The 52,361-nt window shown below is 40.1% G+C and carries 46 protein-coding genes; 17 read left to right on the forward strand and 29 right to left on the reverse strand.

Annotation, left to right across the window (positions count from 1 at the left end; all coding sequences use genetic code 11):
- Window positions 1–90: 90 nt before the first annotated feature.
- Complete coding sequence (locus RMY27_RS27090) at window positions 91–318, forward strand: hypothetical protein (protein ID WP_322667953.1); 228 nt, start codon at window positions 91–93, stop codon at window positions 316–318.
- A 369-nt stretch (window positions 319–687) separates the two neighbouring features.
- Window positions 688–2,457 (forward strand): tetratricopeptide repeat protein, encoded by a 1,770-nt coding sequence (locus RMY27_RS27095; RefSeq protein WP_322667954.1) that lies wholly within the window; start codon window positions 688–690, stop codon window positions 2,455–2,457.
- 168 nt (window positions 2,458–2,625) lie between these two features.
- On the opposite strand, the gene RMY27_RS27100 is transcribed toward RMY27_RS27095, so the two are convergent.
- Window positions 2,626–3,123, reverse strand: coding sequence for a pentapeptide repeat-containing protein (locus tag RMY27_RS27100; protein ID WP_322667955.1), 498 nt, complete (start codon window positions 3,121–3,123; stop codon window positions 2,626–2,628).
- A gap of 271 nt (window positions 3,124–3,394) precedes the next feature.
- Here RMY27_RS27100 and gcvT point away from each other — a divergent pair, with 271 nt between their 5' ends.
- The 3 genes from gcvT (at window position 3,395) to gcvP (ending at window position 8,224) form a co-directional block, all read left to right on the forward strand.
- Window positions 3,395–4,531: a glycine cleavage system aminomethyltransferase GcvT gene (gene gcvT, locus RMY27_RS27105; protein ID WP_322667956.1), complete on the forward strand. Its 1,137-nt coding sequence runs from the start codon at window positions 3,395–3,397 to the stop codon at window positions 4,529–4,531.
- Between the two features lie 125 nt (window positions 4,532–4,656).
- Complete coding sequence (gene gcvH, locus RMY27_RS27110) at window positions 4,657–5,046, forward strand: glycine cleavage system protein GcvH (protein WP_289797706.1); 390 nt, start codon at window positions 4,657–4,659, stop codon at window positions 5,044–5,046.
- A gap of 265 nt (window positions 5,047–5,311) precedes the next feature.
- On the forward strand, window positions 5,312–8,224 hold the full coding sequence (gene gcvP, locus RMY27_RS27115; RefSeq protein ID WP_322667957.1) for an aminomethyl-transferring glycine dehydrogenase: 2,913 nt from the start codon (window positions 5,312–5,314) through the stop codon (window positions 8,222–8,224).
- A gap of 385 nt (window positions 8,225–8,609) precedes the next feature.
- Here gcvP and RMY27_RS27120 read toward each other — a convergent pair whose 3' ends face one another.
- Window positions 8,610–10,226, reverse strand: coding sequence for an alkaline phosphatase (locus RMY27_RS27120; RefSeq protein WP_322667958.1), 1,617 nt, complete (start codon window positions 10,224–10,226; stop codon window positions 8,610–8,612).
- Between the two features lie 326 nt (window positions 10,227–10,552).
- On the reverse strand, window positions 10,553–11,101 hold the full coding sequence (locus tag RMY27_RS27125; protein ID WP_322667959.1) for a PEP-CTERM sorting domain-containing protein: 549 nt from the start codon (window positions 11,099–11,101) through the stop codon (window positions 10,553–10,555).
- Window positions 11,102–11,402: 301 nt separating this feature from the next.
- On the opposite strand from RMY27_RS27125, the gene RMY27_RS27130 reads away from it, so the two are divergent.
- Entirely contained in the window at window positions 11,403–11,564 is a 162-nt protein-coding gene (locus RMY27_RS27130) for a hypothetical protein (protein WP_322667960.1), read from the forward strand.
- A 126-nt stretch (window positions 11,565–11,690) separates the two neighbouring features.
- Here RMY27_RS27130 and RMY27_RS27135 read toward each other — a convergent pair whose 3' ends face one another.
- Complete coding sequence (locus RMY27_RS27135; RefSeq protein ID WP_322667961.1) at window positions 11,691–12,563, reverse strand: NAD(P)-dependent oxidoreductase; 873 nt, start codon at window positions 12,561–12,563, stop codon at window positions 11,691–11,693.
- Window positions 12,564–12,730: 167 nt separating this feature from the next.
- Here RMY27_RS27135 and RMY27_RS27140 point away from each other — a divergent pair, with 167 nt between their 5' ends.
- Window positions 12,731–13,348, forward strand: a complete 618-nt coding sequence (locus tag RMY27_RS27140) for a COP23 domain-containing protein (protein WP_322667962.1) — start codon at window positions 12,731–12,733, stop codon at window positions 13,346–13,348.
- Between the two features lie 31 nt (window positions 13,349–13,379).
- Here RMY27_RS27140 and RMY27_RS27145 read toward each other — a convergent pair whose 3' ends face one another.
- Both RMY27_RS27145 and RMY27_RS27150 read right to left on the reverse strand, forming a co-directional pair.
- Window positions 13,380–14,891 carry a tetratricopeptide repeat-containing serine protease family protein gene (locus RMY27_RS27145; RefSeq protein WP_322667963.1) on the reverse strand — a complete coding sequence of 504 codons (1,512 nt, stop codon included), beginning with the start codon at window positions 14,889–14,891 and terminating at the stop codon, window positions 13,380–13,382.
- A gap of 169 nt (window positions 14,892–15,060) precedes the next feature.
- Complete coding sequence (locus RMY27_RS27150; protein ID WP_322667964.1) at window positions 15,061–15,804, reverse strand: tetratricopeptide repeat protein; 744 nt, start codon at window positions 15,802–15,804, stop codon at window positions 15,061–15,063.
- Between the two features lie 628 nt (window positions 15,805–16,432).
- Between RMY27_RS27150 and RMY27_RS27155 the strand changes: the two genes are divergently transcribed.
- Window positions 16,433–18,169, forward strand: a complete 1,737-nt coding sequence (locus RMY27_RS27155; protein ID WP_322667965.1) for a trypsin-like serine protease — start codon at window positions 16,433–16,435, stop codon at window positions 18,167–18,169.
- An 85-nt stretch (window positions 18,170–18,254) separates the two neighbouring features.
- On the opposite strand, the gene crtO is transcribed toward RMY27_RS27155, so the two are convergent.
- The 4 genes from crtO to RMY27_RS27175 all read right to left on the reverse strand — a co-directional run bounded on the left by crtO (window position 18,255) and on the right by RMY27_RS27175 (window position 24,158).
- A complete protein-coding gene (gene crtO / locus RMY27_RS27160) occupies window positions 18,255–19,949 on the reverse strand; it encodes a beta-carotene ketolase CrtO (RefSeq protein WP_322667966.1) in 1,695 nt (564 codons plus the stop codon).
- Window positions 19,950–20,054: 105 nt separating this feature from the next.
- A complete protein-coding gene (locus RMY27_RS27165) occupies window positions 20,055–20,813 on the reverse strand; it encodes a DUF2993 domain-containing protein (protein WP_322667967.1) in 759 nt (252 codons plus the stop codon).
- Between the two features lie 102 nt (window positions 20,814–20,915).
- The gene (locus tag RMY27_RS27170; protein ID WP_322667968.1) at window positions 20,916–22,292 is read right to left on the reverse strand and encodes a cytochrome P450; all 1,377 of its coding nucleotides are present in this window, start codon (window positions 22,290–22,292) and stop codon (window positions 20,916–20,918) included.
- 483 nt (window positions 22,293–22,775) lie between these two features.
- Window positions 22,776–24,158, reverse strand: coding sequence for a cytochrome P450 (locus RMY27_RS27175; RefSeq protein ID WP_322667969.1), 1,383 nt, complete (start codon window positions 24,156–24,158; stop codon window positions 22,776–22,778).
- 189 nt (window positions 24,159–24,347) lie between these two features.
- On the opposite strand from RMY27_RS27175, the gene RMY27_RS27180 reads away from it, so the two are divergent.
- Window positions 24,348–26,561 (forward strand): phosphoketolase, encoded by a 2,214-nt coding sequence (locus RMY27_RS27180; RefSeq protein WP_322667970.1) that lies wholly within the window; start codon window positions 24,348–24,350, stop codon window positions 26,559–26,561.
- 690 nt (window positions 26,562–27,251) lie between these two features.
- Here the strand turns inward: RMY27_RS27180 and RMY27_RS27185 are convergent.
- Both RMY27_RS27185 and RMY27_RS27190 read right to left on the reverse strand, forming a co-directional pair.
- Window positions 27,252–27,923, reverse strand: coding sequence for a hypothetical protein (locus RMY27_RS27185; RefSeq protein ID WP_322667971.1), 672 nt, complete (start codon window positions 27,921–27,923; stop codon window positions 27,252–27,254).
- A 70-nt stretch (window positions 27,924–27,993) separates the two neighbouring features.
- Complete coding sequence (locus RMY27_RS27190) at window positions 27,994–28,974, reverse strand: hypothetical protein (RefSeq protein ID WP_322667972.1); 981 nt, start codon at window positions 28,972–28,974, stop codon at window positions 27,994–27,996.
- A gap of 105 nt (window positions 28,975–29,079) precedes the next feature.
- On the opposite strand from RMY27_RS27190, the gene RMY27_RS27195 reads away from it, so the two are divergent.
- Entirely contained in the window at window positions 29,080–29,304 is a 225-nt protein-coding gene (locus tag RMY27_RS27195; RefSeq protein WP_322667973.1) for a DNA-binding protein, read from the forward strand.
- A gap of 132 nt (window positions 29,305–29,436) precedes the next feature.
- On the forward strand, window positions 29,437–29,826 hold the full coding sequence (locus RMY27_RS27200; RefSeq protein ID WP_322667974.1) for a type II toxin-antitoxin system VapC family toxin: 390 nt from the start codon (window positions 29,437–29,439) through the stop codon (window positions 29,824–29,826).
- A gap of 26 nt (window positions 29,827–29,852) precedes the next feature.
- On the opposite strand, the gene aroH is transcribed toward RMY27_RS27200, so the two are convergent.
- The 3 genes from aroH to RMY27_RS27215 form a co-directional block, all read right to left on the reverse strand.
- Window positions 29,853–30,266, reverse strand: coding sequence for a chorismate mutase (aroH, locus tag RMY27_RS27205; protein WP_322667975.1), 414 nt, complete (start codon window positions 30,264–30,266; stop codon window positions 29,853–29,855).
- 103 nt (window positions 30,267–30,369) lie between these two features.
- Entirely contained in the window at window positions 30,370–31,191 is an 822-nt protein-coding gene (sppA, locus tag RMY27_RS27210; RefSeq protein WP_322667976.1) for a signal peptide peptidase SppA, read from the reverse strand.
- A 536-nt stretch (window positions 31,192–31,727) separates the two neighbouring features.
- The gene (locus RMY27_RS27215; RefSeq protein ID WP_322667977.1) at window positions 31,728–32,024 is read right to left on the reverse strand and encodes a hypothetical protein; all 297 of its coding nucleotides are present in this window, start codon (window positions 32,022–32,024) and stop codon (window positions 31,728–31,730) included.
- Between the two features lie 477 nt (window positions 32,025–32,501).
- Here RMY27_RS27215 and RMY27_RS27220 point away from each other — a divergent pair, with 477 nt between their 5' ends.
- From RMY27_RS27220 to plsY, 4 genes are all read left to right on the forward strand, one after another.
- Window positions 32,502–33,296: an MlaE family lipid ABC transporter permease subunit gene (locus RMY27_RS27220; RefSeq protein ID WP_322667978.1), complete on the forward strand. Its 795-nt coding sequence runs from the start codon at window positions 32,502–32,504 to the stop codon at window positions 33,294–33,296.
- A 126-nt stretch (window positions 33,297–33,422) separates the two neighbouring features.
- Window positions 33,423–33,809: a DUF3119 family protein gene (locus RMY27_RS27225; RefSeq protein WP_322667979.1), complete on the forward strand. Its 387-nt coding sequence runs from the start codon at window positions 33,423–33,425 to the stop codon at window positions 33,807–33,809.
- A 140-nt stretch (window positions 33,810–33,949) separates the two neighbouring features.
- Complete coding sequence (locus RMY27_RS27230) at window positions 33,950–35,224, forward strand: DUF3086 domain-containing protein (protein WP_322667980.1); 1,275 nt, start codon at window positions 33,950–33,952, stop codon at window positions 35,222–35,224.
- A 107-nt stretch (window positions 35,225–35,331) separates the two neighbouring features.
- Complete coding sequence (gene plsY, locus RMY27_RS27235) at window positions 35,332–36,015, forward strand: glycerol-3-phosphate 1-O-acyltransferase PlsY (RefSeq protein ID WP_322667981.1); 684 nt, start codon at window positions 35,332–35,334, stop codon at window positions 36,013–36,015.
- 45 nt (window positions 36,016–36,060) lie between these two features.
- On the opposite strand, the gene RMY27_RS27240 is transcribed toward plsY, so the two are convergent.
- The 13 genes from RMY27_RS27240 to RMY27_RS27300 form a co-directional block, all read right to left on the reverse strand.
- Window positions 36,061–36,318 (reverse strand): hypothetical protein, encoded by a 258-nt coding sequence (locus RMY27_RS27240; RefSeq protein WP_322667982.1) that lies wholly within the window; start codon window positions 36,316–36,318, stop codon window positions 36,061–36,063.
- Window positions 36,319–36,381: 63 nt separating this feature from the next.
- The gene (locus tag RMY27_RS27245; protein ID WP_194043059.1) at window positions 36,382–36,621 is read right to left on the reverse strand and encodes a hypothetical protein; all 240 of its coding nucleotides are present in this window, start codon (window positions 36,619–36,621) and stop codon (window positions 36,382–36,384) included.
- A 350-nt stretch (window positions 36,622–36,971) separates the two neighbouring features.
- Window positions 36,972–37,544 (reverse strand): hypothetical protein, encoded by a 573-nt coding sequence (locus tag RMY27_RS27250; protein WP_322667983.1) that lies wholly within the window; start codon window positions 37,542–37,544, stop codon window positions 36,972–36,974.
- A 37-nt stretch (window positions 37,545–37,581) separates the two neighbouring features.
- Entirely contained in the window at window positions 37,582–39,171 is a 1,590-nt protein-coding gene (locus RMY27_RS27255; RefSeq protein WP_322667984.1) for a TrbI/VirB10 family protein, read from the reverse strand.
- Between the two features lie 8 nt (window positions 39,172–39,179).
- Entirely contained in the window at window positions 39,180–39,872 is a 693-nt protein-coding gene (locus RMY27_RS27260; protein ID WP_322667985.1) for a hypothetical protein, read from the reverse strand.
- 46 nt (window positions 39,873–39,918) lie between these two features.
- Window positions 39,919–40,740 (reverse strand): hypothetical protein, encoded by an 822-nt coding sequence (locus RMY27_RS27265; RefSeq protein ID WP_322667986.1) that lies wholly within the window; start codon window positions 40,738–40,740, stop codon window positions 39,919–39,921.
- A 109-nt stretch (window positions 40,741–40,849) separates the two neighbouring features.
- Window positions 40,850–41,899 carry a hypothetical protein gene (locus RMY27_RS27270; protein WP_322667987.1) on the reverse strand — a complete coding sequence of 350 codons (1,050 nt, stop codon included), beginning with the start codon at window positions 41,897–41,899 and terminating at the stop codon, window positions 40,850–40,852.
- 100 nt (window positions 41,900–41,999) lie between these two features.
- Window positions 42,000–42,833 carry a hypothetical protein gene (locus tag RMY27_RS27275; protein WP_322667988.1) on the reverse strand — a complete coding sequence of 278 codons (834 nt, stop codon included), beginning with the start codon at window positions 42,831–42,833 and terminating at the stop codon, window positions 42,000–42,002.
- 229 nt (window positions 42,834–43,062) lie between these two features.
- Window positions 43,063–45,810 carry a hypothetical protein gene (locus RMY27_RS27280; protein WP_322667989.1) on the reverse strand — a complete coding sequence of 916 codons (2,748 nt, stop codon included), beginning with the start codon at window positions 45,808–45,810 and terminating at the stop codon, window positions 43,063–43,065.
- Complete coding sequence (locus RMY27_RS27285; protein WP_322667990.1) at window positions 45,764–46,135, reverse strand: hypothetical protein; 372 nt, start codon at window positions 46,133–46,135, stop codon at window positions 45,764–45,766. The genes RMY27_RS27280 and RMY27_RS27285 overlap by 47 nt, the downstream gene beginning before the upstream one ends.
- A gap of 14 nt (window positions 46,136–46,149) precedes the next feature.
- A complete protein-coding gene (locus tag RMY27_RS27290) occupies window positions 46,150–46,770 on the reverse strand; it encodes a hypothetical protein (RefSeq protein ID WP_322667991.1) in 621 nt (206 codons plus the stop codon).
- Between the two features lie 830 nt (window positions 46,771–47,600).
- On the reverse strand, window positions 47,601–48,791 hold the full coding sequence (locus tag RMY27_RS27295) for a choice-of-anchor tandem repeat GloVer-containing protein (protein WP_322667992.1): 1,191 nt from the start codon (window positions 48,789–48,791) through the stop codon (window positions 47,601–47,603).
- 769 nt (window positions 48,792–49,560) lie between these two features.
- Window positions 49,561–49,731 (reverse strand): hypothetical protein, encoded by a 171-nt coding sequence (locus RMY27_RS27300; protein ID WP_322667993.1) that lies wholly within the window; start codon window positions 49,729–49,731, stop codon window positions 49,561–49,563.
- A 264-nt stretch (window positions 49,732–49,995) separates the two neighbouring features.
- Between RMY27_RS27300 and RMY27_RS27305 the strand changes: the two genes are divergently transcribed.
- Window positions 49,996–50,424, forward strand: coding sequence for a hypothetical protein (locus RMY27_RS27305; protein ID WP_322667994.1), 429 nt, complete (start codon window positions 49,996–49,998; stop codon window positions 50,422–50,424).
- Window positions 50,425–50,628: 204 nt separating this feature from the next.
- Window positions 50,629–50,862, forward strand: coding sequence for a DUF3134 domain-containing protein (locus RMY27_RS27310; RefSeq protein ID WP_292745509.1), 234 nt, complete (start codon window positions 50,629–50,631; stop codon window positions 50,860–50,862).
- Between the two features lie 136 nt (window positions 50,863–50,998).
- On the opposite strand, the gene RMY27_RS27315 is transcribed toward RMY27_RS27310, so the two are convergent.
- Window positions 50,999–52,291 carry a murein transglycosylase A gene (locus tag RMY27_RS27315; protein ID WP_322667995.1) on the reverse strand — a complete coding sequence of 431 codons (1,293 nt, stop codon included), beginning with the start codon at window positions 52,289–52,291 and terminating at the stop codon, window positions 50,999–51,001.
- Between the last annotated feature and the right edge of the window lie 70 nt (window positions 52,292–52,361).

The following is a 52,361-nucleotide window of genomic DNA, read 5'->3' on the forward strand; positions in this document are numbered from 1 at the left end:
TATCCCCTCAACCCTTGCAATTTTACCTGTTTTAGGGAATGAAACAGCCCTGCCCCAGAGGGGGCCCCACCTTCCCCTTTACCCCGACTTTTGCAAGAAATCGTAGCAGCTTGGGATTTGGGAAAGGGAGAATCACAAGTATTGAGTTTGGCACTAAAAAATTCCGACTGTGCCGCTATTGTTGACGATAGAGCAGCACGGCGTTGTGGTCAAGCTTTAGGTATTACTACCATCAGAACCGGAGGCTTGCTGATATTAGCAAAAAGACGTGGAAGGAATAATCCCAAGCATATCTCCTGGAATTCAAGCTTTGCGTGACGCTGGTTTGTGGTTATCCGATAGTTTGGTAAATTTACTGAAAACTTCAAGCAGGAGAATAGCGATCGCCACCACTTTTAACTTAAAATAGCTTTTGCTTCCTTTTCTCTCTTTCTTTTTTCCCTCTCTGCGACTGCCGTTTGATTCTCATACTAAATAAAAAAGTACGTAGACGTAGACCGTCGTAGATATCGCCTACCCATTTTGGGTACAAAACTTGAAACTTGAACTTCAGAAAGAGGCTCAAATGGCGATACTTAAAGGCAAGCCACTAGGCTTAAATATTTTTATACAAATGATATTTTTACCCCAAAGAGAGAATATTTTCCAATGGAGACAAAGCTACAATAAAAATAAACTTCACAACTTATGCAATGGGCTAATTTTCTAGCCAAAGAAGCTGCTAATAATCGCTTATCTCTAGAGCAAACGGCAGCTTTTACAAAATATTTTCAGACAGAAAACTTAAGTAAAACTAAAGCTAAACTTGCCAGCGAATTAAACGTTGATATTGCCGCTTTCACAAAGTGGGTGGGTGAGGTATATGACAAGTTTGCCCAGAATAATCCTGAGTTAGCGACTTTCAACAATCGAGACAAACTAGAAAAGTTACAAGCTTACCTGAGCGCAAAATATAATAATAGCGAATTGGCTGTCCTCAAACCATTGGCAGCGATGAAATTATTCAAATCGCTAGTGGTTCGAGAACGACTGCAACAAGAAGCTTGGGTTGCGAGAATAATTTGTAAGTTTTTAGGATATTTACCTTTAGCGTTAGAGTTAGTGGGACGATATTTGGATAAGATGCCAGATTTGTCTCTGGAAACACTGCTGAAGCGGCTAGAGAAGAAACGAGTGGAACATGAACCAGTAGTCAATGCTAACTCATTGATGCCTGATGAATACGGTATATTTGAAGCTTTTGAATTGAGTTGGGAACTGTTGGATGAGAATGCCCAAAACTTTGGCTGTTTGCTAAGTTTGTGTGCTTTCGCTGACATTCCCCTATCTGTTGAGACAATAGAAGATGACAAAAAACAAGAACTCAACAAAAAAGCCATAGCCGATTTACTAGAATTACATTTATTACAACAGAAAAATAAAGGAATTTATCTTCTAAATCCACAGATTCGGCAACTTTTCCGAATGAAGTTGGATAAATCAAGTCAGGCGGATGAAGCAAAAACTAAATTTGCAGCCATGATGTTAGAGGTAGCAAAGCTAATTCCGCAACAGCTTAACTCTGAAGACATTCTCAACCTCACTCCACATATCCCGCACATTACAGAAGTTGCAACCCACCTATCCGAATATCTAGGCGATGACAATCTAATCACTCTGTTTACCAAATTAGCCTGGTTTTATCAAAGTCAAGGACTTTATCAGCAAGCAGAACCTTGGTTGCAACGGTGTGTAGAACTAACTCAAAATCGTCTTGGTTTAGAACATATCCATGTCGCCACTAGTTTGAACAATTTAGCAGTACTCTACGAAACTACAGGACGCTACAGGGAAGCCGAACCCTTGCTTGAACAAGCTTTAACACTGAGAAAACGCCTGCTAGGAGAAGAACATACCGATGTCGCCACTAGCCTGAGCTATTTAGGATTAATCTACGAATATACAGGACGCTATAGCGAAGCCGAACCTTTGTATCAGCAAGCTTTAGAACTGTGGAAACGCCTAGTGGGAGAAGAACATCCCCATGTTGCCACGAGTCTGAACAATTTAGGAGCATTGTACTGTTATACAAAACGCTACAGCGAAGCCGAACCCTTGTTCAAGCAAGCATTAAAACTGAGAAAACGCCTACTGGGAGATAACCATGCCGATGTTGCCACCAGCCTGAACAATTTAGCACAACTTTACGAATCTACAGGAAGTTATAAACAAGCCGAACCTTTGTATGAGCAAGCTTTAGAACTGAGTAAACGCCTGCTGGGAAATAACCATCCCGATGTCGCCATTAGCCTGAACAATCTAGCAGCACTCTACCGTCATACAAGACGCTACAGGAAAGCCAAACCCTTATTTGAGAAAGCTTTGAAAATTTGTGAACGGACTTTAGGTATAAGTCATCCGACAACTATGACGGTTCGGGCAAATTATGCCAGCTTTTTAAGAGAAGCATATCATTAGCGATCGCTGCGCGTAATTAGTAATACAACTCTTGGAGAGGCTGCACTTCTCTACGAGACGCTGCGCGAACGACTACGCTCAGTGACCACGCCAACGGCTACGTTCAGTACAAGTTCGTAATTCGTTAAAAAAATATACCCCTCTCCACTAGCGAAGAGGGATTAGGATTTACTTACATCCTAGAGACTTGCGAGTTTCCACACCAGTTTTAGAATTTACACCACTTGCTTTAACACAAAGCTTTTTCACTTGTATTCCATCTAAAATTGCATTCGTAAAATCAGTACCGGTGACATCCACGCCATCAAAAGTAGAACGCAGCATCATCGCATCAGTCAACACAGCATCACTTAAATCAGCATCCTTAAACCTTGTTAGATAGGCTATGCCTTCACTAAAATCAGCACCATGCAGATTTACTCCCTCCAATACGCTACCGTTAAATACGCCACCACGTAAGTCAGCATTGGTAAAATTAGCATTCTCTAATTTGAGATTGGTAAACTCAGTACCAATTAAACTTTGGCCAGAGTAATCCTTGCCCTTGAGTTCATCATTACCTACAGAACGGGTAATACTAGAAGAACTTGCAGCTTGTGCCGATAGGGGAAACAAAAAAAGAACCATAGCTAAGACAAAGCTAGCTAACAGTTGCCAATATTTCATAATCTCTTCTTAATAAATCTCAACACTTCTACTATTAACTATTAAACCTTACAGAAGGGGACAAAGGGGATGGGGGAGTGGAGAGCAGGGGAGCAGGGGAGCAGGGGAGCAGGGGAGAATTAGTAGTAGTAAGTCTTTCTCCTTTGCCTCTCTGCCCCATAACCAATTCAATACATAAAGACTGTAAAACCAGAAAGCATCTCGTAGGATGATAGATGTTGAGGTGCGATGCCTAACGGCAAGTTGCTCCGCATCTACGCAATAATTACCTGTGGCTAATCAAGAAGACAACGCCCAATCTCTGGCGCGAACCCCTTTATATCAACTGGGTGTAGAACTTAAAGCACGCCTTACCAGCTTTGGCGGCTGGGAAATGCCTGTGCAATTTAGTGGAATTAGCCGCGAACACGAGGCTGTAAGAAATACAGCCGGAATGTTCGATATTTCCCACATGGGCAAATTTACCCTTCAAGGTAAAAACCTGATTTCCCAACTCCAGCCACTAGTACCTTCTGACTTGAGTCGTTTGCAAGCTGGTCAAGCACAATACACCGTATTGTTAAATCCCCAAGCGGGAATTATTGACGACATCATTGTTTATTATCAAGGTGAAGACACCAGTGGTATACAAAAGGCATTCATCATAGTCAATGCGGCAACCTCTGGTAAAGATAAAGCATGGCTATTGCAACACCTTGACCTAGATAAGTTGCAATTCCAAGACCTTTCACCAGATAAAGTCTTAATTGCCGTGCAAGGGCCAAAAGCGATTAAATATCTCCAGCCATTAGTAAAAGAAGACTTACAACCAATCAAAGCCTTTGGACATTTAGAAGCAACTCTACTAGGTAAACCTGCCTTCCTAGCCCGCACAGGTTACACCGGGGAAGATGGCTTTGAGGTGATGGTAGACCCGGATGTGGGAGTAGAATTGTGGCGAAGTCTCCATAAAAGTGGTGTTATCCCCTGTGGACTCGGTGCCAGAGACACTCTGCGCCTAGAAGCAGCGATGGCACTTTACGGACAAGATATCGATGAAACCACCACACCTTTAGAAGCAGGTTTAGGGTGGCTAGTTCACTTAGATACCAAAGGCGATTTTATTGGTCGGGAAGTTTTAGCAGAGCAAAAAGCCAAGGGAGTGCAGCGCCGATTGGTAGGTTTGCAAACCCAAGGACGCAACATTGCCCGTCATGGCTATCAAGTTTTATCCACAGGTAAAGTTGTGGGAGAAGTTACTAGTGGCACCCTGTCACCTACACTTGGTTATCCTGTTGCATTAGGCTACGTTCCGACCCAGCTAGCAACTGTTGGTCAGCAGCTAGAAATCGAAATTCGCGGCAAAGTTTATCCAGCAGTTGTAGTTAAACGTCCCTTTTATCGGTCAAAAAATCGTGTTGCCAACTGATAAGCGCTGAGGTTTTTGAGGAATAATGTGTTGTGAGTTATTCATTCTACAGTCAGGTTCATTACCAAATATGGCTTGGATAACTATTGGGGCAATAATTTTTTTAATAAGGGAGAGGAAGTGATATGTCTTTTGAATATCCTCAAGATTTCAGATACCTGGATTCTCATGAATACGTGCGAATAGATGGTGAAATTGCCACCATTGGCATTACTGAGTTTGCCGTACATGAATTGGGTGATATCGTCTTTTTGGAACTACCAGAAATTGGCGATGCTCTTACCAGGGGAGAAAACTTTGGCACCATTGAATCAGTGAAAGCCGTTGAGGAACTGAATTCACCAGTGACAGGCACCGTTATAGAACGGAATGAAGCCCTAATTAGTTCTCCCGAAGAAGTGTCAGAAGACCCTTACGGGGAAGGATGGTTTTTGAAAGTGCGCGTCAATGACCCTGGCGAAGTTGAAGATGCCTTGACAGCAGATGAGTATCGCGCCCAAGTAGAAGGGGAGTAGGAGTGCTGAGTGCTGAGTGCTGAGTGCTAAGTGCTGAGTGCTGAGTGCTGAGTGCTAAGTGCTGAGTGCTAAGTGCTAAGTGCTGAGTGCTGAGTGCTGAGTGCTGAGTGCTGATTGGAAGAGTAAGGGAGTAGGTGAGTGGAGAAGGTAATTAATAATTACTCTTATTCACCTATCCAATATCTTCCAAATCGCCAGTCTTCAGCCCCCAGTTTAAGAGTATTTATTGCAAAATATGATAATAGTACCATCTGGAGAGTAATTTGTGGTATTGAACGCCCCTATTCTCAAGTCTAATGAGCAGCAAGTGCTGGACGAAAAAAGTCAAAAGTTAAGTAGTTTTGTGCCAAGACACATTGGCCCTAACTCTGATGACATCCAACTTATGCTTAAGGTTTTGGGGTTTCCCAGCCTGGATGCTCTAATCGACCAAACAGTTCCACAGGCAATTCGGCTGAAGCAACCGCTAAAATTACCAGCAGCAGAAAGTGAGTATGCAGCACTGGCATTGTTAAAAAAAGTTGCTGCCAAAAATCAGGTTTTCCGTTCATACATTGGTATGGGCTATTACGACAGTATTACCCCACCTGTGATTGGGCGTAACATACTAGAAAACCCCGGTTGGTATACTGCCTACACTCCCTATCAGCCAGAAATTGCCCAAGGGCGACTAGAAGCGCTGCTGAATTTTCAAACCCTGATTATCGACCTCACAGGTTTAGAAATTGCCAATGCTTCATTACTTGATGAAGCCACAGCAGCAGCTGAAGCAATGAGTCTAAGCTATGGTGTCTCCAAAAATCAGGCAAATGCCTATTTTGTCTCTAGTAATTGCCATCCCCAAACCATTGATGTGTTGCAAACACGCGCTCAACCATTAGGGATTAAGATTATTGTTGGCGATCATCAAACATTTGATTTTGATCGAGCAATTTTTGGGGCTGTTCTGCAATACCCTGCAAGTGATGGCACTATTTACGACTACCGCGCTTTTATCGAAAAAGCCCATGCTAAGGGTGCATTGGTGACGGTAGCAGCAGACCCTTTAAGTTTAACTTTGCTGACCCCTCCTGGGGAATTTGGCGCTGATATTGCTGTGGGAAGCACTCAGCGGTTCGGTATTCCGTTGGGGTTCGGTGGGCCTCATGCGGCATACTTTGCTACCAAGGAAGAGTATAAACGGCTGGTTCCAGGGCGAATTGTGGGTGTATCAAAAGATGCCCAAGGTAAGCTTGCATTACGTCTCGCCTTACAAACCCGTGAACAGCACATCCGCCGCGAAAAAGCTACTAGTAATATCTGTACTGCACAGGTGCTGTTGGCGGTAATGGCGAGTATGTACGCTGTCTATCATGGCCCTGCTGGACTGAAGCAAATTGCCGAAAATATCCACTCTTTGACGGTGTTATTGGCAGAAGGACTGAAACGTTTGGGTTACAGCATCAGTTCCAAAGATTTCTTTGATACGCTGCGAGTAGAACTGGGAAGACGCAATTTAAAAGATATTCTGGCAGCTAGCGAACAACTTCAAATTAACCTGCGGGTTTTTGATGCAACTACTGTTGGTATTTCGCTGGATGAAACTACTACACCAAAAGATTTAATCGACCTCTGGCAGATTTTCGCTGGTACAGATGATTTACCCTTCACTTTAGAAGAATTAACTTCTTCCTCATCCTCACATCTTCCTCTCTCCCGTACAAGTACATATCTCACTCACCCAGTTTTTAACCGCTATCACTCAGAAACTGAGTTGTTGCGCTATCTGCACAAACTTGAAAGCAAGGACTTGTCGCTAACAACATCGATGATTCCTTTGGGTTCTTGCACAATGAAGTTGAATGCAACTGCTGAGATGATTCCGGTAAGCTGGGAGGAGTTTGGCAAGATTCATCCATTTGCCCCGGCGTCGCAAACGCAAGGTTATCAAATCCTATTCCAGCAACTTGAGGCATGGTTAGCTGAAATTACCGGTTTTGCGGGAATTTCTCTACAACCAAATGCTGGTTCTCAGGGCGAATACGCGGGACTTTTAGTAATTCGTCAGTATCACGAAAATCGGGGCGAAGCACATCGCAACGTTTGTTTAATTCCCACTTCGGCGCACGGGACAAACCCAGCGAGTGCGGTGATGTGTGGGATGAAGGTGGTGGCTGTTGCCTGTGACTCACAAGGTAATATTGACGTTGATGACCTGAAGGCTAAGGCAGAAAAACACAGCAATGAATTAGCCGCCTTAATGGTGACATATCCCTCAACTCACGGTGTCTTTGAAGAACCAATTCAGGAAATCTGCGCTGTTGTCCATAGTCATGGTGGACAAGTTTACATGGATGGTGCAAATATGAACGCCCAAGTGGGAATTTGCCGTCCTGGAGATATTGGCGCCGATGTCTGTCACTTGAATCTGCACAAAACCTTCTGTATTCCTCATGGTGGCGGTGGTCCTGGTATGGGGCCCATTGGCGTTGCTTCTCATCTTGTGCCTTTTCTCCCCGGACATCCTGTTGTTACTATCAACGACTCAACTCAGCACTCAAATATTGGTGCGGTTGCTGCTGCGCCTTGGGGTAGTGCTAGTATCTTGGTGATTTCTTGGATGTACATCGCCATGATGGGTGCAGATGGTTTAACCGAAGCTACTAAGGTGGCGATTCTCAACGCTAATTACATTGCCAAGAAACTGGAATCGTATTATCCCGTTTTATATCAGGGGAAAAATGGTCTAGTTGCCCATGAATGTATTTTAGATTTGCGATCGCTCAAAAAATCAGCTGCGATCGAAATCGATGATGTCGCCAAGCGTCTCATAGATTATGGTTTCCATGCACCGACTGTCTCCTGGCCTGTAGGGGGTACAATCATGGTGGAACCTACAGAAAGTGAATCTAAGCAAGAGTTGGATCGTTTCTGTGATGCGTTGATTTCTATTCGCCAAGAAATTGCCCAAATAGAAGTTGGCAAGGTGGATATCCAAGATAATGTTTTGAAGAACGCACCCCACACTGCCGAAAGTCTCATCACTGGAGAATGGCAGCATCCTTATTCTCGCGAACAAGCTGCCTACCCTGCGCCTTGGACTCGTGAGTATAAATTCTGGCCAGCTGTTGGTCGCATTGATGCAGCCTTTGGCGACAGGAATTTTGTTTGCTCTTGTTTACCAATGGATGCTTATTAAACTGAAGTGAAGAGTTAGGAGTTATGAGTTAAGAATTAAAACTCCTAACTCCTCTAATTGCAATACAGTAGGGGCATACAGATGTGCATCCCGACGATGGGGTATTTTTATTCGCTGGAAGTCCCTAAGCATTTTTTCCTTATCTTTGCAGAACAAACGTATCTAAATTCTGAGTTTTCACGTCATGTGGAAAAGCCAACGGAAAACCTAACCCCCCCAGCCCTGACAGGTGTAGAAGAGAGGAATGGAAGCGGGGTTTTCCAGATCCCGTGAAAAGTCAGATATAAATTCTGAAAATGAAAACACAGATAGAAACAGTTAAATCATCAGTATTTACTTGTTTCTATCTGTGATTGTCTGGTCTCAATACCTGGGAATTAAACGATTAAGCTTGTTGTATTTCTGGACGACCATCTTCAACCACAAATGAAGCCCGCTTACTAATAGTGCCATTTGGGGTTGTGACTTTTGATAAAACTAGATAATCTGACTTCCAGGTTGTGGGAGTCAAAGCAAAGCGAACATATCCCCGCTGATTATTGAAGAACTTAATGTGTGGGTTATCGGGTAAGTAAGCTTCAACTGCTGGGCTAGTATCCAATCCATCGCCACCGGAGCTAATTGAGGAACAGACGAATTCACTGCCAAGTGTGGCCGATTCTGGCTGAGCAAAGTTAGCCTTTAGATTCATTGCCCAGTGGGAATGCACATCACCTGCCAAGGATACTGGATTAGAAGGCTGGCGCTGTCCGAGGAAAGCCATGAGGCGATCGCGCGAAGCCACATAACCATCCCATTTATCCATGCTGTAAGTTCCGCCTTCTCCTGGTTTCATGTCTCTTTGAGCAATTGGAACCTGCTGCGCCAAAACATTCCACTTGGACTGTGAATTATTTAAACCATCAAATAACCAATTCTCCTGTGCTTGACCGATAATCGTTGCATTCGGATCTAAGTTTTCTGGGCAACGTTCTTTAGTGCCATCACCACAGGGCTGATCAGTTCGATATTGGCGGGTATCTAAAACATGGAAGGTGGCTAAGTTACCAAAGGAGAGCCGACGGTAAAGTTGCATATCGGGACCAACGGGACGCGAGAAGGGGCGTAGTGGCATGTGTTCGTAGTAAGCCTGATAAGCAATAGCCCGCCGTTGGAGGAAAATTGCCCGCTCCTGATCTGGTTCAGTATCAACTTGTGAGATGTTGTTGGCGTAGTTGTTTTCTACCTCATGGTCATCCCAGGTAACAATCCAGGGAAACGCTGCATGAGCTGCTTGCAGATTGGTATCGGTTTTATAGAGGGCGTGACGGTTGCGGTAATCTTCCAAAGTCACAATTTCTTCACTGTTGTGCTGTCTGGGGCCATTGTTTGAGATTCCCCCTTCATAGATGTAATCGCCAACATGCACTACTAAATCGAGGTCTTCTTGTGCTAGATATTTGTAGGCGGTATAAAATCCCTGCTGATAGTTTTGGCAAGAGACAAGTCCAAAGTTAAATTTGCTTAAGTAGCTATTTGCTAAAGGTGCTGTACGAGTACGACCAATGGGGCTAGCGTCTTGACCGACAAGAAAGCGATACCAGTACCAAGTATCAGATTGCAGTCCTTCTACGATAACTCGAACTGAATGAGCTAGTTCTGGAGTTGCCAGTACCGTACCTCTAGAGACAATACGTCTCATATCTGGATCGGTTGCTACTTCCCAGCGAATTGGCACATTCACAGGTGGCATTCCACCTCCGTTTAAGGGTTCAGGAGCCAGACGAGTCCAAATCACTACGCTGGTAGGATAGGGTTCACCAGATGCTACACCTAAAGTGAAAGGATAATTGGAAAATCTGCTTCTAGCGTAGACGCCTAGCGGCTTGTCGGCAGACATCGCTCTTTGAGAAGAAAATTGGTTAGCGATCGCTAAACCAGATAATGCTCCTGCCCCAATAATTAAGTTGCGTCGTTTAATTCGACTGTGCAGGAACTGCTCAAAATTCCGGTAATCTACCATTCTCTACTCCTGGCTAACAGGTCAGTTAAAGTACAGAACAGCTAACACAAAGATAGTGGAGTAATTGTAGGAAAATTTCGTAATTATTCCCTTATAGCAATTCTTTATTAAGACCCATACAAATAACCCCACCACCCTTGTTAAGGAGAGGCTGGGAGGGTTCATAATGTGCAGCTTCATAGAGAATTGATATTATCAAAATCAGATATTAACTTCCAATTTTTGCCTCTACTATCAATGTGTCAGATGTTGTTTCCCCCCATCCAAGACTACTAATAAGAGATTAATCCTTGGCAAAGAAATTGTTAATATCAACTTAACCAAGATTAGATTTTAATCTTTTTCATTGATGCTACCTTTCTCTTCATGATTGAGCCAAGGCTACAAGCAAAAAGAACACCAACTAAAGGTGTAGGTTCAGGTACTTGTCTATAAGAAACTGTACCTGATATAAGTTCAGCATTGGGAGAAGTTTTAGAGTAAATTGTAAAATCCTCACCAATAATTTCATAACTGATAGAACTTGAAGGATTAGCTTTATCATTAAACTGATAATCTAATCCAAAATAAGTTTGCCCTGTTAAAGATGTGGTTTTAAAAACAAGAGGAAAATCTGGATAATTTGCATCATCTTGTTCAGTGTAAATGGTAGAATCGCCATCAAAGTTGAAAGCAAGTGACTTAATGGAAGCTTCGGGATTATAGTCATTGCTGAAGGTTGAGTCATCAAAGCTAAAAAAGCCATTCCCCTTTGTTAATGGACTATCAACGGTGAAAGCATAATTAAGAATTGCAGCAGATGCAGATTTTACATCTACGGTAGCAAAACCTAAAGTAATAGTAGCAGCAACCAATAAATTTGGAACCAATTTCATCTCAATTTACCTTACCATCAACTTCTGTAAGCAATGCAATTACAAGCTACAAAAATAGCTTTTATCTAACTTACTTATTTTCCCAATTGAAATTCATAACCGTTAGAGCCAGTTATGAAATCAATATTTTTCTCTTTTTCAATAAGAAGCAAACAACTGCCCAAATTGTTTTGAGACACCCCATTTTAAAATTAGGAGTTTAAGCAAACTTTAATCAAAGGTAAAAATAAAATTTAATTTAAGTTTGCTAACTAAAAAATTAGCCGATAACTATAGGGCAAGCACATCTAAATAAATAGTAATGAGCCTGAATGAGAGTGGAATGCAATCAGATATGACTTTCACGAAATTAAATTTTCACTTTTACAAGAATAATTCTCATTTAGGAGGCGAGAAAGTGGGAGAAACCCATCGCTTGACTGTTAAAGAAGGGAGTAACGTGATTTTGTCAGATCGGGGTTAAATTATCAATTACATTACTGAATTCTCAATAAAACAGGTTTTTCCGTTGCGATACCTACGCGTAGTGTACCAGAGGTAATCGCATTCCAAAATAGTCTATTCCTGTTTTTAGTTTTAACACTTAGTCTTAACTGAATTGTATTGCCTCTAATTCTTCCCTTACAGATAAAGGCTGATATCCCAATGAAAATGCTTTAGAACTATCTAAAGAAACATCTGTTGGTCTAGGTGCTGCCATTTTCACATCTTGTTGTCGGCAGGATTTCAGACCAGTACTAGGAAGTTGAAATACTTCCACTAATATCTGTCCAAAATCATAACGCGAAATCCGCTCTTTGCCACCTAAGTGAATGATGCCGTTAACTTTTTCTAATGCTAATAAAAGCCCTTTGGCAGCGGTTGTTCCACTTACTGGTGTGCGAAATTCATCTATAAATAAACTTAGTTCTTTTTCGGCTTGTAAAGTCTGAATAAATGGCTGAATAAAGCTTTTAGCTGTGGGTGTTGCTGCGCCAAACATCAAGGGCATCCGACACACTGCGGTCATAGAATACCTTTCTAGCATATCTGCTTCTGCGATCGCCTTTTGCTCACCGTAAAGATTGACAGGGCACACGGCATCTGTTTCTTGATATGGGGCATTTAAGCCATCAAAAACTAAGTCGGTTGAAGTAAAAGCACAAGGAATGGAGTTATCCGCGCAAAGTCCGGCAATATTGCCGGATGCAATAACATTAATTGCGTGTGATTCTTTGGGGTTGGTTTGACAAAAATTTGGTTGTGAATGTGCAGCAGTATGAATAACTGCTTCTGGTTTGACATCATTAAAGATACGTTTTAATTCCTGAAAATTGGTTAAGTTCGCTTTTAAAATTTTTATGCCAGGAATCTCTAAGGAATGGGATAAATAAGTGCCATAAATCTCCCATTCTTGTTTTGCAAGCTGGCAAAGATGCCATCCTAAAAAGCCACTTGCCCCGGTGATTAATAATTTTTTCATGTTTTATGTAAAGCTAAAGTTATATTTGATAATTCATTTATTTGTAGATATATTAACCTGTGTTTTTATTGCGATCGCAATTACTTTAAAATTCTTTCCGTAATTTGTTGTGTAGGTGATGTATTTTAATAATGCCAGCACTTTACGGGGAATTGAGGGCAGGTTCTATGTCTAAAAATAAAAATATATTTGACGGAGTGAATTTGACTATTGGCTTTATTGGTGCAGTGGCGAGTGTTGCTGGTTTAGCTTTGGCATACCTTGTTGCTACTGGCTGGACTCCAGAAACACCAGGCTTCGGTTCAAAAGACCGCTTTTCTTGTGCTTTACAACCTGATACACAAAACGGCGGTGAAGTGTGGACAGTGATGTATCGTAACGACCGAGGCAAAAAGCCTTGGCTAAGGATGGTTAACAGCTTTGGTGATGACTGGGATACACAAAAACGCTGCGATGTAATTGCTCAACGATTAGAAAACTTTCGCCAAGATGGTTTAATTGGTTTGAGTTATCGTCTTGACCCAAAAACACCCAGCCAATCTGTAATCTGCGTCAATACCAAGCTAGACCGCAACAATTGCAATCTGTTGGTGACTCTCAAAGTTAATGCTGATGGCTACGACTCGCTGCGACGGATGACAGAGGCTTTGAAAAATGGTACTACTGTTGAACAAGGTTCTGCTTCTGCAAGTACTTCTACTGTTACTGCTAAATCTTCTGAGGTTAATTTTGAAAACTATCTGGCAGCTGAGGATATCAAGGCTGGCTCAACTGCTATTAAATAACATTAATTTATTTTTAGGCTTAAATTTACGTCTAATTTGACCGCCCAAGCAGCTTCAGCAAACTCTTGCGATTATCAATCGCTAATTGATAATCAGGTTTGATACTAATCGCTTTGTCGTATGATTTGAGCGCTTCATCATACTGTTTTAAATTCCATAGTGCCGTCCCACGGCCAATCCAAGCGTAATAATAGTCAGGTTTGATAGCGATCACTTTCTCATAGGATACAAGCGCCTCAGAATAACGTTGCAACTTCTCTAGAGAAACACCTCGACTATGCCAAGTTTCATGCTTGTCAGGTTTGATGGCAACCGCTTTATCATAAGATGCGATCGCTTCAGAATACCGTTGCAAGTTCTTTAGGGAAAGACCTCGGTTATTCCAAGCTTCATGGTCGTCAGGTTTGATGGCAATCGCTTTATCATAAGATGCGATCGCCTCAGAATACCGTTGCAAATTATCTAGGGAAATACCTCGGTTATACCAAGCGTCCTGGTAGTCAGATTTGATGGCAACCGCTTTATCATAAGATGCGATCGCCTCAGAATACCGTTGCAAGCTATATAGGGAATTACCTCGGCTATACCAAGCTTCATGGTAGTCAGGTTTGATAGCAACCGCTTTATCATAAGATGCAATCGCCTCGGAATATCTTTGCAACTTATTTAAAGTACTACCTCGATAAAGCAAAGCTTCATAGTAGTCAGATTTGATGGCAACTGCTTGATCATAAGATGCGATCGCTTCTTTATACTTTTGCTTGACAAAGTAATCATTGCCTTCATTCAAAAAATCTTCCGACTTTTGGGTAATCTCAGCTTGCTTCACAACTTCAGTCAAATATGTATTAATCGGGATACCCCATTTGAAAGTGCCATCACCAGGTTGTGAATTAGCAATTGTTGTAGACTGCTGTTGTGGTGGTGGTGTTTCACCTTTAAGTTCGGCTTGTCTAGTAAGTTCTAATTCGGTAAGCCCATGCACTGCAATCACTTCTCCTACTGCATTCATCGCCGGGCCCCCACTCATCCCTCCTGCGGTTGTTGCACTGTAGGAAATTCCATAGCCATCGGTTAGGCTGTCAATTGATGATACTGTACCGACAATAAATTGTCTCTTTAAACTATTACCAGGAAAACCAGTGATGTAGATACTATCTCCCAGACTCACTTTGTCAGAATCACCCAAGGGAAGGGCTTTATAAAGACAGGTTCCACCATCAGGTTTAAATGTCACTACAGCTAAATCTTGCTGGGGAAAGCGTGTGATATCTGTTACTGTCCAGATTTTTTGGTCGTTGGTTTGCAATTTTAATTTGGCGCTGGGTGGTACTACGTGACGCGCCGTAAGTACGGTACAAACTTCTTTGTTTTTTCCCGGCACAAAAAATCCTGTACCTTGTCCTGGTTTATCTGCATAGTTGATTAAAACCACACTTTCTTGCGCTGCTTTGGCAATCTCTCCAGGTGTTTTGCGGCTGTTACAGCTGATAAGAGATAAAGCGACAAAACCAAAGGTAGCATACCAATACCAAGGTATCATACCGTACCTGTATAATTTAATGGTTTAACTCATTTTGACTTGTCTTTTATTTTAAAGTAATTGATCTTACATTTTGCACCGGACGATTAAAATCGCTGCTACAAAGGGTATGAACAGGAATATAGTGGACTTGGACTTTAATTTTACGCCCAGTAATGATTACTAAATACTATTGTAGTAATTCCTGAAACTGCTTTTGACTACGTACTTTACTAAAGTCTGGGTCAGTTTTTGCTAGTTTTTTGTATTTATCGGGAACAAGTTTGATTGCTTTGTCTAGGTTCTCAATTGCTAATTCTAGATTGCTTTGTAAAGCATAAGAGCAAGCTTTATTGTAATATGCTTGGTGCAAATCTTGCTTGATGGCGATCGCTCTATTATAAGACGCGATCGCATCTTGGTAACGGTGCAGCTTTGTCAGAGCAATGCCTCGGTTAATTAAGGCTTCATATTTGTCGGGTTGGATGGCGATCGCTTTGTCGTAAGATGCAATAGCGTCTTTGTAGCGTTGTAACGATGTTAAGGCGATGCCACGATTATACCAGGCTTCATCTTTGTCGGGTTTGATGGCGATCGCTCGATCGTAGGATGCAAGAGCGTCTTGGTAGCGTTGCAACGATGTTAAGGCTATGCCACGGTTAATCCAAGCTTCAGGACTCTCAAATTTGATGGCGATCGCTTTATCATAAGCTTTTATGGCATCTTCATAATTTTGTCTATCTAATAAATTATTGCCTTGATGAAAGTAATCTTCTGCTTTTTGCGTAGCCTTCGCTTCTATGAAAAGTTGGGTTACATTGCTTTCTTGGACAACCTGTGTAGTATTTTCTGCCGATGAGTTTGCCCCACCACTACAGCCAAATGCCAAGAAAGTTATCAAGCCAGATGCAACGAAGCAGTGCCGAAAAACCATGCTGTACCTACAAAAATTATTAGATGATGTTAAAATTTGTTAGTTTTTTGAGTATTATCAAAATACACTACTTTTTACCCATTAATTTACTTATATTTATTTTCATAAAGACTCTTGTTGAGGATGCATAAAACTTTATTAAAATCAAGCGTGTATAATACTATCATAGTAAATACATATAAAGCAATCGCTTAGAATCTACTTTACTCAAAAAACAATTATTTGTGTTGCTATATATATTGCCTAGCTGGGACTTGTTGTAAACATCGTACTTGTGTAGTAATTCACCTTGATAAAAACCTTCTTCAATCCGCCAATGCCGACGGTATAAATCAGCCAGGAGCAAAGGTATGAGGATGGAAGTAATATCAGAATCCCTAATTTTTCCAACTTTTATCTCTATTAATTAGTTTTACTTTTTCTTCAAACAAAATAGAATTCTTGATAAATCGTAGATACAATTTATATTAAAACTATGGCAATTTATAGATTTAATTTTAATTAAAAACATAGTTCTCGGAAATATTTTTCATATAAATTTCTGGCGAATTGCTAATGAAATGAAATAATTTCTGGCATTAAATTTATATATTTTGTATTCATTATTTTCTATTAACGATCTAAAACTATGTCTGTTTTCTCCCCTGATGGTCGGACAAAAGTTAGCAACACCACAACTTTTCCGTTTAGTGCTATAGGAAAGATGAGAATACGTTGGAAAGGCCCAGATGGGGTTATTGATACTGCTGATGATATTATCATTAACGGTTCTGGTGCCATGATTAGTCCTTACCACTTTTTAACAGCAGGACACTGTGTGTATGACACGAGATATGGGGGTTGGGCAGATAGAATTGAGGTGATGCTTGGTTCTAAAGGAAATATCATTGCTGGTACAAACCGAGCTGACTATGAATACTATAGTGAAGCCAAATCTGTTTATACACGTTCTTTTGAAGGATGGACTCAAGGAGATCAAACTAAAAGCGAAACTTTTCAATACGATATAGGATTGGTTACTCTTGACCGCAATATTGGAAACTTCACTGGCTGGTTTAACTATGGATATGACGATAATCTCAGCAGTGGAACTTTAATGAATGTCACTGGATACTCTTCTGATAAGTTTGATTCCAATAGCGATGGTAAGTTTGACAACTATGATATGTGGACTCAGAGTGGAAAAATCACAAGTACAACTGACTCGATCTTGCGTAGTAATGAGCTAGATATCTTACCTGGAAATAGTGGAGGCCCTCTCTGGCTTAATAATTCCAACACAAATGAACCGACTATTTATGGAGTAGCTTCAAATGAGACAACCACCAACCAAACTCCGCTTTACAACGAGTTCGCCCGAATTACAAGCACTCGATATAATGAGATTCAAAACTGGATCGACGAAGATACTGCTACACGCAAACCCACTGACAAAGCTGATTTAGTAGATTCTGATGTGTGGTTTAACACAACTCTTGGAAGTTTTAGTAATAACACTATTAAAAATGGGGAAAATTTCAGTATCACGGTCTATCCTCGCAACAATGGTACAGCCGCGACAGGTAATTTCTCGGTTTCTTTTTACGCTTCTACTGATACCAATGTCACTAATAGTATTGGCTCTCATTACTTAATTGGTAATACAACTATTTCTTCGATTAATCCATTCAATTCGGGAACAGCGACTTGGAACGGTGCGTTTCCTAATATCCCAATTGGAAATTACTACGTTATTTCATTTCTAGATCCAACTAATTCAATCCAAGAGTTTGATGAAAGTCTAAGCAGCAACCAAAAGGTATTTAGGACTTTACTTACTGTTGCCAATAGTACGCCCACTTCGATATTACCTGTGACCATTTCATCAACTCTTAGCTCTCCTTTAACAGGCCGTGAAGAAAATCTCACTACAGGTACAGCCAATATTAATGGAACTGGTAATACTAGTAATAACCAGCTAAATGGTGAAAATAGCAATGACATCCTTATAGGGGGAAGTGGTAACGATACTTTCGTTGGAGGTTTAGGTAACGATACACTAACAGGAGGAACTGGATCTGATGTTTTTACTATTAATACTCTTTCTGAGGGTATTAATAATATTACAGATTTTTCGTCCTTAGATGACACAATTTATGTTTCTCAAATAGGGTTTGGAGCTGGACTTAGTGAGGGTGTACTTCAAGCCACGCAATTTTTTATCGGTTCAGTAGCAGAAGATAGCAGCGATCGCTTTATCTACAACAATAATACAGGGGGTTTCTTCTTTGATGCTGATGGTACAGGCTTATCCGGTCAAATCCAAATTGCTCAACTAGCAATAGGTCTAGCCATGACTAATGCAGATATTTTCGTGATTGCCTGATAAATCAAGACGCGATAAATCGCGTCTCTACATGAGGGTTTTGGGTTTATCTGAACTGTATTACTCTATTTTATCTGCGCAACGCTTAATTAATGCCAAACACTGACTCGACAGTGGACTTAATCGAATCCCGCGCATCCTTCAAAGTTTGGCTAATCGGGTGTTTTGCCTGCAAAAATGCCCGCGCACAATTGCGTCCCGGCATTCCTGAAATTGAACCACCTGGATGAGTCCCAGCACCAGTCAAAAATAAATTGTCAATTGGCGTTTTGTAGTTCGCTATTTCTGGCAAGGGACGGAAAAATACCATCTGATCTAGGGTCATGTCAACATGGTAATAATTACCTTTGTACGCACCTAATCTTTCTCCTAGTTCGGCTGGACTTTCTACACGACGGGCAATAGTTGCATTTTTGACATTGGGTGCATAATCTGCCAACTTATCAATTACCCTATCTGCAACTTTGTTTTTCAATTCATCTGTCCAACCAGTACCTTTTAAACCAGTGCCTTCTGCACCAGCAATTTGATAAGGAGCAAAATACTCAATCCATACGGTGTGCTTACCTGGTGGTGCTAATGTGGGGTCTAAGAAGCTAGGCATCACTACATACATTGATGGGTTAGCATCAGGAATCTCTCCCAAGGTACATTTACTATGTGCCTCTTCTACATGAGCCACGGAATCTGCAATCAAGATAGATCCGACTAGATATTCATCTTTGTGGTCGTGGTGAGGAAAGTGAAGTGGTTCGTTTAAAGCCAAATCTATTTTGAGGATGGTTTCGTTGTTGTTAACGATGCGGCGTTCTAATCTTTCCCATAAATTTGGGTCGGCTCCATCAATATCGCTCTTATCAGTCATTTGCAAAAATAACCGCTTGGCATCAATATTAGAAATAACCCCGTATTTAGCGCGATATTCTTTTCCCCCAGCAACGCGCACACCTACAGCTTTGCCATCATCAATTAAAACTTTTTCAACATGCTGATCTGTGAGAATAACGCCACCTTTACTTGTGACTAAATTCACTAAAGCTTGCACAAGTGCGCCAGTTCCGCCGCGAGGTCTGGCCATCCCCGGATTATGACGCATTGCCATCATAATTGCACCAATGGCAAGGGTTTTTTGGGATGGCGGCGCACCAAGTTCTGCTGCTAATCTGGCTAGTGGCGCTTTCAGAAATTCTTCATCAAACCATTCGTTAAGTAAATCCTCAGCGCTGGTTAACATCGTGCGAATAAAGTCCAGCGTTTTGTTTGGAGAACCAATAACTGAGAATAAATCTTTGATTTTTTTGATATCGTAGTTGCCCACGATATCTATAATTGACTTTGGCGGTGCATTAAACATAGGAACCATTGCACCGATCGCTCGCTGCCAATAGTCTACAAATTCGGCGTATTTTTTGGCATCACGTTCACTGTAACGAGCGATTTCTGCACAAGTCTTTTCCACTGACTTATGTCCTAAGAAATACTTGCCATCAGGATGAGGACAGAAAACAACCGGATCGCACTCCAAATAATGCAAGCCGTATTTTTCTAGTTCTAATTCTTCAACAACTGGCCCTAAGTGAATAAATTCATGGTCAATAGCACATAAGTTAAATTTAAATCCAGGAGCTTCTTGCGGTAAACATTCTTCAGTTGTTGCTGCGCCACCTGGAACAGAACGCTTTTCCAGTAACAGGACGCTATAACCAGCTTTTAGCAAATAAGCTGCACAAACTAGCCCATTGTGCCCAGCACCGATTAGCACAACATCATACTCTTGCATAATTGTTTTTTTGAAATTTAGTAGCTTTCCAAATAATAAAAAACTTTTGTTAAATTGACATCATCCGTCAGTTACAAAAATTATCTTTTTTTATTGTCAATCCTACTAAGGAGATAACATATCTGAGGATGATGGTATTTGCTTCACTTGAGTTTCTACCAGAAGTATTAAACTACCAGTTTCTACTTTTATATCTTTAATATGAAACACCATATCTTCCCATTTAAAATATGGTATACTCATCAATTCTTTGGCTTTTTGCATTAAAGCTGTAACTACTTCTATGGAAATCCCGCCTCCCTCAGTGCAGTTAAAACTCTCTAGCATCGCGGGTTGTGAATGAGTGCGTGGATGTGCGATCGCAGTGTAAGCTAAAGGGCGAGTATTTCCTTTTTCCTTTAACAGTACTCTTCCCCTACATTCTATTTTGCCATCACCAGGTAAAAATATTTCAATTTTTTGTGCCTCAAAACTCACAATTCTGCCATCTACATCCAAATCAAAATCTTGCATCTTGCTGCGAACAAAGTCTGATGCCAAAGTGCGGTTCATATCTACTTCTGTAAGTAGAATACGAGCAATGGCATTTACTGGCTCATTGAATTCTATTTGGCCAAAAAGGGCGCTTAATGGATTGATATTAATACTATCTGTTTGCAGTTTTATTTCCTGTACGCGAACGTCTTTTTCGATCGTTAATCCTTGTCCTGCAACCGAAACTCCATCCGCCTGTCCCTGAACTATTTTAAAAAGATCGGTTTGTACATCTATTTCTATTTTTTCTGCATCATCTAGCTTTTCAGATATTCTTCTTTCAGCTTCCTGGGATAAAAATTTTTCCTCTAACCGATGCTCATCAGGCATAAAATAGTAACCTTATAAATGTCGTCTTACTAGTTACTGTAAAGGCTAGATGCTAATGAGCGGATCTATATTGAGGTATATGTAAATAGGAGGATTGAGTAATCAAGTAGAAAGTATTGTTTGTCTTTTAAGTTTTGCTTTTTTGGTAACAATCATTTTTACACCACCGCTAGGGACAATTGTAATACCACGGCGCACTGGATGCACTGGACGTTTATCGGTAAGATTTAGTTCAAAATGCGATAATATTATCGCTGTTACTAATTTTAGTTCATACATGGAAAATGCAGCACCAATGCAACCGCGATAACCTCCTCCGAAGGGTAAAAATTCGTAAGGTGAAAATTTTTGGTTGAGGAATCTTTCTGGACGAAACTTTTCTGGTTCTGGGTAAGTGTCCGTTCGGCGATGTGCTAAATAAATACAAGGAACTAAAACTGTTTCTGATGTAAATTTATGCCCCATAATTTCCACGCTATCTTTTACCATCCGCGGTGTGCAAATTAAAGCAATAGGATGAATTCGCAGTGTTTCTTGACAGACGGCGGTGAGATAAGGTAATTGGGCAATTGTTTCAGGATTTGTGAGATTCTCCAAGGTGTTTAGTTCTTGCATTAGCCGATATTTAACCTCTGGGTGAGAGTGAATTAAATAAAATATCCAGGCTAATACACCAGATGTAGTTTCGTAACCCAACAGCAGTAATGAAACTAGTTGATCGCGTAATTCCTCATCTGTCATCTGTTGTCCATTTATGTCACGCGCTGACATCAGCAGACTGAGAATATCTGTACGCGCAGTATCATTTTGCCAACGTCTTTCAGAAATTTCTGCATAGATGAGTTTGTCAATTTGGTTTCGTCTTTTGAGGAAAATCCCCCAAGGACTCCATGCACCTAAATCTTGTTGCAGCAAAGGAAAGAAAAACAAGCTGGAATACCAAGGTTTAGTTACGTCTTCTAATAAAGAACTTAATTGTTCTTTTAATTGTTGGTAACGCACACCATGAGTAATCCCAAATACCACTTGTAAGATAATTTCTAAAGTGATATTTGACATTAATTTGTGTATACAAATATCTGTACCTGATGTCCAATTTTGTGTAAGCTGTTCAGTAATTTGACAAATCGCTTGTCCATAAGATTTTAAATTATCGCCATGAAATGCTGGGAGTAATAGCTGCCGTTGTTGTTGGTGCGATCGCGCTTCTTGAAATACAAGAGAATTCTCTCCAAACAAGGGTTTAAATACATGGGTTGCTTTCTTAAAATCTAATTTTTGTGCAGGTATGGCAAAACAATCACTAATTGCTTGGGGATGGCTAAAAAATACTATTGGTGGTGACTTTAAACCCATTACCTTTACTGTAAAAATATCATCATACTTAGCTGCATTATTTTCTAAAAACTTTGTTGGTTCGGCAATTAATTGCAGAGTTTGTAGCAATGCTGGTGTGCGGAGATTATCAAATAGTTTCATTGTTTATTCGATACTTTTAGGATTTAAGAAAGCGCAAATAATTCAATTCGCTTGGGTTAAGGCTTAATTCTCCTAACGTTCCTTAAAAAGATGCAATTAGAGCAAACTTTTTTAATATTTTCAGGGGATAGCCGGGAGTTACCTACCACTTAGTGAACCGTAGTGGTAATTAATCATCATTAATTTTCACAAACCTAATAATAATATTTTTTCTGAATTTTTAAATGCATTTACAGAAAAAACTTACTCAATTATTTTAGGATAAACCTATTAAAATTACGTCTTTTGGTGATATCAAAATGCCTTGTCTTGGTGTATAATCTCAGTCTTAAAATCCATTCTTTTTACAGTCGTAATATATTAAAATCCCCTATAGTCCTCTTTTAAATAGGACTATAGGGGATTGTTTAAAAGCATTGAAAATCTATCTAAATGTATAGATGATTGAAAGTTTGCTGAACGCAACCATTAAACCTCGCAGTATCAAACAGTGCTTGTCTGTAAAATAGGAGACTTAACCTGACGTTGACTCGTGACAACCATCTCAATAGGACGATCTGGGCCTGTCACCAAACCACGGCGTTTAGGTCGTACTTCACCTTTATTAACTAGTTCTAATTCCTTGCTAGAAAGGATTTGAGCAAGTGCTAGCTTCATTTCCAACTGGGCGAATGCCAGCCCAATACAGCGTCTAGCACCACCGCCAAAGGGCAAGTATTCATAGGCAGAAAATTGCCGTTCTAAAAAGCGTTCTGGCTTAAACTGCTTAGGTTCTGGATAAATATCTTCCCGTTGATGGGTCAGATAAATGGAACCAAGTACGACTGTACCCGGTTCTAGTTCGTAACCACCCAACAATATGGGTGTCTTTACTACCCTGGGAAAAGTGAGTATACCTACTGGGTAAATGCGTAACGTCTCAGAGCAAACAGCGTTGAGATAGGGTAACTTGAAAATGATATTAGGGTCTGGGTTATCGCCCAATTTATCTAATTCTTGCAGTAGCTTTTGGCGCACTGATGGTATTTTGTGAATCCAGTATAATGCCCATGCTAAGGCTGTGGCTGTGGTTTCGTGACCAGCGACCAACAGAGTCACCAATTCATCGCGCAACTCTTCATCAGTCATAGGTTGACCGGCTTCATCCCTAGCAGCCATGAGTAAGCTGAGAATATCTGTACGTGATGAATCTGCTTGTTCTCGACGTTCTCGAATTTCTTGGTAGATGAGTTCGTCAGCTTCTTGCTGAAGGCGTCTCTGTTTTCCCCAGAAGTTAATCGGGCCAAAATCCCTTTGCAAAGCTGGAAAATAAAGCAAAGCCACACTTAGCCGAGAACTAGCCTTTTCTAAAAGATCGCCCAAAAATTGCTGTAGTTTTTCGGCGCGAGGCCCTTCATATAGCCCAAATACAGCTTGCATAATCACCCGCAGGGTAATAGCTTGAGTAGCAGACCGAATATTAAAGGATTTACCTATCTGGTATTGGCTGATAACTTCTTTGGTGACATTAGTAATTACCTGGCTATAGTTTCGCATTCTTTCGCCGTGAAAAGGAGGCATTAACAATTGCCGTTGGCGTTGATGTTCAGCCCCACTGATGGTAATCACAGAATGCTTACCCAGCAAAGATTCAAACTCCTCATTCATCTCACCAGGTGCTTCTAATTCCTTGGTATCATTTGTCAAAATTTGCTGTTGCGCTTGAGGGTTGCTGACAATCACCAAAGGAGGAAAATTTTTCTCTAATCTGATAGTAAAAATCTCCCCATACCTTTTGGCGCAAGCTTCCATAAATGACATAGGATTGGTAATCCAGCGTAGCATCTGTAGAAGGGCTGGGATTTGCGGCCCATTTGGTAATTTCATAAATTTTTTTTGTTACTTAATATTTTTTTTGCTACTTAAGCTAATTGAAATTCTAGTCGCGTAACCATTTAAAGTACTTATTCTAACGTTGCAAAAAAGCAATAAACTGTTACAACCTCGAAGATGTAAAATTTTTGTTAAATTCAACGAGCATCTACAGTTTCACCTAATCGTTAAAAGGTACTCAGCATGACTGCAATCTCCCCAAAGGCATCTTCAGCGCTTCCCAATTTTTCTGAAGGGATTCAATATTTTGGTGAAGCATTACCAGATTTTGAAACTTATGGTGCAACACCTGCTATAGAGTCGGGCAAAATAGCGATCGCATCGACCACAGACAAAGCAGCTGTATATCAAACTTTACTTGCTGCTGATGCCTTACGCTACCTGACTTTACAAGTTACTGGTAGCAAAGCTTCTGGGCATCCCGGCGGATTTGCCAGTCAAGCAGAAGCTTACGCATCTCTTGTCATGCTGGGATACAAAAACATTATTACCGAAGTGGGACACCATGCCCCTGGATTTTATAGTGCCATGTTCTTGGATCGTTCGCTAGAGGACATGGGAATTTTTACAGTCCAAGAATTGCGCGATCGCTTCCGAGAAAAGCACGGACTTTTAGGACACCTTTCTGGTTACATCCCCGGTATTCTCGCACCTGCGGGGCCTTTAGGACAAGGACAACACTTTGCAATGGCGGCTGCACTGTTGCACAAAGATAAGTTGTTCCCCTTTACAGTGGGTGATGGTGGATTGGGTGAGCCTTATATTGTAAGTGCGATCGCTCACTTCCATACAGCTTATCCTGCTGTCACCAACTTCTTACCAGTGTTGGTGTGGAACGGTTACAGCCAAGAACATCACAGCATGGTTTCCCTCAAAACCAACGAACAGATGCAAGCATATTGGCAAGGTAACGGTTTTGATGAAGTCGTATTAGTGGATGCCAAGGATTTTGACGATCAAAACCAGCCAGGGGATTACGTTGATAGTACCGCCTTTTCTTTTGAGAAACGCCTAGCATTTACGCAAGCAGTACTTTCAGGTGTAGATAAAGCAGCGCGATCGGCGTTAGGTGGTAAACTTACCGTCTTCATTATTAAACAACTCAAAGGTGCAGGAGTCCACGCGCGGGGGGCAAAATCTCACAACTTGTATCCTAAAGATACGCTGGATGCACCGCATATTGTTAGTGCATTGCAAACCCGTGCTTTGTCTGCGGAAGCTTGGCAAATAGTTAGAACAAACGCAGAACGCGCCGGTGGTGGCCCAGCAGCAAAAACTGTGGTGACAGAATTTGAATTTCCATTACCAGAATTAGGCGAATTACCTTTAGAAGAATATGCAGTTGGTGGCGAACCAAAAGTTTCCACAACTGCGATGGGACGATTGGTAGGAATAGTTGGAAATAAAGATCAAAATTTCCTCGTCACCAACGCCGACGGTAACGAAGCATCTGGAATTGCCAACATCAACCAAGCATTAAAGATTATCCACCCGACGACCGACGACTTATATAATCAAGCACCAAATGGACAAGTTTATGAACCATTGAGTGAAGATGCTTGTGCCGGTTTAGCTGCCGGTTTGGCGTTAATGGGTGCGAGAACTTTGTGGTGTTCTTACGAATCTTTTGCCATCAACGGATTACCAATTTGGCAAACTGTAACCCAATCAATGGCAGAATTGCGCCGTCAAACTCCCTCGACTATTACTTTATTCACAGCAGGAGCATTAGAGCAAGGGCGCAACGGTTGGACTCACCAACGTCCAGAAATTGAAGCTTACTTTGCTTCCTTGATGCGAAATGGAAATATTTTCCCATTATTTCCGCCTGATGCTAATAGTATTCAAGCTTGTTATGATTGGGCGTTGAAAACTAAGAATAAGGGAATTGTAATTACTGCAAGTAAATCGCCGTTACCAATTCGTACAACTTTAGAACAAACTCGTCAAGGGTTACGCGATGGTGCAGTGTTATTACATGAAGTTGCTGGTGATAGACAAGTTGTATTTGCTGTGATTGGTGATATGACATTAATGCCAGTATTTGAAGCTGCTGCTTTCTTGGAAACTGAAGGTATTGGTGCGAAGATAGTTTCTGTTATCAATCCTCGGCAATTGTATCGTAGCTCTGATACTGCATGGGATACCTGTTCTGAACCCGAAGGCGGTTTCTTGGATGATGCTAAATTTGCCGAATTATTTGATGGCGATGCGCTAATTGCTGTTACAGGTGGTGCGGCGGGGATGCTAGAACCAATTCTGTTACGGAGTACAGCCAAGCGCGACACCTTTGCATGGAAACGTGGCGAAACTACAGCCAGTGCTGGAGAGTTGATGGCGTTTAATGGATTGACTGCTGAAGCGTTAACGAAACGTGCGATCGCGTTAGTGCATTAAATGATGTTGCATAAATGCGGGATGATTTTATTGAATTTTCCCTTGCGTGAGATATTCATCCCTAGATTTAGCAACGCCCATTAAATAAAGCTGGAATTGTTTCTACTTTTATCGCATTTATACGTATAGAAACGCTAAAAATTGCGTCAGAATGCGTATATTTGCGTTTTTTTATTGAAGAGAACTTAGCAAGCAGAAAAAATGGGAGTAGATTTGCTGAAATTCTTTGACAAAAGCTGGTTTTGGAGTCGCAAAAGTTAGTTTTGGAGTCACAAAAGCTGGTTTTGAAGTCACAAAAGCTACTTTTGGAGTCACAAAAGCTAGTTTTGGAGTCAGAAACTTAGTTTACAAGTCGCAAAACTTGATTTTTGAGCTAGGACGAAGGGTAATATTTTTATCTGGAAGCGTGGGGAATGTGGACACTTGAGGAAAAGTGCGATCGGGTTAGTGCACTAAAGATTTTTAAACCACATATTTACACTCCTATCAGTTAATTGTTATGGTGTATATATGTAGCTTTAATTATTATGTATTAATTTTTTCTACTAGCCAGTAATTTCTAATATATTGAACAATTTTATTAGCAATTAGTTCTAAATTATTAAATTTTTTATTATATTTTATTTGAATTAGTATAAATAAACTCGATCTTTCTCCAATTATTTCTTGTATAAAATAATCATTTGGTAATTATTTAATACATTCATTTAATATTTCAATAACTAAATTTAATTTGTGATTCATAGCTTCTATAAATTCTTCAATTAATACTAAAAGCTCCTTCGGTAATAGTGGTGATGACTTTACATCTATGATCTTTTTACGTAATTCACTATATTCAGTAGGGATTTTTAATTCTTCATAGTTATAATTCATCCAAAATTCTAAATTATTTGTATAAATCAATTCTTCTTTTAAACTATTGACTTCCCTTTTTTTCTTAATCGCTACTAACTCATTAAATTTATTTCTAAACTGTTCATATTTTTCTATATCTTTCATTGAATATACATTCCATATAATCTTTTCAATCTCTTCTGTGTTGTATGGTCTTGTATTTCTGTTTAATTCAATATCAAAAAATAACTCTGCATAATCATCGCAAAGTGAACAAGCATTAATAAATAGAATTTTTTCAAAGCATTTTTTTATCTGTATATAGCCTTGGTTATCAAATATATCTAAAATCGATGAAAATTTTGTTACCTGCAATTTGAATACTTCAGTTTTTATTGGTTGAAGAATTGTTCGTTTTGCATTAATGTATGTCAGTATTGTAATCACAATACCCACTATAAAAAATACATCTTGTAGAAATTGATTACTAATCTTACTAAAAAATTCAATTTCTTCTTTATTCATATTTTCTCTATAAATTAGTAATCTAGACAAAACTCACAAAAAAAATTAAATCAATCAAATTAACAAATAGTTAATATAACAGATATTCCCAAGGAAAATTAACTAGATAATTTATAATATACTGAAATACCACATTATGAATTTTTTGTATTTCATTAAAAATAACTGCATTGCTGTCCGAATATTCATTTTTGTACATTTGGGCAAAAAAAGTATTTATTAATTTATCATTTGACAAAATTTTATCTGCTTGCTTTACGATGCTTAATTGAAAACCTAATATTTTTTCAATTTCACCAAAACTCAAATTACCTATACTAAGATTATTTATTTCATATTTTAGTTCTATACCCTTGATTTCTTTATTATCAACATACTTTCCAAAGATATAATCTAATGTTTCTTGTATAAAATCATCACTAGCTTCATAAATTAAAAACTCTAGCCCCCAAATCAAACTATTGGATTTTTGGGTTGCTAAATCCAACTCGCTTTCTAGAGAAGCAAGTAGTATCTTTCTATGTATTGATTCTGGCTCATAAGAATTAATTTTGGCTTTGGCATATATTTTATTTTGCAAAAACTTTTCAATACTTCGTGATTCTGTGAGTTCTAAAATATATCGACCATTTTGGGGTGCTGCAATTATCTTTTTATTTAAATCTATAAAAATGCGTATAGATTCTAACGCTAATTTATTGGTTGAGTAATATTCTGTAATGCTAACTTTACTATGATTCTTTAAGCATTTTAAAAAATTCCTTTTCAAAATTTTAAAACATTGCTCACGAGAATGAGGGAAGTTTATTTGTGAATTTGCCTTACCAAAATTTATATTTATTCGATATGGGCATTTTTTTTCCAATTCTGTTTCACCTGGAGGATGAATAAAAGCAGCAGTTATTCTTGTTCCATCTGAACGAGTATATTCTTTTCTTAATCGCAATGCTACTTTACAATGTGGGCATTGAAAAATTCCATGATATTCTGGATAATCTACTTCAGATGCCTGGACTATTCTCCCAGTAGCTATATGACGAGCTTCTTTCATATCTAAGTTTTAACTTAAAAATAATTTCAATAATATATTTTAATGCAATTGATCAAGAAACGTTCTATTTATAATATAATTAAGATTTTACACAAAGATGGAACCATGACTAACAGTCAAAAGATGGTTCGCTTAAACTTAGATTTGTCACCTGAACTAAATCAGATATTAGACGAACTAGCAAATAAAATAGGCACAAGTGAAGGTGATGTTCTGTGTCAGGCTATAACCTTGATGCAAATTATGGTTATAGCTAAAGAAGAAACCAAAAAATTAGGAGTTCCAGAAGCAAATCAATTGATAGTTAATAAAATAAATTGTCTCATCTGAACAGCAGCCAAAACCGCATCCACTAGATACATTTATGGAAAGGCTTGGCCCTTGGGAAGATGAACGTACTGCTGAAGAAATAGTTAAAGATATTTATGATAGCCGAACTATTTCTAACAATGATATTAGTTTATGACTTATTTACTTGATACTGATACTTGCATTTATTGGATTAAAGATATTAATTCAGTCAGAAATAAAGTTAGAGAAATAGGATGGGAGCAAATTTATATATGTAGCATCACAGTTGCTGAGTTATATTTTGGTGCTTATAATTTTCAACGAGTAGTGGAAAATTTAACTCGTGCAGAAAACTTCACTCAAAACTTACCCGTCATACCTTTAACTGATTTTGCTCTCAGAAAGTATGGTGAATTAAAAGCAGAACTCCGTAGGATAGGACAAACTATTGCTGAATTTGATTTACTAATTGCTAGTGTTGCAGTTGCAGAAAATTACATTTTAGTAACACACAATATTCGTCACTACAGCCGCATTTCTAATTTGCGGTTGGAAAACTAGATTTCACCTTAAAAATATTAAATAGTTTACACTTTTGACTTAACTGCTTGCTGTGATGCTTGTAAAGTCTGAGGCAAACTCCAGTCGGGACGCAAGCTAGCGGCGTTGCGTAAATAGATATGATGAATTGAGGCGGAGGCTGGCAGATAAGCGTGGATTAAGAAGCGAATGCAGCGCTGTAAGCTGCCTTCGACGTGCATTTGCTGCACATCCAACATAGCCACATTATCCCAACCAGGACGCACTCTTGCGATCGCAGCTGGAAAAACTGCATCCAAATCGCGTGTCACAGAAAAAGTCACACTAATGATATCCGTTGGCTGGAATTGATTCCGGTTTTCCAGTTCATTTAGTAGTTCTGTAACTACCTCTCGGATTGTCTCAACAGTATTTTCTGAAGCGGTTGTTGCTCCGCGAATAGCCCGCATTTGCCAGTCCACGCCAAAATCCTCCTTAAAACACAAAAGTGAGGAGTTAAGAGTTGAGAATGAAAAGTTAGGATTTTTAACTCCTAACTCCTCACTCATAACTCCTAACTCATATTTAGGGTCGATATAACCACAGAGGTAAACCACTAGTAGACATTTCAAATTCGAGCCAATCAATACCAGCCCCAATTCCTGATGAAAACTGACGGCTTCCTGGTATAAAGCGACTCAATAAGGGTTTACGTTCTTCTAGGGTATAGCAGAGAGTTTTTTCTGGATCGAGACCAACCAGTTCTGCTGTCCAGCGACGGGCATCTTCTTCTGTGCCCAGACGGTCTACAACACCCAAGGCTAGGGCTTGCTGTCCAGTAAAAATCCGACCATCGGCAAAACTTTTCACAGCTTCTACCGTTAAAGATCGGCCATCAGCTACCGTTTGGACAAACTGCTGATAACTTGTGTCAATTAACTCTTGCAAGATGTTTTCTTCTGGTTCGGTCAGTTGCCGATCAAAAGCCAAAATGTCTTTATAAGGACCAGACTTAATTACCTGGAAGGAAACACCAACTTTTTCTAGCAAGCGTTCCAAGTTATTCCCACGCAGAATCACACCAATACTACCCGTAATCGTACCTGGGTTAGCGATGATGTGTTCGGCTCCCATACCGATGTAGACTCCTCCAGAAGCCGAAATATTGCCAAAGCTAGCGACGATTTTGATTTTTTCGCGCAGACGCTTTAGGGCACTGTAGATTTCTTGGGAATCTCCGACTGTACCGCCAGGACTATCGATACGTAGCAATAAAGCCGGAAACTTTTTTTCTTCTACAGTTTTCAGCGCTTCTAGGACGCGTTTGCGAGTAGCACTGGCGATCGCACCAGTAATTTCAATCCGCGCAATTTGTTTTCTAAACTTGGGCTTAAACGGCCAAACCATGAGCTGTCAACATACCTCGTAATAAATTCAATATAAGATCCCCAACGGTCGGACGACCTGCTTTCCTCTGTTAAGAAACATGAGCAAGCATTGTGTTCATCAAAATTTTAAGGAAATTTTTATATTTTTCAGTGAGTTTTATTTGATATTCTCAATTAATGCTAATCAAACCCTTAAAGATTACGGCTAGCACAAAATGCCAAACTCTAGTTTAGCGTTAACCTGATGATTTAGAAAGGCTATTTTAGCTATTTTGCAAAATTCAAAGCTCTCAATGCCTTGTTATTCTGGCTTTTTGAATGTTTGAGGACTGATTTTACTAAGGTCGCACACGTTTACTAGTTGTCAGTAATTAATAACTAAAGAATATATAAATATTTAATCAATTACTTCGACACTCAATTTAATTAATACAAATTAATTCAGCAACACTAATCTCTATTTAGGTTAAGACTAGTAGTACTCTCACTCTGGGAAATATAACTTTCTCCTGTCTTCTACAGCCCAATAATCTCCTGATGAAGCGATTTCACTACTCAAGAATCTATACGTAAGATTTGATACCGATAATACACGAACATATCAAACAACGCCCCAACGAAACTACAGGTTAAGCTAATTACAAATAATCCGCGTAGGGGAGTTCCACTGCCGAAGGTGGCGAGAAAATGCATAATCTCAGTAGCGATCGCCTCAGTTAAGTCTTGTAAGCCAGGGATGTTACCGATGAGGGATAGAAGGAGCAATCCGCCGCCAACAAAAAATATGGGAACGATAAAACTAAAAATGATTGTAAGTACTAGGGAGCGGAGAAAGTTAGTAAAAATAGTCATTTAAGACAAACTCCGTGAGTAGAGAAGACAAAAGCTGAATAGCGGTTTGTCATTTTCTACAATACGGGCGATCGCTCCAGAGCAGCGAATCTGTCAAAAATCTTAAGTTTTCATTAAAATAAAAGGCTAGCAGTTACAGCCCATGCTGGGGATCAAAAAAGTGGCTGAAATCTACAAAAGCCTTGTAAAATAGACTTTATAGCCAAGAGTACTACTTATTTATTGCTTTGAAGCACGCTTAAGAACAGCTTTATTTTCTGAGAACATCTTTAATCTAAGTTAATATTTAGCCTCCTTGAGGAAGTGGGGAGCAGGGGAGATGAGGGAGATGAGGGGACAAAGGGACAAGGAGATAAACAAAACTCTTAACTTCTAACTCTTAACTCCTAACTCAGCACTCAGCACTCCTAATGCCCCATTCCCCATTCCCATGACTTCCGCTATTCTTAAGGCAGTTACCGAGTTAGCTACAGAACATTGAACCAGACTACATCCAAATCCAGTTTAGGGGAATGGAGTCAGCGGCTGCTGGCGGCGATTTTTCTGGGTGGGCAAGTACTAGTTCACCTATTGAGAGGCAAAATCCATCGGCGCAACACCTTAGAACAAATGGCAGCAGTTGGGCCAGATTCCTTATTTATTGCCCTATTGACGGCTATTTTCGTTGGCGCAGTGTTTACCATTCAGGTGGCGCGGGAATTTATCAACTTTGGCGCAGGAAACATTATCGGCGGAGTCCTTTCTGTAGCGTTGACACGAGAACTCACTCCTGTGTTGACAGCAGTGATTTTGGCCGGGCGAGTCGGTTCTGCTTTTGCAGCAGAAATCGGTACCATGCGAGTCTCAGAACAAATCGACGCCATGTTGATGTTGAGAACAGATCCAATTGATTATCTGGTTATCCCCCGCGTTCTTGCTTGCTGTTTCATGCTACCAATTTTAACCCTTCTGTCTTTGGTGACAGGGATGTTCGGAGGATTTTTAGTTGCGACAAATATCTACAACCTGTCTGATACGGTATTTCTCGACTCAGCCCGTAACTTTCTTGGCATCTGGGATATTTTTAGCGCCATGATTAAAGCTTGTTGTTTTGGCATTTTAATTGCTGTAATTGGTTGCAGTTGGGGGTTGACGACAACAGGAGGTGCCAAAGGTGTAGGACAGTCAACTACAACAGCTGTTGTGACTGCCTTGCTGATTATATTTGTGAGCAACTTCTTTCTTTCTTGGTTAATGTTTCAGGGGACTGGCAGTGCATTCATAGGGCTATAAAAGTTAGAAGTGAGGAGTTATGAGTTATGAGTTAAAATTCCTTACTCTTAACTCTTAACTCTAACTTCTAACTCCTGACTCCTAAAATAGGAGAGATGCCTAATAAACAAAGCAGGATTTAAGACTGTGACCAGTTCATTTGCTTCTAACTCCATATCAACTGTGGAACTCAAGCCTAGTTACAACATACCGATAGTGTTAGTGATTGCCGCAATTCCAATATTGTTGGTACAACCTTGGGTAGGCTCAGTTTTCACGCTGTTTGGTTTGTTTCTCATGTTTCAGGCGTTAACGCTGCGTTTGCAATTTACCGCTACTGACTTAGATATTTACAGAGGCGAAAAATTGATTCGACGCTTTCCCTACCAAGAATGGCAAAACTGGCGGATCTTTTGGAATAGAGTCCCCATTTTGTTTTACTTTAAAGAAATTAAAAGTATTCACTTTTTGCCAATTTTATTTGACCCCAACACCTTGAAAACTTGTTTAGAACAACGTTGTCCGCGTATTTAGTGCTGAGTGCCATCTGTGCTGAGTCGTTTTGATATAGACTCAGACAGAACTCAGCACTCATGCTCAGGACTTTTATGGCAGGTCAATTGTAATATTTCTGAAAGCTATTTATTCGCGTCATAGGAATTACACTATTGTTTATGAACCCAGAGGCATCTCAAACCCCAGAACCAATTGATGAGCGGTTGACAGAAAAACCAGAAGAGAACAATGCAGTTGAACATCCGGTAAATCCATCAGTTGAGTCAGTGGTAGACACAAAAGCCATTAGCTCATCAGAGGACTACACAACTTTTGAGCCACTCATTTCCAATGCAGAAGTGGTAGATTCTACAGTAGAGCTAACAGAAAATTCCAATGGCGAGTTTGTAGCGCAATTAGAACCGGAAAATGTCGCCCTGGGGTCTAATATAGAATCAGGAAATTATTCATTATATGTAGAAGCAGAGCAGCGGATAGCAGAGTTGCAGACTACTGAAGTAGCTCTCAAGTCAGAAATAGCCAAGCTGCAAGCTTCTTACGAAAAGCTTCAGACACAGGTGAGTGAAACTCAAACCTCACTAGGGCGACTCGTGCAAGAGTCGCTGGTGCAGTTAGAACAACGCAAACAAACGCTGCAAATTTCTGTAGAACAACTAGAACGCCGTCAAGAACGTATCCGCAATGAGATGCGAACCACTTTTGCTGGTACATCCCAAGACTTGGCAATTCGGGTGCAAGGTTTTAAAGACTATCTCACGGGTAGCTTACAGGATTTGGCCTCTGCTGCTGAACAGCTGCAACTGACGCCAAGTGTGGTAGAAAGAGAAAGGCCAGCTGTAAAAGAGGCTAAACCAGCTGAACCCCAACCTGGAATACCCCAATTTGCCCAACAGCAGTTTCAAGATACGACAAAGCAAATTCGCCGCCTCATTGACCAATACCGTAATAAACCAGATTACTACGGGCCACCGTGGCAACTACGGCGTACCTTTGAACCAATCCACGCTGAACGAATCTCCAACTGGTTTTTTACCCAAGGAGGACGGGGTGGTTTGCGGACAATGGGTAGCCGCTTACAAAATATTTTGATTGCCTCAGCTGCAATTTCGATATTACACAAGCTGTATGGCGATCGCGTCCGTACTTTAGTCTTAGCTAATACACCGGAGCGATTAGGTGAATGGCGACGCGGCTTGCAAGATTGTCTAGGAATCGGTCGCCCAGATTTCGGCCCAGACCGGGGTGTGGTATTATTTGAGGCATCTGACGCTCTCGCCCAAAAAGCAGACCGATTGACGAAAGCCAATCAATTGCCTTTAATTATCATTGACGATTCAGAAGAACAAATCAGTTTGTCACTGTTGCAATTTCCCCTATGGTTAGCCTTTGCCCCTGATCCCAAAATGATGAGAAACTATGATGATGACTTTTAAATGAGTCATTAGTCATTAGTCATTGGTCAAGAGTAATACCTCTTGACTTTTTTAAATTTTGTTAGCGTAGCGTTAGCGAGTCTTCGAGCGTCATTTTGAATTTTATTATGGCTATTTGGTTAACTCTGTGCGGAGCAATTGTGGTCATAGCTTACCTGCTGGGTTCTTTTCCCACTGGCTACATTGCTGTGAAGCAGTTAAAAGGTATTGATATTCGGGCAGTTGGTTCCGGTTCCACTGGCGCAACTAATGTACTAAGAACCTTGGGCAAAGGGCCAGGAGCATTGGTTTTAGTACTTGATTCCTTAAAGGGAGTATTAGCGATCGCTCTAGTTTATTGGTTGTTCAACTTTGAACCAATTAAAAATTATATCCCTCCAACGGTAGATGCACAACTGTGGCAACCGTGGTTAGTAACAACATCTGGGTTAGCTGCCATCCTGGGACATAGTAAATCAATTTTTTTAGGCTTTACTGGTGGTAAATCTGTTGCTATCAGCTTGGGGATTTTGTTGGCAATGAGTTGGCAGGTAGGTTTAGCAACAGCGGGTGTGTTTGCCGTCGTTGTGGCGATATCGCGGATTGTCTCTTTAAGTTCAATTGCAGGCGCGATCGCAGTTTCCATTTTCATGGTACTTTTGCATCAACCTTTACCCTATATTCTGTTTGGGATTGCCGGTGGGTTGTATGTGATTTTGCGCCATCGCACTAATATTGAACGACTGTTTGCGGGAACGGAGCCAAAAATTGGGCAACCTGTAGCGACAGAACCCGAACAAACTGCATCATAGGTAAGCGAGAGCTGCTTTCAGAATTACTGTATTGATATTTTAGGCTTACGAACGAACGTTGCCTTTAATCAAACGGTGGAAAAGGCGGCAAGGCCACCAAAAAGCTCCACAAATAGTCACTGAGGCGATGGCGGCCAGAACTCGCCAACTTGAACTAGACCCAGTGTCAGACTCTGAAGGATGAGCTTGTGTGTTTTTAGCTAGTTCTGGCATTGAATGAGATAGCTGACTGGCTGTACTCACCCCTTCAATCGCTGCTCCAATTAGATAAGCTACTAGGGCAATTACTAGCCAGTTATTCATAATATTCCACTGTTTGAACTCTGAGCGTATGCTTGGCAGCGAGCAATAATTTGATTTTTCGGACTAATGATTGCCGCCTTGCCCTAAAGATAATCGACCTTCAGCCGTATCACGAATTAGGGGCAGTTTAGATTTTATATAAGTATTGAGGGTGCTATCTGCCTGGGAATCAAGCCCCTGCTTCGCTTTTAACTGCTGGAGAAGCAATTGTACTAAAGCAGCATCGTCAAACTGGAGCAGGGTGTTGACCTGGGTAGACTCGATTACAGCCCAAAGCTGCTGCATCATTTTCGCTGTCACCATGAGTCTGTAACCTCTTAAGCTTTTCTTTATATTTACACGATTTTGGAATTTGTGGTTAGTTTTTGTCTGAAGATTTATAAAGATGTCGGCTAAAAATGCCTGAATCATTTAAATCTGTTAACTTATAGCGTTTTTCAATTGATTGAACTGCAACACTAGCCCACACTTTAGCTTAACGGTGCTATGTAAAGAAATAAAACTGCCCAAAGGCTTAAATCTTCCCTAACCGTTTTTTAGGAGGAGGCAATTATAGCAGGGCTTTTGATCGACCACAATGCAGATATACGTAGGTATTAATGCTTTTTTTCGAGGGGAAACTTCTGTGGCTATCAGGTAATTTTGCTAGAACTTTATTGTAAAACTCTCGAACAAGCTGCTTCCTGTCCAGAAGGATCGGGAAAAACTGCTAAGGTGTGATATTCAGGATCATCTGTTTTATATATCACTTTAAAAGTATACAACTTGTTTTTACCTTGGGCTTCGGTAACAACAGTTAAAAGTGTATTGCTAGTGGGAGGAAGTCCAGGAATGTCTAGTTTTTGAATTCGTCTGAGTTGAATTACATTTGCTGCGGAGTTTTTACAATCTCCTGAATTACTATTAGCTTCTTGACCAAACTGCATACATACTGGCCCATCAAAATCCATAGTTACTTGTGATGGATCATTTAACCAAACTTTTTTAATTACTTCTCCAGCCGGAATAAAACTTAAGTTTGTTCCTTGTTGATACCAAACGTCAACCGTAGGTACTAGCCCCCCTAAACCTTGTGCTTGGCAGGAAAATATGGAACGCAGAACGGCGTTATTAGCTACAGCACGACCCACCAACCAGAACATAGCAACCGAGAAAATTAAGGAAGCTATAGGTAGGAAACAAGAACGTTTTGGGCTATTTCCTGACAATTTAATATTCTTTTTCATGGTTGCAAATATCTAAAATTGGTATAAATCCTACCCCTTAAAATTGAGTTGGTTGATTAACATATATTTCAATATTTGTGCCTGCTGGCAAAAACCAAACACCACCTTGTTGAGACATTTGGGCGATCGCCTGTTGATTGCGTTGGGCAATTTGGGGTACTACAGTGTTCATACCACCTTCTAGAATTCCGGCTGCAAGGTCGCGTTTATTCTCAGTCTCAGTAGCATAATAACCACGGTTAGGGTTGTTGTCGTTATTTTCACTATCGCCGTCATTGTCATTATCAACGGGAACTTCTCGATACACGGTTCTAGTATCAGGACGATTTACTAACTCTGCTGCTTTAGCAATACCTCCCAAAACAAATAGTCCTGCATCCATCGAGGCTATAGACGAACTTTGACCGGGATATTTATTTGCGATTAAAGGTTTACCTTCGGTACCGCGAAGAATAATTGCATTGTTGGGTAAGCTTCGTTCTGTGGGGTTGCCATTATTTTGCGAGATAACTTTGACTACGTTCATCTGCAAAAGACCTTGTTCGGAAAGCGAACCAATTTCAGCTAGGAATTCGGTGTTTGCGGGTAGAGCGATCGCACCATCGGTAGATTTTAATGGTTCTTTCAATCGGATCACAAATACGTTTTTCGCTTCTTCTGCATCACCACCACCGCCCGATCTATTAGTAGTTTCTCCAAAGATTGCTGTCGCCAACACAGCTTTGGCACTACTCCCAACTGCTACAGATTTCTGTCCCTGCGGTTGGGCTTGACTGACAGCAGAATTTTCCGGTTGTGGGGTTTCCTCTTGCTGCGCCTGCGCATTGTTTGCAGGTTCCAAAGTAGCTATGTTACTAGTCGGTTGATTGCTAGGATTGACTTGACCATAGCTACCTAACTTTGCTAACCTTGCCCACTCTGCAAATGGGCTTGGTGGAGGTGGTGGAGTTACATTAACTACTGGTTGAGTGGGGTTCACAACTGGTAGCTGAGGCGATCGCGAAGGTTGAGAAGCAGGTACTCTAATGACGCGCTCAACTGTCACTGTCCGAGGGACGTAAGGTGTTGGTGGGGGTGTTGGGATCACTTTCTGTCTAACTGACGGTTGTTGTAAGGCTACTGTCGGCGTTGATTTGGCAATTCTCAGCTGTTGTTGGGCAGCTTTCACCATCTGTGCTTGTTCAGTCAGGGCTAATTTCGTTTTGAGAGTATCTACTTGGGCTTGCATCTGTTGAGAGATAGATTCATCAGTAGGCTGCTCTTGCACTGGTGGAGAAACAATAGTTTTTGGCTTTTGATTGCTGCCACTCATCAACTGAGACAAAAACACACCACCTACCAAAACGATCGCTAAGGTAGCAGCCCCTACCAAGCCTAACTTTGCAAAGGGATTAGATGAGAGTGCTTGCTTAGTCTGAACTTCTTGCGGTTGAGAAAGCGGCTCTGATGGCGTTGCAGAGTCTTCCAATCCTTGGGTATCACTAGAAGAAGATTCTTCTTCAAAGCCAACCAACCTTGACATCCGCGATTCCCAATCTACAGATTCTACTTCTGGTTGGTGATCGTCGGTAGTTAGAGTAAATCCATTTTGGGGAGGCGTTTGGGCAGGAATTGAGTATCGGGTCATGGTAGAGCCTAGTTTGGATTTCCAGAACAATTATTATCTTTAATTTCACATATATTATAAATTTCTAATCTAGATTCTCCAAGGCGATAAACTGCAAACTGCGATGGTAATGCTGCATTTGGTAGTGAAGTTACAGGTTGATCTATTGCTCTAACTAAAATTTGTTTATTAAAGGAAACCGATTTTCCTAATTTATCATAACTGTTAAAAATTAATTGATTGGCAAGTATCTCTACTTTCCACTTGCCATTACTTATTTCTTTCGGTTGAGAAACTTTTTGGATTACTAAGACGTTCTCCGCTCCTCTATTAACATTTTCAAATTGGCTATCTGGATTTAAATTAGTAATTTCTGCCTTAACTTTTTCTTTAAAATCATCAGCTACCAGTTGGGAAGTAATTTCCCAGACTTGTGTTGGTGGCTGTTGTTGTGACCAGGTAAGCATTAAACTCATAGTTTCACCCACAAAGCGCCGAATTGTCTCTGGTTGCCGCTCTAAATTGGGTTGGGGGTCTACCGTTATAGCATGACCATCAACAAGTTGCACTAAACTTTGAGGAGTGAGTTGTCGACCTAACTGTTGTAACATAGACCCATGAAATATTAGTAACAGCAAGGTAAATAGATGTAACCCAAAGGTTCCTACTGCTAACAACGGTAAGGGGCTATTTTTTTTATTTTCTGGCTTGAGTAATTGCATTAATAATTAATCGTATAAATTGAATTATCTTCACATAAAAAAGTGATTATCTGATAAAACTATCAGATGTTTGTCCAGTTCCGCATTGTTTTGATTTATCTGTGTTCGAGTTGTAGTCATCTAGCAAACATAAGTTACGAATTTCATAAATTTCTAGTCTATCAGTGCGGACACTATAAATTGCTTTTTGCAAGTCGGTGCTATTGTCGGCTTGGGGATTAGCGAAATAATCTGATGCACGTACAAGGAAATCTTTATTAAAAGGAGTTATAAGTTTTGCACCACCAACTCGATTTTTTTGAACTAAGTCGGCTACCATACCCACTTGCCACTTCCCTAGCGCAATTTGTTTTGGCGGATAAACTCTCTTAATTACTAGTTGTGAAGTCATCGCTTGGTTGGGATTTTCCGAGAAAACTTCTGGCGGTGTCATTTCTGCAACTGTGCTTAAGAAACCTTTACGAAAGTCTTCTGATAGGGCAAAACTAGCTACCCAAGTGCTGGTACTAATTTTTTGGCTACCACCTTGAGGTGTGTTAATCAGTATTCCTAAATCTGGTTTGGGGCTTGCGACTTCTTCAATGTTTTGTGGTGGTAAGGTTCCAGACCAGCTAAACATTGATATCATCGTTTTGCTGATAAATTGGCGAATTGCTTCTGGTTCTCTTGCTAAATCATCAATATTAGCTACTGGTTTACCATTGATTAATTGCACAAAGTTAGGAGGTTTTCTCAAACTGAGTTGGCGAATATTTAGCCCTTGTAATAAGAATAAAAATAAAACTAATATATGTAAACTGAAAGTTGCGATCGCAAAAAATGTCAAAACACTTCCTGTTCTTTGTCTTCTTTCTAGTAAACGCACCATTTTCTCACCTCCTGCTGCAAAAACTTCAGATATTATATTATGGTGTTTCGCATATAATTACTATTTACAACACTTGCAACAATATTATTCATTTTTAATTTTTAATTTTCTATATTCTCTCCTTTACTAAAGAAGCCGTACTGCTGATTGCGCTGAAGACTGCAAAACCACCAGCAGCAGCCACAAGTAAAGATAAAATTGGTGCTAAAATCCCCAGAAAAATTATGAACCACATTAAATCTGGATCTACATTAGCATTTTGACCTGGGCCATTGACAATCACTGCGGCAGTCAGCACAGCAATAATATTGAATGAAATTTTGGCGATTCCAATAGATAGAAATCCAGTCAGCCATGCAAAAATGGGTTTGCCAGCTACAGGTAGTAAAGATCCACCTACTGCTATTGGCCCTAAAGCTGCTATTAATAACATCGTAGCTTCTATCAAATTCTGGAAGGCATATTGTAAGGAAACTAAAAAGTTTTTGATGCTTGTTTGGACTGTAGAACCTAACAGAGAATTAAAAGAGGTTTCTGATACAATACCAGTGCCATATCTGATGTTATCTACCTTAGTTTGTAGTCTATTTATCCAGCTTTTATTTCCATAAGTATCTCTATATTTCTGCCAGAGAACGTTAACTTTTTCGGAAGCTTTCACAAAACATTGACTTTGTTGTTCGCCAGTAAGAGATTGACAAGGACGTAGAAAAGAACCAGCTACTTCCTCAGCAACACTCATATTCAATGCTTGCTGATACATTTTATCTGCATCTGCTGATACCACTACTTGCTGATTCACAGTGTTTAAAAAATTCCGCAGTCCCAGCGTCAGATTAGACAGTATACTTCCATTGCCTGAATTACTTAAGAGTACGACCACAATAAAAGGCCAAATTAAAGCTGATATGGGACGGCTGTATTCGTAGGATATTAAGTCTTTGAGGAATTGTATCATAAAAAATAACAACGTTCCTACAGCAAAAAAAATACCCAGATTTGTCAGCGCTCCATACAAGTTATTACTGGTGTTATTTTGTAATAAATCCAGCCATTGTTTGTCCCAACCTTCGGCAATACTTTGGGAAGTTGCGGCACCAGTATCGAGAATCTGATCGATGCCTACTTGGGCAAATATTAGTTTAATAGCAACTTGCATTTTGAGTTTATGGGCTGTTTTTTTAGATTTCCTGTTGGTTTGTCAGAAGTTAAAGTATTTTAAAAGTTGTCTAGAAGTTTAGAGTTGTTTTATGAAAATCCTACTTATTAACGTTTCTGCCAAACAAATCTAGTTGAGAAGTCGCTCGTAAAAGTCGCGACGCTTCTGTAGATGTTTCTACTCGGCGAGCGCGATTCGCCTCTTCCGCTTGCTGAGAAATGTTTGCTAAGTTTAAGTTAGAGTATTGCAAAGCCTGATTATTTTGTAATGTCTGACCAAATGTTTCAGCTACAATTTTTATTTGTTCCTGTTGAATTCTCATCATTTGCACTTGACTAACACCTAGCAAGTCTGCCAATCCAGAAATAGCTTTTACTGTTTGATCGGTTTTTCCACCTACATTAATACCTTCCTGAATCCGACCGAGAAATGTATTATTATTCTCCTGTATTTCCTGAGCAAAACCCTCAATATCTTCCAGAGATTTCTCAGTATTTTCTAACTTAGTTTTTGTCCTAATTTGTCCATTTTTGCCGAGAACACCTACCGCTACTCCACGGGTAATTATACGATTGAGTTCATTACTAACTAAATTTCCCCGCACTGCTGCATTATTTTCAAAGCGACTGGATTTAGCATCTGAATTATAAGAATAGTTGATTGAATCATCACGAATTTTTTGTCCCGCAGCAACGGGGTTAGGTATCTTCAAATCTCCCTTGGCATTCTCAATAGCAATTCGACTCTGACCTTCTTCTAAAGGGTTTAAGGTATCATTCAAATTATTATATTGAAAGTAATCTTGCATATCTTTGGAATAGGATTGAAAGTCACTCCAAACCTGACCTAATCCGCTCGTCTGAACTTGTGCTACTGCTGGTAGTATTGCCAGGGATGATAGCAAGGTAAAAGTAAAAATGGTAGTTTTTCGCATATATCTGTGCCTAAAAAAGGTAAACTACATTATATAGTGAGATAACAATTTAGCTTTTGATCTGTGTTGATTTTGGATAATAGAATTAGCTTTTCGGTTAAAACCTCGACGCTATTCTCAAATCCCTAAGCTGCAACCAAAGAGTGGGTGCAGTAAATCTAAAAGACATCGGTAAATCACTAATGTTACGCTATCGGAAATCTAAAATCTAAACTTCTTTGACTTAGTATTAACTACTACGCAGAGTGGCCACTAATTGACGTGCAAACGCAGAAATTGCTTCATATTTATCACTGTGAACTTGCATCATTTGGCTACGTGCAGTTTGTTCGTAAGGGTTATTAGCAACTGCTGCCAATTGTTCGTAACCTGGATAGTAACGGCAGAATGTATAAATACCGTTATCATCTAATAACCATTGGCTATAAACGCCTTCTTTCCGGGGAAAAAAGCTTTCTGAGGCATTACGAGAAATAACTTGGCGGGGATATTTCAAGATATCTGCAAAACTATCCACTGCAACTGGCTGAATGCGTCCAATCAATCGTGTTGTCAGGTTTTGCAATATTTTTGATGCAGCTTTAGATTTAGCAATGGTGTCAGGATCTTGTCCTGATAAGATGACTCTGATACCGGCTTTAGCGCCGTTCGCACAAATTCTACCAACTAAATCAGAAATTTGCTCGAACTCAAACAAAATTGGTGCTTCGTCGATAAAGAATATGGAAGCCGGACTACCTAATGCGCGTCGGAGTGCGGCTGAATAAGCACTCAAGGAGAGTACGGCTGCATCTTCACTATCTGATAAGTTTCTGAGAGCAAAAACTAAAAGTTGTGCATCGGTAGGAAAGCTGGATGGTGCAGAAATCGCTTGTCCCACGCGGCTAGAAAGCCAAAAACGTAAGCGCAACTGAATTTGACTCAGAGCGTCTTCGACTCTGCCAGTTAAAGAACTTAGCTGTAAGTGTTCTGGCGAGCAGAAAAACAGAAAATCTTTTAAAGTGGGGGTTTTCTGCCAAGCAAGAGTGCCAAATCCTCCCTCCATCGCCTGTCGATATCGCTCTTTGATGCCCTCATCTCTAAAAAAGGCTTCGAGAGCCAAGTTGAGCAGCGATCGCACGGTTTGCGATAAAATTTGACTTTCAGTCGACGATCCTAAAACCATTGTCATTAACGCTGATTCCAGGAAGGCGGTATAATCGTTAAAGCGATCGCGCTGTTGTTCTGCTTCTAGCGATCGTAAATCTGGCTGTTCAAATAAGTTATTCGATTGTTTGGAAATATCAAAATAGGCTCCATTCCTCTCCATAAACTCTGTGTAGTCAGTGAAAGTAGATGTCCCATCAGGTTTAGGGAAATCTAAGGCCACAACTGGAATCCCATGCGCTAAAGCCTGAGTTAAAATCCCTGACACCAACACCGATTTACCAGCACGAGTTGTCGCAAACAAAGCTAAGTTTTTGTGCTGATTAAATAAATCTAAATGTATGGGTGTTCCACCTTCTTCAGCAATCAACTCAAAGCCTTGTTTGTCACCTTTTTTACTTAAAACTAGAGGCATTAATCCCGGAACTTCACTGGTTAAATATAGCTGGCGACGGTTGAAAGGTGTTGCCAATAAACCCTCCCAAACTATTGGTAGAGTTTGCAGCCAAATTTTCCAGGCATATTCACTTTCCCTAATTACTCTGGCTGGACGTTGAAAACAGTTTTCAATATATCTTGTCGCCTCATCTAATTTTTCTAAAGTTGGACGATGCACTAATATAGCAACACTCGTATAAATCGGGACTGCACCTTCAAATAACTGCTCTTGTGCTGCTACCGACTTCTTCAACTTTAATTGAGCGTTGACATCAATCGTTTTACTTTTTTCTTGAGCCATGATTGTTGTCATGTTTGACTGCTTCAGCACTCGTTGCAGAGTAGTTTTTACCACTGCTGGATTTGCAGCAGTCAACTCACAAAAAATTTCTGTATCTACTACTGTTTCTCTGGCCAACAGTTCCCATAAATAGCGCAGTTGAGCCGATTTATTAGTCCAACCGCCGGGTTTTTCGAGAAATGACAATGCGCCAATATAGCGATTATTAACATTAACCCAGCGGCGATCGGCACAAGGTACACTAGATTCCATCAGCAAAGTTGTGCCGTGGATATTGTCTAGAAGTAATTTAGTACTCGCTAAATCTGAATTGACTTGTTCGTGTAATCCTTCTTCATCTAAAGTCATTAACTGGGGAATAGCTATTGGCTGCGTCTCATTAAACCTTTTCCAGATTTCCCCCCAGAGTTCATCAGCAGTCAAAGGTTTGACATCCAATCCCATTTTGTTAGATAAGATTTGTTCCCAGCGGAGAAAGCCCTGATTGTAAGCATTTGTAATCAGGGTTTCAATACGTTGATTTTCTACTTCTAAAAGATCGCCTTTAAATTTCAACCACCAGGATTCAGCTTTGACTAAAAGCTTTTCTATCCAATCATCTGCATGTTGCGAGTTAGATTCAATGGTGTAAGTCACATAAATCCGTAAAAATTTAGGTTTACGAATCCCAGAAATAGTCAATTCTTTAATTCTGGCTCTCTCCGCCATCAACAAATATTTGATATCTCGCGATGATGCATTTCTGATTAATGTTGCTAACTCTTTTTGGCGTTCTTTGTCTGAACTAAAAGAACCCAAGTGTAGCGTCATCCTTTCACCGCTAGGAATATCTTTTAATCCGGCTTCAATGTTATTAAAAAGTGTATCAATTTGTTCAGGTCTTAAGGTGGTATGAATTCCCTTACAATCAAAACCAAAAACAAAGCAGAACCGATCTTTTTGAGTACCTTTTGTCAACAGGTAAGCGCCAATATCACGTCCATTCATTGCAACGCGCAGCATTGTCGCCAAGTGCAAGGCATCTTCAAATGGCGTTAATCTACTTTCATTTCCGGCGATGCCGACGCTTTGTTTTCCGATTTTTTGCTTCATGGTTAACTTCCAATAAGCTTTGATAACGAGCAAAGCCTCTTGTCCAAGCGGGAACGCCAATAAATTTGCTTAAAAAACTCCAACTCCTACCACCAGTTAAAATCCACCAAGTTCCGATTCCCCAACCAGTCATTAGTATTGTCCACAACCATTTTTGAAATTCTTCTTGGAAAATCCCCCCAAAAATTCCATTGATAATAAAATAGGAGGCTAAGGCAATTACTGTCCAAGGAAGAATTTGATCGGCAGGAATTGGCCCTAGTGAAGGTTGGCTTCCCAGAACTTGATTGACTGGACGAAATTCTTGTTCCCGCTCTTGAGACATTTGAAATATCTAAATTATCTATTAGGGCTAGGGCCAATTACAAAGCCTGTAAGTACATCAGCAACGGTAACAGCAACAACCACTAATAGGGGAGTTCTGGCGATACTTTGCCAATCTTCATCTTTACGCACTGCGTTAATCACACCAACTAGGGAGATTGCAATATAGAGTAAGTAAATTGCCCGCAACACATTAAATATCAAACTTATTGCTGTGTTGCTATCACCACCAGTGGTTGCTGAACCACGGAAGCTGTTTTTGAAAAAGTCTTCAGCTTTCCCAAAAAATTGAGCTTGTGCAGGGGCTGCAAACCAGTCTAACCAATATAAACTCAGAACGATCGCTGCTGCTAAAATTTGTAATAATATTAGCGATCGCCTTGGTAAATTCACTTGCTGGCCAATTTGCTGGGTGATGACTGCAATTAAACTACCAACAAGTAAACAAAACACCAGTATAGGACTTTTGAGGCTGATTACGCTAACCAATACAGCACAAGCAATCAAAAAAGGTACAGATTCAAGCAGAATGGTCAGACAGGATTTAAATGCCTGTCTTACCTTGTGAGATTCTTTCGCCGCACTACCAATTAAAGCTTTGAAAAAGTTTCTCTCGTGAGAACTTTGTCTAAACATTTGCTAATTTTCCTATGTGTACTATAACCAATCCTTGTATCTAATTTTACAACTAATCCAATTCAACATGCTTTAACATCATTCATTACTAATTAAATTATAAACCTGTAGTAAAGTTCTATATTCTACATCAGTATTCTAAAGTTAAGTTAACATGATATTAAGATTTATCTAAAACCAAATTTCTCTGATTTAAAAAGCTGGATTGCAAATATCGAGATTGAACTGGTATAGTCCTCTCGACTTTGAGAATTGTATCAATCTTCTCATACAGATAGCCTCAAGCAACCAACTTCAAAGCCTTGACTTTTTTTACCTCACAAGTATCTGAGCGAGCTACTATAAATATTTCAGACTTGTATGTAGACCGTAGACTTGCTCTTAGGGCAGACCAAGCATAGTTTTGGCTCTTTAGGCTTCTTCAGAGCGAACATGATATGAAACAGTAAGCTGTTACGCAAATAAGATTGCACATCAACTGGTGAGGTTGTCCTAAGTCATTTGTCCAAAGTCCAATTGGTAAACACAAATGACTAATAGACTTCTTGGCATTTGTTGGGGTAAAGGGGAAGGGGAAAAGGGTAAAAAACTCAAAATCCTTTCCCTTTAACATGCACCCTTTTCCCTAAGAGTGCAAAAATATATTTTTGCAAGAGGTCTAATGACTAATTACGGTCTACACGGAAAATAGTGCAATATGTAGGGGCGTTAGCTTATTGAGTCACCGAAATTCAAATAACCTGTCTTGAAAAGTTTAGATCGATTGTAGAAAAATGGTAGACGTTCAAATGTACGTTTTACCATTTTCTACACGCCGATTAGATTTGGAACTAGATTACAAACTTAAACACAGTTCCTAGATTAGAAGTACCGCCAAAGGAGGCAGTACCGTAAAAATCACCATTCGAGAGTTGAATTAGCGTGGACTCTGGCGTTGCCCCATTAGTGCCATTGAAACTAATCAAGCCAGTGATGGTTGCCCCAGTCAGCTGATAGATAACTCCTTTGTTATTTGCCCCACCAGCAGAAGCTGTGCCATAGAAGTTACCATTGCTTGCTTTGATGAGTGCAGCCGTTGGGTTGGCCCCATTGGTGCCATTAAAACTAGCAACTAAAACGGGTGTACCGCCACCGAGTGGAACCCTGAATACAGCTCCTTTATTGTTGGCTCCACCCAGTTTAGAAGTGCCGTAGAGGAATCCACCAGATTCAATTAATGCAGACTGCGAATTTGCCCCATTAGCACCACTAAAGCTATATGGAGTCAGTACTCCTGCGGGAGTTAACTTGTACACAACTCCGTTACCACTTGCTCCCCCGGTAGAGGTAGTGCCATAGTAGTTTCCATCACTAGCCAGTTGCAATCTTGCTAATGGATTTGCTCCATTAGTACCGCTAAAGGTTGCGACAGTGGTGAGTGCCCCGGTAGTAGGCGAAACCTTGAATATAGTTCCTTTATTATTGGCCCCACCTGTAGAGCTTGTCCCCCACAAATTGCCATCAGTACCTGTAATCAGTCGGCCTGCTGGGTTAGCCCCATTAGTACCTGTGAAATTTGCAAGAGTTGTCAGGGTTGTAAAAGCTGTTTTTGCCAACTTAAACACACTACCGAGGTCACTTGTACCACCTACAAAGGTTGCCCCATATAAATTGCCATCGGCTGCTTGGAATAATCTAGCAACTGGATTAGTCCCTTTGTTGGTTCCAGAGGTTCCAGTGAAGTTTATCAGTGTAGTCAGAGTAGTGTAAGCAGTAGGAGTTAACTTGAATGCAGTTCCTTTGCCAGAAGTGCCACCAGCAGAAGTAGTTCCATAAAGATTGTTGTCAGTACCGTTACCTTTAAGTACACCAGCTTCTGGCCTAGCTCCGTTGGTGCCGTTGAAATTTACAACAGTAGTCAATGTTGCAGCAAAGGCTTGTTGGAAGGGTAGTACTAATGAAGAAGCCAAAACAGTCAAAGAAGTAAAAATCAATACCTGATTTTTGGTCTGGTGTTGTTTGTACAGATTAATCTTGTTCATTGAATACCTCAAAAAAGTTTAGTAGAGACGGAATCGTAGCTCGTTCTAACGGGTTTTGCGATCGCTGTTACTCATGGCTAATACCAATCTGAAAAGTGATTGCTACACATCTCGGCTTGAAAACCACAGATGTATATGTATAAGGGTTTTCCGGCTTTTCTGCGTTTAAGCAAGCTACGCCAGACCTCTCCTTTGACTCCAAGGGAGAAGCAAGTGGCGTTTGAAAAATGCAATCCAAGATTCCAACATCTCATATGTGTTGGTTTTTACTCCATAACTACGAGATATTACTACGCTCTAACTTATGTGTTAAGCGCAGTTTTATCTAAGACTGGTATAAGTTGTTAACTTAAACACCAGTGAGAAAATGCCGGAAATATTGGTTGGTATAGCCCTATTTGAAAAGGACTCAGAAAGTCTATTTTTACTACCTACACTACGAAAACCGTAGTAGCACTGAGTCAATAACGTGCATGGCACGATTAATGATTTCGTTAGGTAGCATAAACCACTATTTATTTTTTTTGATGTCGTGACAAACACAAAAAACGCTGAAAAATCCACAACTTTGAGATAAATAGCCGCAAACTATAAATTCAGACTAAGTTTTAATAGTGTGCAGTTTGTCAAGTAATTAATAAAGTATATTAATTACTGATTAAAACCTCTAAAAAGTCTTAATAATCAAAACTAAATATTAAGTGAAAGCTTCAGATTTTTCTTTAAAAAAAGAAATAAAATTGCCATAAAAATCGTTTTTCAAACATCTCTAAATTCCCAAAATATATTTAAGCTTCTCCATAATTACGTTAATGTAGCGGTTCTTACTCAGTTTATAAGTAGATGAGTATAAATAAATAGTTAGATAGTTTGCGATCGCGATCGCTTTTAGGGATTCACCGATGCTGTCAGGAGAAGCGATCGCAGGATTTGGCGTCACCTATGTTATGATTCTATTATGTTGAGAAATATTTTCGGTTATGTAACTGACTATATAGACCCCTCTCCGAATCTAAATCTCTACACCCTTTGATTCTGAAGGTGTTTAATGTCACAAGTATTTCAAAAAATGAAATTTTAGTCAAAATGTATTTCAATGTCTCGCTTGACACTGATACATCTAACTGTCAAAAAATGTGCTAAGAAGAACGGACAAGTATAGTGTGTCACACACGCAGACAACATACCGATACTACTAGAACTTATGCCTACGGATATAATTACTCGTCCTGAATCCCTCACAGAAGATTGCTTTTTTACTTACGCCCTTGGGACTGATTTGCATGACACTAATTTAACAGCCAAATATTTACGCCGAATCAGAAAAGAAGATAAACCATATATCGACATAGCTGTTTCTCCCAGACCTGGCTATCGATTTGAGGTTTGTCTTATCCCTGTTGAAGGGTTCGCTCAAGAAAGAATATTGACAAAAGACGGGTTCGCCAAAGCTTTAGCGATTATTTGTGCTGTATCTAATAAAGCTAGGAAACGATTCCCTTCAGGAAATGGACAAGAAATAGTCCGGTGTCAATTTAGTAACTTAGCTGATGCAGTCGCTGTAGCGAATAGACTGTCTGCATTACCCTCTGATATGTATGAAACTCTCATTAAGGTACCAAATGCTTTGTAATATATATTGCATCCACTGAAATATTTATTATTAAAACTGACACTGTGACATTTTAATGGTAAGTAGCTAAATGGACTTGAGACAAAACTTCAATGGGTCATATTTTGTCTGTTGAAAAAAGACTTGTCATACAAGACTTTTAACCCTAATGTACAATTTTGACGTTTTTGTACGCTAACCTGTAGTTTAAAGTGAGTTTTTCTTATGCCTATAAGTCCTCTGCGTGAAGAACCTCGTAACCAGCGAGCGCCTGTAATTCGTACAAGTAATGAATTTATTCTCTTGGAATGGCTGAAGTCAACTGGTCGTCTAATCGAACGCGAACATCAAGAATCTGAGTATCTAACTGAAGTAGAAGAAATTTCCGAAATGATAGACCTTGATGATATCCCTTACGATCATGACGATGATGATGGTGAAATGGATTTGGAAGCCTAGTAGCGTAATTCGTAATTCGTAATTCGTAATTCGTAATGACGCTCCTGCGTCAGGGGTGTTTCATTTACGCCAAAAGCCTAAAATTCCTGACTTATCTAAAAAAGTCGGGAATTTTAGTATTAAAATGCGAGTGTGTTTAATTTTTGGACTTAAGTAAGAGATAAAATAATTGTCCATTGCTGACTGTCACACCAGCGCGATCGCCTGCGATTTTTCCAGTACCTAAAAAATAATCCACTCTACCTGCACCTTTAATTGCACCTCCGGTATCTTGGTCAAGAACATAGCGGCTAATAATGCGCTCCTGCATTTTTCCGGTAGGATTAACAAAGGGAATAGAAGCGCGAATCAACGCTAAAGCACCAGGAGGCATGAGAGATTTATCTGTAGCAATAGAACGCTCTGCTGTTAATGGTACGTTGATCGAACCTTGAGCTGGCTTTCCGTGATTTTCTTGAAAAAAAACAAAGCTGCGATCGCGCGGAATATAAATATTTAATTCTTGGGGATGCTTTTGGAAATAATCGAGAATAGTCGGCATAGTTACACCTTCTTGCGGTAATTTGCCATCATCTATTAATTCTCGCCCAATACTTTTGTAGTTATAAGCAGTATTACCCGCATAGCCGATTGTGGTTTGAGTACCATCGGGAAGCTGAAGTTTCGCTGAACCTTGAATTTGAGCTAAATATGGTTCGAGGCGATCGCGAAACCAAAACAACTCTAATCCTCGTAATTTCCCTTTTGTACTTTGTAAACCATCTGCTCCTTCTAACTCCTCGCGTGTGGGATGAGGCTTAGTCCAAGAGTTGAAATCAGGGGGTAAGCGATAAACAGGGTAGCGATATTCTGTTGTCGGGACGCGACTGGCTGCGTAAAGTGGCTCATAATAGGCGGTGAATAAAACGGAACCTTGGTTATCTTTACCGACTGACTGGTAAAGAACAAATTCCCGCTCGATGGCTTGATGTAATTCTGTGGCAGAATTGGTTTTTAATAGGAGTTCGCGGAATCTTTGCAAGCTTTTGATGACGCGATCGCGCGTAATTCCCGCCACCGGATAGTTTTGATAAGCAGTCGCAGCATTAGCTGTTTGCAGATATTGGAGACTGCGAGCGATCGCACCGATCAGTGCCTTTTTCTCTGGTATTTTTCCATAAATTACTTCATCCAAACAAGAGGTATCACTTTCACAACAAGTAATTGGTAGTCTTTGGATTAATGGTAATTTTTGCTTTTGTGGAAATGCATCTTGATTTTCAGCAGTCAAGGACACTGGAATATTCCACTTTTTCACCTGACATTCTGGTGAAATGACTTCTCGATCAGTCAAAGATTGCATCCGCACCAGTAAAATTGACAAAATCACAGGGAAACTGATGGCGATAATTTTGTTAAACTTTCCTAATCCAGTAAGTGTCTTTTTCATTAAAACTAAAAATCTTTAATATCAATTTACATTGAAGCTGCATAGAAAAGAGCTTCAAGAATAAAGTCAT

Origin of the sequence: Nostoc sp. DedQUE09, from assembly GCF_034530915.1 — a bacterium.
Classification (GTDB): domain Bacteria; phylum Cyanobacteriota; class Cyanobacteriia; order Cyanobacteriales; family Nostocaceae; genus Nostoc.

Bases quoted from the DNA above. Each gene is read 5' to 3' on its own strand.
- RMY27_RS27095 (WP_322667954.1), top strand. From the start codon at position 688: ATGCAATGGGCTAATTTTCTAGCCAAAGAAGCTGCTAATAATCGCTTA.
- RMY27_RS27100 (WP_322667955.1), bottom strand. From the start codon at position 3,123: ATGAAATATTGGCAACTGTTAGCTAGCTTTGTCTTAGCTATGGTTCTT.
- gcvH (WP_289797706.1), top strand. From the start codon at position 4,657: ATGTCTTTTGAATATCCTCAAGATTTCAGATACCTGGATTCTCATGAA.
- RMY27_RS27120 (WP_322667958.1), bottom strand. From the start codon at position 10,226: ATGGTAGATTACCGGAATTTTGAGCAGTTCCTGCACAGTCGAATTAAA.
- RMY27_RS27125 (WP_322667959.1), bottom strand. From the start codon at position 11,101: ATGAAATTGGTTCCAAATTTATTGGTTGCTGCTACTATTACTTTAGGT.
- RMY27_RS27130 (WP_322667960.1), top strand. From the start codon at position 11,403: ATGAGCCTGAATGAGAGTGGAATGCAATCAGATATGACTTTCACGAAA.
- RMY27_RS27135 (WP_322667961.1), bottom strand. From the start codon at position 12,563: ATGAAAAAATTATTAATCACCGGGGCAAGTGGCTTTTTAGGATGGCAT.
- RMY27_RS27140 (WP_322667962.1), top strand. From the start codon at position 12,731: ATGTCTAAAAATAAAAATATATTTGACGGAGTGAATTTGACTATTGGC.
- RMY27_RS27145 (WP_322667963.1), bottom strand. From the start codon at position 14,891: ATGATACCTTGGTATTGGTATGCTACCTTTGGTTTTGTCGCTTTATCT.
- RMY27_RS27150 (WP_322667964.1), bottom strand. From the start codon at position 15,804: ATGGTTTTTCGGCACTGCTTCGTTGCATCTGGCTTGATAACTTTCTTG.
- RMY27_RS27155 (WP_322667965.1), top strand. From the start codon at position 16,433: ATGTCTGTTTTCTCCCCTGATGGTCGGACAAAAGTTAGCAACACCACA.
- crtO (WP_322667966.1), bottom strand. From the start codon at position 19,949: ATGCAAGAGTATGATGTTGTGCTAATCGGTGCTGGGCACAATGGGCTA.
- RMY27_RS27165 (WP_322667967.1), bottom strand. From the start codon at position 20,813: ATGCCTGATGAGCATCGGTTAGAGGAAAAATTTTTATCCCAGGAAGCT.
- RMY27_RS27170 (WP_322667968.1), bottom strand. From the start codon at position 22,292: ATGAAACTATTTGATAATCTCCGCACACCAGCATTGCTACAAACTCTG.
- RMY27_RS27175 (WP_322667969.1), bottom strand. From the start codon at position 24,158: ATGAAATTACCAAATGGGCCGCAAATCCCAGCCCTTCTACAGATGCTA.
- RMY27_RS27180 (WP_322667970.1), top strand. From the start codon at position 24,348: ATGACTGCAATCTCCCCAAAGGCATCTTCAGCGCTTCCCAATTTTTCT.
- RMY27_RS27185 (WP_322667971.1), bottom strand. From the start codon at position 27,923: ATGAATAAAGAAGAAATTGAATTTTTTAGTAAGATTAGTAATCAATTT.
- RMY27_RS27190 (WP_322667972.1), bottom strand. From the start codon at position 28,974: ATGAAAGAAGCTCGTCATATAGCTACTGGGAGAATAGTCCAGGCATCT.
- RMY27_RS27195 (WP_322667973.1), top strand. From the start codon at position 29,080: ATGACTAACAGTCAAAAGATGGTTCGCTTAAACTTAGATTTGTCACCT.
- RMY27_RS27200 (WP_322667974.1), top strand. From the start codon at position 29,437: ATGACTTATTTACTTGATACTGATACTTGCATTTATTGGATTAAAGAT.
- sppA (WP_322667976.1), bottom strand. From the start codon at position 31,191: ATGGTTTGGCCGTTTAAGCCCAAGTTTAGAAAACAAATTGCGCGGATT.
- RMY27_RS27215 (WP_322667977.1), bottom strand. From the start codon at position 32,024: ATGACTATTTTTACTAACTTTCTCCGCTCCCTAGTACTTACAATCATT.
- RMY27_RS27230 (WP_322667980.1), top strand. From the start codon at position 33,950: ATGAACCCAGAGGCATCTCAAACCCCAGAACCAATTGATGAGCGGTTG.
- plsY (WP_322667981.1), top strand. From the start codon at position 35,332: ATGGCTATTTGGTTAACTCTGTGCGGAGCAATTGTGGTCATAGCTTAC.
- RMY27_RS27240 (WP_322667982.1), bottom strand. From the start codon at position 36,318: ATGAATAACTGGCTAGTAATTGCCCTAGTAGCTTATCTAATTGGAGCA.
- RMY27_RS27245 (WP_194043059.1), bottom strand. From the start codon at position 36,621: ATGGTGACAGCGAAAATGATGCAGCAGCTTTGGGCTGTAATCGAGTCT.
- RMY27_RS27250 (WP_322667983.1), bottom strand. From the start codon at position 37,544: ATGAAAAAGAATATTAAATTGTCAGGAAATAGCCCAAAACGTTCTTGT.
- RMY27_RS27255 (WP_322667984.1), bottom strand. From the start codon at position 39,171: ATGACCCGATACTCAATTCCTGCCCAAACGCCTCCCCAAAATGGATTT.
- RMY27_RS27260 (WP_322667985.1), bottom strand. From the start codon at position 39,872: ATGCAATTACTCAAGCCAGAAAATAAAAAAAATAGCCCCTTACCGTTG.
- RMY27_RS27265 (WP_322667986.1), bottom strand. From the start codon at position 40,740: ATGGTGCGTTTACTAGAAAGAAGACAAAGAACAGGAAGTGTTTTGACA.
- RMY27_RS27270 (WP_322667987.1), bottom strand. From the start codon at position 41,899: ATGCAAGTTGCTATTAAACTAATATTTGCCCAAGTAGGCATCGATCAG.
- RMY27_RS27275 (WP_322667988.1), bottom strand. From the start codon at position 42,833: ATGCGAAAAACTACCATTTTTACTTTTACCTTGCTATCATCCCTGGCA.
- RMY27_RS27280 (WP_322667989.1), bottom strand. From the start codon at position 45,810: ATGAAGCAAAAAATCGGAAAACAAAGCGTCGGCATCGCCGGAAATGAA.
- RMY27_RS27285 (WP_322667990.1), bottom strand. From the start codon at position 46,135: ATGTCTCAAGAGCGGGAACAAGAATTTCGTCCAGTCAATCAAGTTCTG.
- RMY27_RS27290 (WP_322667991.1), bottom strand. From the start codon at position 46,770: ATGTTTAGACAAAGTTCTCACGAGAGAAACTTTTTCAAAGCTTTAATT.
- RMY27_RS27295 (WP_322667992.1), bottom strand. From the start codon at position 48,791: ATGAACAAGATTAATCTGTACAAACAACACCAGACCAAAAATCAGGTA.
- RMY27_RS27305 (WP_322667994.1), top strand. From the start codon at position 49,996: ATGCCTACGGATATAATTACTCGTCCTGAATCCCTCACAGAAGATTGC.
- RMY27_RS27310 (WP_292745509.1), top strand. From the start codon at position 50,629: ATGCCTATAAGTCCTCTGCGTGAAGAACCTCGTAACCAGCGAGCGCCT.
- RMY27_RS27315 (WP_322667995.1), bottom strand. From the start codon at position 52,291: ATGAAAAAGACACTTACTGGATTAGGAAAGTTTAACAAAATTATCGCC.